A 55,707-nucleotide genomic window follows, 5' to 3' on the forward strand; every position below is an offset into this window, starting at 1 on the left:
CGCCATCAAGATCACCGCTGACGGCATCGCCGCAATCTCTCCCACGGTTGTCGAAGCCGCCGTCGCCAGTGGTTCCACCCCGTGGCAGGTCATCACCAAGGTCCAACTTCCGATGGCCAGGCAGACTCTGGCCCTCGCCGCCAACCAAGGCTTGATCTACGTCCTGGCCATGGTGGTGGTCGGTGCGCTCGTCGGGGCAGGTGGCCTCGGATACGACGTCGTCGCCGGCTTCGTCCAAAGCGCGCTCTTCGGCAAGGGCCTCGCCGCAGGCGTTGCCATCGTCTTCCTCGGCATCCTGCTCGACCGGATGACCCAGGCCGCCGCAGCAACTCCTGTGCGGAAGATCCCCACAACCAGAACCCGAACAACCTAACCGTATGACCCGCCCTGCGCCCGCCAGGGCACGGAGGACATCTAGGAATTCCCCCCAACAAGGAGACCTAACAAATGAAAAAAGCTGGACTGTTGTTGAAACGAACCCTTCCGGCGATGGCCGGAGCCGCGGCTGCCGCCCTGCTCCTGGCAGGCTGCGGGAGCGCCTCGGTGAACCAGGTGAATGCTGCCGGGGGGACCTCCGAGACGCCCTGCGGAACTGTCAATGTCGCCATGAACGCCTGGGTGGGGTACACGGCCAATGCCGCTGTGTACAGCTACGTGGCAAAGAACAAACTTGGCTGCACCGTGGTCCAGAAGGACCTGAATGAGCAGATCTCCTGGCAGGGATTCGCCTCCGGTGAGGTGGACGTGGTCATGGAAAACTGGGGCCACGCTGACTTGGTGAAGCAGTACATCACTGATCAAAAAGTGGCTGTCGACGACGGCCCCACCGGCAACGAAGGCCACATTGGCTGGTACGTACCACCATGGATGGCGGAGAAGTACCCCGACATCCTGGACGGCAAGAACCTGAACAAGTACGCCTCCTTGTTCGCAACCTCCGAGTCCGGCGGCAAGGGGCAGGTCCTGGACGGTGACCCCGCTTTCGTCACCAATGACGAGGCCCTCGTGAAGAACCTGAACCTTGACTACAAGGTGGTGTTCTCCGGTTCGGAGGCGGCCCTGATCCAGTCCTTCCGGACAGCACAGCAGAATAAGACGCCGCTGCTCGGCTACTTCTATGAGCCACAGTGGTTCCTCTCCGAGGTACCGCTCAAGAAGGTCAATCTGCCGGCGTGGACCCCGGGCTGTGACACGGACGCCGAAAAGGTGGCCTGTGATTACCCCACCTACAAGCTCAACAAAGTGGTTTCCAAAAAGTTCCAGGACAGCGGATCGCCCGCGGCCAAGCTGGCCAAGAACTTCCAGTGGACTAACGCGGACCAGAACTCCGTGGCCACGGACATCCAGGGCGGCATGACGCCCGAGGCCGCTGCCAAGAAATGGGTGGACGCCCACCAAGACGCCGTGAAGACCTGGCTCAGTTAGGCAAGACCGTTCATATGGTCTGACAGGCAGTTCTCGGAGCACCGATTGCTACTTGTTTCAGGTACATCAGAAAGTCACCCTCCCAGGAATCCTTGGGAGGGTGACTTTTTGCATGGAAGGCTAAGCCGGCCGGATCACCTTTCCGGATGGTTCCTTGTACGACGGCTCCTCAGGGGTGGGCGGCAAGGGTTCAAGTTCGTTCTGGATGCGTTCGAGCAACGGAAGGTAGATGTCCGAGCTCCACTGCGGGCTCGCATGGGTGGGCCGGGCGCCTTGGGTACTGAGCACAGGGAGGGCCATGTTGGCACCGAACGCCTTGCTCCAGCCAGCACGGGCAGACTCGTAGTTCACGGTGTCATCAGCGGGGTTGCCGAGGAACGCCATTTTGGCCCCGCCGAGCTTGCCGGCGTATTGCACGCCGTCGAAATGGTAGATGTATGCCGACTCCGTTTGGATCAGTACACTGGACGGCGCGATCGGCGAGAGCTGCTCCAATGTCTGGTCCAGGATCTGCCGCCACGTTCGCTCGTCCTTGTGGGCCACCCGCTCCCCCAGCTCGTATCCGCCGCGTACCACGGAGGGAATCCGAACCCCGTTCTCGTAGAGGAACACCACGCCGTCGAACCAGCTTTCGTCCAGAACGTCGGTCCGGTTGAAGGGGCTGGAGTCCAGGACAATCAGCTGCACCTGGACGCCGTACAGTTCCAGCAGCTTGGCTGCAACCTGTGTGGCCACCATCCCGCCGAAGCTGTGGCCGTAGAAATACAGCTTCTGGAGCTTGAGGGCGCGCACATGCAGGATGAGTTCGCGGACGATCTCGCCGACGTCCAACCCCAGGTTGGAATATCCGACGGCGGCCATCCGGCCCCGCTGGTGCAGTGCGGGACGCAGTGAGTTCAATATCCACTGGGCCTCCTCCCAGCTGGTTTTGAAACCGGGAAAGAGGAACCAGCTGGCGTTCGGAAAGTACAGGTCCGAGAAGGGGTCCGGGACCGGAAGGATTTTAGTGGTCCGGCGCTCGGCTTGGACGTGCCGGGTGAAGAGCATGTCCGCTGCGAGCGCTACCGAAGCCCCTGCGGAAACGAGGAACCTGCGGCGGGACAGCGTCTTGAGGCGGGCGGCATACGGCAGGATCCGCGCCCAGTCGTCCCGTCCATCAGAGGTGTCAGCAGAGGTGTCAGGGCGGCCCCCCGCAGGCACAACCGGCGGGACCGGAGGTGCGCCCGGAGGCGTCGAAGGAGCAACGGCCGGACGCGTATCCGGTCGCTGTGGCGGGAGGCCTTTTTCCACCTCCGGCTCTGCAGGCTGTTTGCCTACTTGAAGGTCCACGGAGCAAGCATAGGCTTCAGCGCGGCCGCCTTACAGTCCCGCGACCAGCCCGTTGGGAGTCCCGATCCGGCCTCAGTCGAGTCCCAGCTCGTCCTTGCCGAAAGCGAACAAGTACGGCACCCCGGTCTCAGCCTCGATCTTCTCTTTTGCACCGGTATCGCGGTCCACAATGACGGCGACAGCCACCACGTTGCCACCGGCCTTACGGACGCCTTCGACGGCGGTCAGGGCGGAACCCCCGGTGGTGGAGGTGTCTTCAAGGACCACCACGTTGCGTCCTTCCACCGAGGGACCTTCAACCTGCCGGCCCATCCCGTAGGACTTCTGTGCCTTGCGGACAACGAATGCGTCAACGGCGCGGCCGGCGTCGGCAGCAGCGTGCATCACAGCGGTACCCACCGGGTCAGCACCCATGGTCAATCCCCCCGCGCACTCAAGGGGGACGCCGGCGTCGTCGATCATTGCCAGCATGACCTGCCCTACCAAACGGGAGGCCTCATGGTGCAGGGTGATCCGGCGGAGGTCAATGTAATAGTCGGCTTCCTTGCCGCTGGAGAGGATGACCTTTCCGTGCACCACGGCGAGCTCTTTGATGAGTTCTAGCAGGCGGGCACGGGCGGCAGCAGTGTCAAGTGCAGGGGAACTGGTGGAAGTCATGGTTCCTAGTTTAGAGGGCACCGGAAGCAGGGATGGCCGGGCGCCCGGCCAGGCGGTTGGAACCTGGGGCCGCGGCCGTTGCACGGATCACCAGGCCGGGACTCACGATGTGCTGCCGATAGTCCCCTCCGCCGCCCAACTGTTGGAGCAACGCTTCCATGCACCGGCGGCCGAGCTGTTCGAAATCCTGCCTGATGGTGGTCAAGGGAGGCAGGAAGAAGGCAGCCTCAGGCTGGTCGTCGTAGCCCACAACACTCATGTTCTCCGGCACCCGCAGTCCCGATTCGTGGACGGCCCGGAGCACGCCCAGAGCCATCTGGTCGTTAGCGACGAACACTGCCGTGACCCGCTGCTGCCGGACCAGTTCCTGCCCGGCCCGATACCCTGATGCGGCATCCCAGTCACCTTGAAGTAACACCTCTGGCGCCAGCCCCGCGTTGATGAGTGCCTCTTGCCAACCTTTGACACGCTCCGCGGCGTCGATCCAGTGGGGTGGTCCGGAAATGTGCCCTATGCGCTCATGGCCCAGGCCAATCAGATGTTCGACCGCGAGGCGGGCTCCCAGCCTTTGATTCAGGGATGCTCCGGTCAACTCGTTCCCGGTGCCGGCGCCCACGGCGACCATCGGCACCGGCACGGACACTTCGCGTAGGGCAGCAAGGACGTCCGGGTGTGGCACAAGGATGACTATCCCGTCCACGGACTGGTTCCGGAAATGGGCCATGGCGCTGTTGACGCTCTCGCCGGTGACTTCCCGCAGATTGGCGATACTGACGAAGTAGCCGGCTTCCCGGCCAGCCTGTTCCACGCCCAAGAGCGTGTTGGCGGGCCCGTACTGGCTGGTTTCACAGGCCAGCACGCCGATGGTCCGGGAGCGCCGGGTCACCAAGCTCCGGGCAGCGGTATTGCGCCGGTAACCCAAGCTCGTAATCGCCGATTCCACCCGTTCTTTGGTCTTGCCGCTGACATTGGGGTGGTTGTTCAAGACCCGCGAAACGGTCTGATGGGAGACACCGGCCAGCTTGGCGACATCACCCATGACAGGAGGCCTGGCAGGGGGTACACCGGGAGACATCCGAACCTCACTGTCTGTTGTCGCTTTGCGTGTCGCTGTCTGTTGTCGCTGTCTGTTGTCGCCACGGGTGGTGGCAATGCGGCCCGCACCCCGCCGTGCAAAACAGGGCGGGATGCGGGCCGTTTGGAGCTGCCAGGCGCTACTTCGCGTCGGCACCCACGGGCTCTGCTGTGGTCTTCGGCACCGTTTCGGTGGCCGGGGGCGTCGTCTTCCACTTGAACCGCCTGGTCAGCGACGAGCCGCCACCGGATCCCGAGCGGTTCTTGTTGAAGATGTCGAAGCCGACGGCGAGGAGGAGCACCAGGCCCTTGATGAGCTGCTGGTAGTCCGTTCCAAGGCCGAGGATGGACATGCCGTTGTTGAGCACGCCCATGATCAGGCCGCCGATCATGGCGCCGGCGACCGTGCCGATGCCGCCTTGGACGGCTGCACCACCGATGAAGGCGGCGGCGATGGAGTCCAGTTCAAAGCCTGTTCCGCCGGCCGGCTGTGCCGAGTTGAGGCGGGCGGTGAACACGAGGCCGGCCAAGGCGGCCAGGACACCCATGTTCACAAACAGGCGGAACGTCACCCTTTTGGTCTTGATGCCGGAGAGTTCGGCTGCGTGGAGGTTGCCACCGATTGCGTAGGTGTGACGGCCGAAGATGCTGTTGTTCATCAATGCCGAGTAGAGGATGACCAGCACAGCCAGGACCACGAGCACAATCGGCGTGCCGCGGTAGCTGGCAAGCAGGAAGGTGATGATAAGCATCAGTACCGCGATGAAACCGTTCTTGACGGCGAACCAGGCCATCGGTTCATTCTCCAACGCGAACTTTGTGCGGACTCGGCGTTCCTTGATTGCCTGGAACAGGATGGCCGCCGTACCGCCCACACCGAGGATCACCGTGAGCCATTCGAGCACGGAGGTGCCCCCGGAGATGTCGGGCAGGAAGCCGCCACCGAGTGCACGCAGTTCGTTGGGGAAGGGGGTGATCTGCTGGTTCTTCAGCGTGATGAGGGTCAGGCCGCGGAAGATCAGCATGCCGGCGAGGGTGACGATGAACGCTGGAATTCCCACGTAGGCGATCCAGTAGCCCTGCCAGGCTCCCACGAGTGCGCCCACCAGCAAGCACGCAGGGATGGCTGCCCACCACGGCCAGCCCCACTGCACGATCATGACGCCGGCTACGGCGCCAATGAAACCGGCCACAGAACCCACCGAGAGGTCGATGTGCCCGGCAATGATGACCATCACCATGCCGATGGCAAGGATCAGGATGTAGCTGTTCTGGACCACCAGGTTGGAAACGTTTTGCGGTTCCAGCAGGATGCCGTTGGTGAGGACCTGGAAGAGCAGGACGATCAGGATCAGGGCGACGAAGATGCCAACCTGGCGGAGGCGGCTTGTGAGGAAGCCAAGGGATTCTCGTAGGGCGGACATGTTCGCTATTCCTTCTCTTTGGTCATGAAGTGCATGAGGGTTTCCTGGGTGGCCTCGGCGATGGGAACCTCGCCCGTGATGTGCCCTGCTGACAGGGTGTAGATTCTGTCGCAAATACCCAGGAGCTCCGGAAGTTCCGAGGAAATCACAATGACGGCCTTACCTTCGGCTGCGAGTTGGCCGATGATCGTGTAGATCTCGAACTTGGCGCCGACGTCGATCCCCCGCGTCGGTTCATCCAGGATCAGGACGTCCGGATCGGAGAACATCCACTTGCTCAGCACCACTTTTTGCTGGTTGCCGCCGGAGAGCTTGCCTGTAATCGCAGCCACCGAAGGTGCCTTGATGTTCATGCTCTTCCGGTAACGGTTGGCGACCGTGGTTTCCTCGTTCTTGTCCACCCAACCGCCCTTGGCCAGCTTTCGCAGGGCGGCCATGGAAATATTCCGCTTGATGTCTTCGATCAGGTTGAGCCCGTAGTGCTTCCGGTCCTCGGTAGCGTAGGCGATGCCGTGGCCGATGGCGCCGGAAACAGTGCTGGTGTCGATCTCTTTGCCGTATTTGTAGACTTTGCCCGAGACCGCACGGCCGTATGTCCGGCCGAAGACGCTCATGGCCAGCTCTGTTCTGCCCGCGCCCATGAGGCCCGCAAGGCCCACTACTTCGCCCTTGCGGACATTCAAACTGGCGCCGTTGACTACCATCCGGGCGTGATCTTGGGGGTGCTGAACGGTCCAGTCCTCGATGCGCAGCACCTCCTCGCCAATAACGGGGCTCCGCTCGGGATACAAGCTCTCGAGGTCGCGGCCCACCATGCCGCGGATGATGCGCTCCTGAGTGATCTGGCCCTGATCGAGCCGAAGCGTTTCAATGGACTTTCCGTCCCGGATGATGGTGACGGCGTCGGCCACTTTACGAATCTCGTTGAGCTTGTGGCTGATGATGATGCACGTGACGCCTTGGCCCTTGAGGTGCAGGATGAGGTCCAGCAAGTGGTCCGAATCCTCATCGTTGAGTGCTGCGGTGGGCTCGTCCAGGATCAGGAGCTTCACCTCTTTGGAGAGCGCCTTGGCGATCTCCACCAATTGCTGCTTGCCGACGCTGATTTGCTGGATGGGTGTGACCGGGTTTTCACTCAGTCCCACCCGTGCCAGCAGCTTGGCCGCTTCCAGGTTGGTCTTCCGCCAGTCCACCCAGCCGTTGGTGGCCAGTTCGTTGCCAAGGTAGATGTTCTCGGCGATTGACAAGTACGGGCTCAGCGCCAGTTCCTGGTGGATGATCACGATTCCGCGCTTCTCGCTGTCCGAGATGCTGGAGAACTCGCAGGGTTCGTTTTCGAACAGGATGTCGCCGTCGAAAGTGTTGTGCGCATAGACGCCGGACAACACTTTCATCAGGGTGGACTTCCCGGCTCCGTTTTCGCCACAGATGGCGTGGACTTCACCCCGGTTGACGTCCAGGGTGACGTCCTGAAGGGCCTTCACCCCTGGAAAGGTCTTGGTGATTCCTCGCATTTGAAGAATGGGTACGTTCATCGTCAATTCCCACTGACTGTTTGAAAGCTTGGCCGATCCGAGGATTCGGAGGCTCTTGGGAAGGTTGTGGCCCCGCCGTGCTGGACGATAACGAACAGGACGACGGGACCACAACCGTGGACGTGCTTACTTACTTGACGTCGGATGCCTTGTAGTAGCCCGAGTCAATGAGTTCCTTCTGGTAGTTGTCCTTGGTGATGATGACGGACTTCAGAAGGAAAGCCGGGACAACCTTGACCTTGTTGTTGTAGGTCTTGGTGTCGTTGGTTTCCGGTTGGCCCCCCTTGAGCACCGCGTCGACCATCTTCACGGCCTGCGCGCCAAGCTGGCGGGTGTCCTTGAAGATCGTGGAGTACTGCTCGCCGGCGATGATGGACTTCACCGAGCCCTTTTCGGCATCCTGTCCGGTGACAACCGGCAGGCTTCCGGTGGAGTAGCCACCCGTGCTGGTCAGCGCCGAAATGATGCCGATGGACAAGCCGTCATACGGAGACAGGACGCCGTTCAACTTGGTTCCGGAGCTGTAAGCGGAGGTGAGGATGTCTTCCATGCGCTTCTGTGCAACAGGGGCCTGCCAACGTAGGATCGCTGCCTGCTCAAACTTCACCTGGCCGCTGGGGACCTTCAACGTGCCTGCATCCAGGTATGGCTTCAGGGTGTCCATGGCGCCGGTCCAGAAGAAGTTGGCGTTGTTGTCGTCCGGGCTTCCCGCGAACAGTTCAACGTTGAACGGGCCTTTACCCGCTACCTTGTTGCCGCTCTTGTCCAGCAGACCAAGCCCGGTCAGCAAGGAGGTGGCCTGCTGGACACCAACGGTGTAGTTATCGAACGTGGTGTAGTAGTCAACGTTCGGCGTTCCGTTGATGAGGCGGTCATAGGCAATGACCTTGACGTTTTGTTCCTTGGCCTTGGCCAGGACATCGGTCAGCGTAGTGCCGTCAATCGCTGCGATGATGAGCGCTTTGGCGCCCTTCGTCAGCATGTTTTCGATCTGGGACACCTGGGTGGGGATGTCGTCATTGGCGAACTGCAGGTCAGTCTTGTAACCGAGGTCCTTCAGGGATTTCTCAACGTTGGCGCCATCGGCGATCCAACGCTCGGACGTCTGGGTGGGCATCGAAATGCCGACCAAGGAATCGCTGGGCTTGGCGGTGCTGCTTGAGTCTGCAGCAGCCCCTCCGCGGCTTCCGCCACAGCCCGTGACTCCAACAGCCAGGGTCAGGACAACCGCTACGGTGCCCAGGAGTTTCTTCAATCTCACGTTGCTCTCCTTCCGCGGCAGCATCGCCGCGAACTCTGATGCAGCCGGAGCATCTGCGCGTCCGGCAAAGGTGAAGCTTTGTGTTCCGTGGCCCAGGGGTGCCACGTGCCACATCAAGGTAGTGCGAATGCCATTGTGAACGCTAACAATACCGCGGGTCAAGTGCTGCACATCACAAAATGGTTGCGGACCGTCACCGCAACTGCAGGTCTTGACGCGAAGGGTTGTTAGCGTTCACAATTTGATGGTTCGGCACACCTTCTCACCAGTCGTGAACAGTGCCGTCCACGAGGCGGTTGTAGGGCAGGTAGGCCTGCTGGTACGGGAACGCTGCGGCTGCTTCCTCGTTGAACTCGACGCCGATGCCGGGCTGGTCGCCGGGGTGCAGATAGCCGTCCTTGAAGGTCATGGACTGCTGGAACACCTCGTTGGTCTTGTCTGAGTGCTGCATATATTCCTGGATGCCATAGTTGTGGATGGCCAGGCCCACGTGCAGTTGGGCGGCGAAGCCCACCGGGGAGATGTCGGTGGGCCCGTGGAAGCCCGATTTGATCTGGTACTGGGCGGCGAAGTCCATGACTTTCTTCAAGGGCGAGATGCCACCGAAGTGCGTTGAGGCTGCCCGCACGTAGTCGATCAACTCATCCTTGATGAGCGTCTGGTAGTCCCACACGGTGTTGAATATTTCGCCGATGGCCAGAGGAGTTGTGGTGTGTTGGCGGACCAGGCGCAGGCCTTCCTGGTTCTCGGCCGGTGTGCAGTCTTCCAGCCAAAAGAGGTCATAGGGCTCCAGAGCTTTGCCGAGTTTGGCTGCCTGGATGGGCGTCATGCGGTGATGTCCGTCGTGGAGCAGCGGGATTTCGGGGCCGAACTCATTGCGGACAGCCTCGAACACGGTGGGCAGGTGGCGGAGGTAGGCGCGGGTGTCCCAATCCTCTTCCAAGGGGAAGTTGCCACGTCCGGCAGGCTCGTAGTCGTAGCGTTCACCGGAGGCCTGTGCCTGCGCGGCCACCCCATAGACGGCCTTGATGCCCGGGACGGCGGTCTGGATGCGGATGGACTTATAGCCCAGCTCAAGATGTTCGCGGACGGAGTCGAACAAGGACGGGATGTCGGATCCGGAGGCATGCCCGTAAGCACGCAGTCCGTTCCGGGAAGCACCGCCTAAAAGTTGGTACACCGGCATACCGGCAACCTTGCCCTTGATGTCCCACAAGGCCATGTCGACGGCGGCGATGGCCGCCATGGTCACCGGGCCGCGGCGCCAATACGAACTGCGGTAGAGGAACTGCCAGGTGTCCTCGATCCGGTGCGGGTCCTTGCCGATCAACAACTGTGCAACGTGTTCTTTGAGGTACGCGGCAACGGCGAGCTCACGGCCGTTGAGTGTGGCGTCGCCAATGCCTGTGACGCCGTCCTCCGTGGTGATGCGGAGCGTTACAAAGTTGCGGGAGGGGCTGGTCACGAAGACTTCAGCGGCGACGATTTTCATGGTTGAGGGTCCTTCCGGGGGTTCTAAGAGCGGGCAATCGTGGCGGTCATAGCGTCCTGCAGCCCACGTAGCTGCCCCACCAAGTCACGGTCCTGGGCAAGCTCAGGGCTGAGCAGCGCCAGCAGCGCAGTGCATCGGGCTTCGCCGTCGAGCGTTAGGGCGTGCCTGATGTCTCCGGCGAGTGGGTCCTGGAACTCAGCCGTTGTGGCTACGTACGTCATCCAGGAGGCGATCATGCGGGCGGCACCGTCGCCGGAGCGGCCCGCGGCGCGTTCAGCAGCCAGAACCGGCAACGCCCGCATGCGGAGTTTCGCCGTTCCGTCCGCCGCGATCTGGGACAGCTTGTGGGCGATCCTGGCGTTTCCAAAGCGCTCCAGCAGCGCCTGCCGATACTCGGGGATGGCCAAGGCGTCATCGGTAAGGTGCCGCGCAGCCTCGTCCCAGAACGACTCAACTGCGTCGCGGCATACGGCGTCGGACAGAGCCACGGCGACGGTCGCGTGACCGCGGACCTGGCCGGCGTAGGCGAGGATCGAATGCGCGCCGTTGAGCAGCCACAGCTTGCGGTTCTCGTACGGTTCGAGATTGTCCACGAAGACAGCGCCGGCGTCCTCCCAGTGTGGCCGGCCCGCCGGAAAGTCGCCGCTGAGGATCCAGTTGTGGAACGGTTCGGCCACCACTGCTGCCTCGTCCCGGTACCCACAATTTTCGGCAACGGAGGCCAGGTCCGCCGCCGTGGTCCGCGGAGTGATGCGGTCAACGGACGTGCTGACGAAACTGACGTTCGCGTCAATCCAAACGGCCAAGGCAGGGTCACGTGCTTCGGCGAGCGCGCGAACGGCGTGACGGGCCACGCTTCCGTTGTCGGCCAGGTTGTCGCAACTGACGACAGCGATCGGTCCGTTGCCTGCGTCCCTGCGGGCGGCGAGCGCAGCCACCAACCGGGCGATCGGCGTCGACGACGAACCGACAGAACCGGCAGAACCGTCCACCGCGTATGCCGCCTCCGTGATGGTCAGGGTGACGATTGCCGTGCCAGATGCCGCCACCAGCTCCGCCAAGCGTCCGACGTCGGCCCCGTCCACCGCCTCGACGATGCTGCCGATAATCTCAAATGAGTCCCCCGCCGCGGAACGCTCCACCAGCGTGAACAGTCCGTCCTGCTCGGCCAAGGTGTCGGCCGCCTTGGGGCTTCGTCCCGTGAAGGCTGCGATCCCCCAGTCCGCGGCGTCCCCGGCATGCTGGGTGTACCAGGCCTGGTGTGAGCGGTGGAATGCGCCCAACCCAAGGTGGACGATCCGCACCGGTGCCTTGGGGGCCGATCTGAGGGACCGGTCCAGCCGTGGGAGGTCTGATCTTGGCTCGGCACTCATAGTTTGAAGACCCGCCTCGGTGCAGTGTCGACGACGTCGACGATCAGCTCGTGCGCGCGGTCCTCGCTGATCCGGTGCTCGGCAACCAGGCGTGCCAGGAACGAGGCCTCGATCCTGCGGGACGCATTGTGCCGAGCCGGGATGGAACAGAAAGCCCGGGTGTCATCGATAAAGCCCGAAGTCCGGGAGAAGCCGGCGGTCTCGGTGACAGCGGACCGGAAGCGCAGCATGGCATCGGGGGCGTCAAGGAACCACCACGGAGCACCCACGTAGACAGACGGGTAAAAGCCCGCCAGCGGCGCGAGCTCGCGCGAGAAGACCGTCTCATCCAAGGTGAACAACACCAGGTGGAAGTCCTTGGCGGTCCCAAAGTCCTGGAGCAAGGGGCGGACCGCTTCGGTGTAATTGACCGCGAACGGTATGTCGTTGCCGGTATCGCCGCCGAAGGCCTCGAAGGTGGGACCGTGGTGGTTCCGGAAGGAGCCCGGATGGAGGGTCATGACCAGGCCGTCCTCCACCGACATCCGGGCCATTTGATACATCATGTGCGCCTCGAAGGCGTCACGGTCTTGGGCATTTGCCGTGCCGGCCAGGGCCCGTTCAAAGAGTCCCTCGGCGTCGGCGGCGTCGAGTTTCAGGGTGGCGGGCGTACGGACGCCGTGATCAGCGGACACTGCCCCGTGCTCCACGAAATACCGGCGCCGGTTTTCCAGTGCGGTGATGTAGCCGCGGTAGCCCTTGCCGCCGTCGGACGCTTCGCTGATAAGCCGCTCCACGTTGGCCGCCCATGACGGGTGCGCGATGTTCACGTACGCGTCCGGACGGAACGTGGGAAGGACGCGGCCGTGAAAAGAGGGATCGGTTGCAAGCGCCCGATGGCTGGCCAAGTCATCCAAGGGATCATCGGTGGTGGCAAGGACTTCAATATTGAAGTCCTTGAACAGTTCCCGCGGCCGGAACCCGGGCTCGGCGAGTTTTGCCGAGATCGCGTCGAAGCTGGCATCTGCCGTTTCCGCGCTCAGCTCCCCTGGCAGCCCGAAGACCGTCTGGAACTGCGTCCTCAGCCAGTACCCGGAGGCGGTCCCATCAAAAAGCGGCCACGCCCGGCAGAACTGCCGCCAGATCTCCCGCGCACCGGCGTCGGGTTGAAGCCGGTCCATCCCGATTCCGGACGCATGGATCAGACGTGTGACGTAGTGGTCCGGAGTGACCAGGAGGGCGGCAGGGTCCGGGAACGGAGTGTCCTTTTGGAGCACTGACGCGTCCACATGGCCATGAGGCGAAATGATCGGGAGGTCCTGGACGCGCTCAAGCAAGGAGTGCGCGATCCGCCGCGTTCCCGGGTCTGCAGGAAGGAGACGGTCGGGGTGGGTGGCTAGGGACTCTGGCATGGATCAGCCTTTCGGGGTGGAACCGGCGGAAACGTGTTCGCTTCGGTTGACGTTCAACCCCGCGAGTTCAGCTGCGCGCCGCAAGAAGGTGAGGTTTCCGGCCGTGCGCTCTGCGAGGGGAACATCAGTGGAGAAATCCTCCACAGTCACCCAATCGTCGTAACCCACCGCGGCAAGGGCCCTGAAATAGTCCAGGACGCTCCCCTGACCTTCGGCCAGCGGCGCCCACTCGTTCACCCAAACAGCGGCACCAGCCTCGTCGAGGTCCCCGGTGCGGATCCAGCGCGCGTTCTTCACGTGGATGTGGGCCAGGTACGGCCCCAGCAGCTCCAGGGCAGGCAATGGGGACTCCCAACCTTCGATCAGCAGGTTCCCGAGGTCGTGGATGACCCCGACATGGCGAGGGTCCAGGCCTTCAAGGAGCCGGCGGGCAGAGGACGCCGAGGCTGTCACGCTCCCATGGTGCAGTTCAACGAGGGCCTTCACTCCGTGGTGGGCGGCCCGTTCGGCCACCCATTTGTAGTGTTCCCTGGTGGAATCGAAGAGTTCCGGGTAGGACAAGCCAGTGGGTTCCTGACCGCCCATGGTCGAGTTGCCCAGGGGAAGGACGTTCACCCTGACTTGGCGGGCACCCAAGGCTGCGGTTGCGGCAAGAACGCTCTCGACGTCGTCGTGGTTGTCACAGCGGGCGTACCCGCCCAGGCCCGAGTACTCCAGACCCGCGCCGGAGGTGATCCTTGCGATCTCGGGAACTGAATCGAGAAGGCCCGTCATGGGCCAGGTGGCCTTGTTCCCGGCCCAGAATCCCGGCGTTGGAGCGTCGTTCTGGTCAATGACGCGCCATTCGATTCCGTCCCAGCCTTGGGCTGCGAGTTCCGTGGCGGCCTCCTGGGGAGTCCATTCCGGCGTCGAGGCTGTAAAGACTGAGAACTTCATGCTGTGACCCCTTCAAAGTTGCCGGTGCTTACTTCAACGTCGTTGTATTTTCCTTCCAGCACGTCCGCGATCAGGACCGAACGGCCGAGCGTTGCCGAAACGTAGAGCGCCCGAACAGTGGCGAGGGCCATGACGGCGTCCTGGACGGTGACTCCCGGGGGACGGCCGTTGAGGATGGCATCCACCACATCCCGGTACTGGCGGATGTGGCCGGCGGGATACACGGTGGGGTCCAAGTTGGGATCCGTTGGCGGCTCAGGGAATTTTGCCAGCTCGGCCTCGGCCTGGTTGCCGCCACCTCGGATTCCCATGGGCCCGCTGTCGGCATCGCCCTCGGGATCGGCAGCATGGAAGTACTCCAGGTTGTCGTTGTCGATCACAGCCGAGCCCTTGCTGCCCATGATCTGCAACCGGACGGTCAGTCCAGGGTAGGCCGCCGTGGTGGCGTGCAGAACGGCCAGAGCGCCAGATTCGAACGCCACAGTGGCAACAGCGGTGTCTTCAACTTCCACGTCTGTGTGAGCAAGGAGCGCGGTCTTGGCGTTGATTTCGATGGGGCGTCCAAGGAACCACAGCAACAGGTCAACGGTGTGGACGCCTTGGTTCATCACGGCGCCACCGCCGTCCATTGCCCAGGTCCCGCGCCACGCGCCCGAGTCGTAATAGCCCTGGCTTCGATACCAGCTGACCGAGGCGATGGCCGAGGTTAGCCGGCCAAAACGGCCGTCGCGGCGTGCCTGGTCCACCACAACGCTCGCTGGGTCGAAGCGATGCTGGCTGATGACGCTGGCAACGAGTCCCTTCTCCCCAGCAGCTTTGGCCGCTGCAAGGATCTCGTCCGCACGGTCAAGGTTCACATCAAGGGGCTTTTCGATGACGACGTGTTTGCCCGCCTCGAGTACTTCCAGGGCCTGCTGGATGTGCAGTCCGCTGGGGGTAGCTATGACCACGAGGTCGACGTCGGCGCCCGCCAACGCTTCCTGCAGGGTGCCGAAAGTGGCGGGGCGTGATGAGCCGCCGTCGTCCAGGTACTGCGCAAGGGCTTCCGCTGCCTCGGGGATCTCGTCCACGAGGGCTGTGATGCGGAGACCGGGAAGTTCACCGACGGCTGCGGCGTGCGTCCGGCCGATGTTCCCGCAACCTGCGATGGCAACGTTGATTGTTGTGTCTGGTGTGTTGGTGCTCACTTGGTCTCCACTCCGGCTTCGTTCAAAACTTTGGCAAACGCCCTTGCTGCAATGCCGAACGCAGTAGGTCCGGAAAAGCCCCCCAGCCCGTGCGCCCCGGCCAGATGCGGCTCAAGGCTGGCGAAACCCACGAATCCGTCTGCTTTCAGCGCCTCCACCGTGCGCAGCAGGTCGCCGTCGCCCTCACCTGCCGGAACCACGACGCCGTCGGCGAACCGTGCGTCCTTGACCTGCAGGTACTCCAGGTGCGGACGCAGTTTCGCGTAGGCTTCGTCGAACGGTTTGACGCCCACCTGGACGAAATTCGCCGGATCCCACGCCACCTTCAACGCCGGGGATGCCACGGACTCGATGATGTCCAGGACGCGATCCGGGGTATCGCCAAAAATGTCTTTCTCGTTCTCGTGCAGCAGCACCACGTTCTCTTCTTCGGCTACCGCAGCCAGAGCACGCATCCGCTCGAGGACGTCATCCCGGATGCTTTCCACCGCCACGTCCTCTCCGTAGTAGAACGAGAAAATGCGGATGTAGCGCGCGCCCAGGACGTGGGCAGCGTTGGCCGCGCGCCGCAGCCGTTCCACCTCGTGCTCAACGGGCAGGGTCACGTCCACCTTGCCGATGGGCGAGGCAATGGCAGAGACTCGCATGCCTGCCGCGTCAAGGAGTTCCTTCAGCGCGCTGAGTTGCTGTGCGTCGAGGTCCACGATGTTGGTTCCCCAGGCGCTGCGAACTTCGATGTGGTTGGCCCCCAAAGCCTGCAGCACCGCGATCTGCTGGGCGGGGTCGTCATTGATTTCGTCTCCAAAGCCCGACAACGTCCACTCAACTTTTGCTGCATCTGTCATGGTTATTTGACTCCTCCGGCGGTCAGGCCGCCCACTCCGTACCGCACAGGGCTTGGCCTTGAGTCTAGGAGTAGGCAAACCGTGCGGCAATCGTTTGCCAAAAGTTGCCAAGGATGGTGCAATGGGCTCACCTTCGAAAGGCTCACCATGGCAGATGCACCAACGCGGCACACCGGAACAGCACCAACCATTCGCGACGTCGCCGAGCTCGCCGGCGTGGCCACCTCCACCGTGTCCCGGGCACTGTCCAACCCGGACCGCGTCAATCGCGTGACACGCGAACGGATCGAGAAGATCGCTGCGGAGCTGAATTACGTTCCGAGCTCACAGGCCCGGGGGCTGAGTTCGGGGCGTACCAATGCCATCGCCCTGCTGGTCCCCGACGTCACGAATCCGTTCTATTTCGACATCATCCGAGGCACGCAGAACCAACTCAAGGCCGCCGGCTATACGCAGTTGTTGGTGGACACGGAAGAATCCGCGGAGATGGAAGCCGACACCCTGCGCAAGATGCAGCGAACAGCTGACGGGTTCATTCTCGCCGCGTCCCGCCTTTCGGACGCCACGTTGGCCGAGGCTGCAGCCAACCAGGCAATCGTGACCATCAACCGCTCCTCTTCCTACGCCCCGACGGTCATGATCGACACGCCAGGAGCCGTGATCCAGGCGCTCGAACACCTCACCTCGTTGGGCCATTCCAGGATTTGCTACGTGGGCGGACCGTCGTCGTCATGGTCCAATGCCAAACGGTGGAAAACGTTCGACGACGAGACCCGGGACCGCGGGCTCACCACGTCCCGCGTGGGCCCCTTCGCCCCCAAGATGACGTCCGGTGCCGCCGCGGCTGACGCTGCTGTCCGTACTGGGGCCACCGCATGCATCGTCTTCAACGACCTGCTGGCCATCGGGATGCTGCAGCGGCTCCGCGAGCGCGGCATCCGCGTTCCCGAAGACATGAGCATCGTTGGCTGTGACGACATTTTCGGGGCAGACTTTTGCAACCCGCCCCTGACCACCATGGCCTCGCCCATCGAACAGGCCGGACGCGTTGCGGTGTCCATGCTGCTGGCACAGTTGGATCCCCTGCGTTCGGCCTCGAGTCGGCGCTTGGCGGTCATGCCCACCCACCTGACCGTGCGCGGATCGACAGGTTCGGCTCCCCAGCAGGGCTGACGTCCACGAGACTTCACGCAATATGGTTGAGCGGCATGGACTGCGCTGGCTAGTGTGGAACACATGCGCGAACTCCAGGCAAAGATCATTGAGGAAATGGGCGTCCAGCCCCGGATCGATCCTGCGGAGGAGGTCCGCAAGCGGGTCGCCTTCTTGAAGGACTATCTGAAAGCAACGGGAACCAAGGGTTTCGTCTTGGGCATCTCGGGCGGGATCGACTCGACACTGGCAGGGCGCTTGTGCCAACTTGCGGTCGAAGAGCTCGAGGCCGACGGCGTCGAGGCCAACTTTGTCGCCGTCCGCCTCCCCTACGGCGTCCAGCATGATGAAGACGACGCCCAGGCCGCGCTTGACTTCATCAACGCCAAGACCGAATGGACCTTCAACATCGCCCCGGCGGTGGACGGCTTTGAGGATGAGTTCCAGAAGACCACCGGCGCTGCCATCTCCGATTTCCACAAGGGCAACACCAAGGCACGGGCGCGCATGACTGCCCAGTATGCCCTTGCCGGCGAGCACAACTACTTGGTGGTCGGCACCGACCACGGCGCGGAATCGGTGACCGGCTTCTTCACCAAATACGGCGACGGCGGTGCGGACATCCTGCCGCTGTTCGGTTTGAACAAGCGCCAGAACCGCATAGTTCTTGCCGAGCTGGGCGCTCCCGCGCGGGTTTGGCAAAAGGTCCCCACCGCCGACCTCCTCGACGACAAGCCGGGCCGGACCGACGAGGACGAACTCGGCATCAGCTACGACCAAATTGATGACTACCTGGAGGGCCGCGAGGTCCCGGAGGGGGTCGCCGAGACCCTGGAGCAGAAGTACCTCCGGACGCGCCACAAGCGGACTGTTCCGGTCACGATCTTTGATACGTGGTGGACGTAGCCTTTACGTCCGTCAGCTACCCCCGACGGCGGGTGCCGGCTCTCAGGAAGCCGGCACCCGCCGTCGTGGTTTAAAGGCTCCTGCACCTCTTGACGGTTCGATAGTCACCGATATATCGTTAACTATCGCCGATACTCCTTGGGCGGCACAACAACCGAAAGGATGATGCTGCTATGAAAGGCATCAATGACAACGAAAACAACCTCCCCGGATACGGCTCCGGGAATCATGAACACGGCGACCAGCACGGACACGGACGCGGTCGCTTCAACCAAGGCAGGGGCCGTCGTGGACCCGGCGGACACGGTGGCGGCGGCTTCGGGCCCGGATTTGGACCTGGCTTTGGACCCGGACCCGGCGGATTTGGCGGATTCGGACCGCGCGGCTTTGGACCCGGCGGCCCACGTCGCGCCAATCGAGGGGACGTCCGCGCGGCGATTCTTTCATTGCTTGCCGAGTCGCCGTCGAACGGTTACGGCCTGATCAAAACCATCGCGGAGAAGACCTCAGGCGCATGGCGGCCCAGCCCGGGCTCTGTCTATCCGACACTCCAGCAACTGGTGGATGAAGAGCTCATTGTGGCCGTCGGAGAAGGACGCCGCACGGAATTCACCCTCACGGACGACGGCCGCGCTTACGTTGCCGAGCATGAGGAAGAGCTGGCCAACGCCTGGAACACAGAAGCGGACTCCACCGGTCAGGCCTTCCACCAAAGCGTTGGCAAGCTCATGGGAGTCATCCACCAATTCCGCGGCTCTGCCACCGAGGAACAACGTCAGGCGGCCATAGCGAAGCTCGACGAGACCCGTCGCGCGCTGTACCTGATCCTCGCTGACTGACCCTTTGCGAACCCTCCCAAAAACACCTTGACCTTGACGCTGCGTCAACCCCTACAGTCGAAGGTACAGGCAGGACGGAGGCACGGATGGACTGGTCCATTCAGGAAATCGCCAAGATGGCGGGTACCACCAGCCGGACGCTGCGCCACTACGACGACGTCGGGCTACTGAAGCCAAGCCGGATCGGCCACAACGGCTACCGCTACTACGACGGTCCGGCATTGGTGCAGCTTCAGCGCATTTTGCTGCTCCGGGAACTGGGGCTTGGGCTGACGGCCATCGCCGAGGTCCTTCGCCGCGAGACAGACGCCGCGAAGGCCCTCACTGGCCACCTTGTCTGGCTACGCCAGGAGCAAGAGCGGCTGACGCGGCAGATCGCCTCCGTCCAGCAGACCATCGAATCGTTGAAAGGGGATGGAAAGTACATGGCAAAGGACATGTTTGACGGCTTTGACCACACGCAATATAAGGACGAGGTGGAGCAGCGCTGGGGCAAGGACGCTTATGCCGCCAGCGACACATGGTGGCGGAACATGAGTCCCGAGGACAAGCAGCAGTGGCAGGAGCGCGTCCGTGCGCTGGGTGCGGATTGGATCTCCGCATCGAAGTCCGGCACTGCTCCTGACAGCCAAGTGGCCCAGGACCTTGCGCGCAGGCACGTCGAGTGGCTTACGGGGATTCCAGGCACGCCGACGGCGGCTCCCGTCGGTGATGTAAAGGGGTACGTCACCGGACTCGGTGAAATGTACGTCGCCGATCCGCGGTTCGCTGCGAATTACGGCGGAGAAGTCGGGGCAGCATTTGTCAGGGATGCCCTGCGCGTTTATGCCGATAAGAACCTCTAACGCCTCCACCTGCGGGAACCCTCAAGAAACAGTCCAAAGCGCTTTGGACTGTTTCTTCTATTTCGGAGCGATAAAGGCGATCAAAATAATTCCATATTTCGAATACTAGAATTTCCACTGCCGACTTACTGTTGGCGAATCCGGACCAACATGCCTACGCTGTAGATCATCAGGTTACTTAGCTTTCGCCCCTTGGTCCACCGGCCCGTACTCGCTGCCGAAGACGGGATGGTTGCATATGCCTGATGCGCAACAGTGGGGTACAGCCCGCTTGCTCTCCGCGGCGGCCCGGTTGGTCGAGCAGCGGTGGGAAGAAGAGTTGCGAGCCCTCGGACTGACATTTCCGGCAGTGGTCGCCCTGGACGCCCTGGTAGCCGCGGGGCCCGTCACCCAGGACGAACTGGCCACGATCATGCGGGCCCAGCCGCAAACGCTGGGCCCGCTGCTGCTACGGCTCGAACTCAGGGGTTGCATCAACCGCCGGCGCAGGCGGACTAGCCGGCACAACCAGACAGTCTCCATCACCGCAACGGGCACGGCCCTGCTCCAAGAAGCCCACGCCCTGGAGCGGGGAATCTTGGAAGGTGTGACCCAGGACGTTGATGCGCTCCGGGATGAGCTCCGGGCCATTATCAGCGAAGCGGCACAACGCCCCACCAGCGGGGGTGGCCTAAACGAACGCTGACTTCCCCGTTACCGCTCGCGCCACGATCATCGAGTTGATCTCATAGCTACCCTCGTACGTGTAGAGGATCTCCGCATCACCGAAAAGCTTGCCCATCTCATAGTCGGTGGTGATCCCGTTGCCCCCCAGCAAGGACCGGCCCATCGCCACCGACGAGCGGGCCAACCTGGTGGTAGTGGCCTTGCACATAGCGGCCTGTACCATCTCGAGCTTTCCCGCCTGTTGGATCCGCGCGAGCTCCACCATCATGGACAGGGAAGCGTTCGCATTGCCCAAGATGTCCGCGAGCTGCTGTTGGACCAGCTGGAAGCGGGCAAGTTCCTTCCCGAATTGCTTGCGGTCCAGGGCATACGAGCGTGCGATGTCGAAGGCAGCCAACTGGATGCCGGCAGCTTGCCACCCCACCCACGCGCGGGAATCCCGCAGCAGATCGTTGGCCCGTGAAAATGCCGTGGCTCCGGGCAGGAGGTTCGACGCAGGAATGCGCACCTCATCCAGGGTGATGTCCGCATTCTGCATGATGCGCAGGCCGATCTTGTTGGAGATCTTGGTGGCCTTATATCCGGCGCGTTCGGTCTCCACGATGAAGCCTTTGATGCCGCCGTCGGCTTCATCCCGTGCCCAAACCAGAGCCAAGTCGGCGATTGTGCCGGCCCCGATCCATCGCTTGGCGCCGTTGATGACCCATTCATCGCCCTCGCGCCGCGCCGTCGTCGAGAGTCCTCCGGCGATGTCCGAGCCGTGGTCCGGTTCGGTCAACGCAAAGGCACCCAACTGGGTGAACGCTTCAAGTCCCGGCAGCCAGCGGCGCTTCTGTTCGTCGGAGCCGAGCTCATGGATCATGCCAACGATAAGCTCGTTGTGGATGCCCACCAAGGCTGACAGAGAGACGTCCGCGCGCGCGATTTCGGTGTACATAAGGCCCTTGAAGAGCTTCGAGGAGCCGTCGGTCTGGAGCCTGCCCAGGCCATACTTGGCCATGTCCGCCAACAAACCCGTGGGAAACTCTTCCCGGTTCCAGTAATCGATACTGGCCGCGCGGATCCGCGTTTGCAGGAACTCCCTGATCTCGAAATACCTGGTCCGCTCCTCGGTGGGAAGCAGATCCACTACGTGCATGAGGTCCGCCTCCGGATAAGGAGGCTGGGCGCGTTCTTGGGCGGCGCCGTCGGTAACCGGGCCGGCCGCTTGTTCTTGGAGCATTACTCCCCTTCGTCATGTCCACGGAGGCTCTTCCAAACCCTTGGATGTCCTAGTATATTGCAAGGTGATATGGATCACTAGACGGGATTGGCCGGCAATGGTGCCGAAGCCCCAGCGAAAGGCAGACTATGACAGTCACAGATGACTTCCGTACGGCCCGAGATCGCCTGCTCGAGCTTCGCGAAGACTACAAGCAGGCCCACGCCGAGTTCGAATGGCCACATTTCCAGGAGTTCAATTTCGCCCTCGACTGGTTCGACCAGATCGCCGCGGAACCGCAGAAGGCGGACAAACCCGCGCTGGTCATAGTTGAACAGGACGGCAGCTCCACCCACCGCACGTACAAGGAACTATCCGAAAGGTCATCCCAGCTGGCCAACTGGCTGAGGAACCAAGGCGTGAACCGCGGCGACCACATGATCATCATGCTCGGCAACCAAGTGGAACTCTGGGAGCTCATGCTCGCCGGGATCAAACTGGGCATCGTGATGATACCCACCACCACGCTCATGGGCGCCCGCGACCTGCAGGACCGGGTGGAACGCGGCGGGGCCCACTGGGTAGCGGTCGGCAGCGCCAACATCGGCAAGTTCGCCGCCGTCGAGGGGTCGTACACGCTGATCGAGGTGGGGGCCGAGCCCGCCAACACCGAGGCGTTGCAGTACGCAGATTCGTACGACGCCGGCACGGACTTCACCCCCGACGGCCCCACCCGAGGGGATGAGACCCTGCTGCTCTACTTCACCTCGGGCACTACCTCGCGGGCCAAGCTCGTGGAGCACACCCACACCTCCTACCCGGTGGGCCATCTGTCCACCATGTACTGGATTGGCTTGGAGCCAGGCGACGTGCACCTCAACGTCGCATCACCTGGCTGGGCCAAGCATGCCTGGTCCAATGTGTTCACGCCGTGGATCGCAGAGGCGTGCGTCTTCATCTACAACTATGAACGCTTTGACGCAGCTGCCCTGATGGACCAGATGGGCCGCGAAGGAGTCACGAGCTTCTGCGCTCCCCCCACCGTGTGGCGCATGCTGATCCAAGCCGACCTCAAGCAGCTCGCCACCCCGCCCCGCAAGGTTGTTTCCGCCGGTGAGCCGCTGAACGCCGAGGTCATCGGGCAAGTCGAAGACGCCTGGGGGGTCACCATCCGCGATGGTTTCGGACAGACCGAATCCACGGTCCAGATCGCCAACACTCCTGCCCAAACCGTGAAGATCGGTTCCATGGGGCGCCCGCTGCCCGGTTACGACGTCGTCCTCGTGGACCCGGCCACCGGGCAAGAAGCCGACGACGGCGAACTCTGCTTGCGCTTGGATCCCCGGCCCGTGGGGCTCATGAAAGGATACTTCGGCGACGAAGCGAAAACGGCCGACGCGTTCCGCAACGGCTACTACCACACCGGGGACATGGCCAGCCGGGATGCCGACGGCGTGATCACCTATGTGGGACGGGACGACGACGTCTTCAAATCTTCCGACTACCGCCTGTCCCCGTTCGAACTCGAAAGCGTCCTGATCGAACACCCCGCCGTGGCAGAAGCGGCGGTGGTCCCATCGCCGGATGCCGTGAAGTTGTCGGTGCCCAAGGCGTTCGTGGTCCTGGCTGCCGGGTACGAGCCAGGCCCGGCGGTAGCCGAAGACATCCTGAGGTATTGCCGCACCCACCTGGCACCATTCAAGCGGATACGTCGGCTCGAATTCGGCGAACTACCCAAGACCATCTCCGGCAAGATCAGGCGGGTCGAACTGCGCGGAACCGAGGTTGCCCGGCACGGCAGCGGACCTCTTCCCGCGGGCTTGGGAGTGGAATATACAGAGGAAGAGTTCCCGAATCTGAGAGACTAGGCATCCAACAAACCAAGGAGGCCCATGGGCACCCCGCTTCCCCGCGACCCTATCGCCGACGCCCAGCGCAACTGGGAGCGGCATGGATGGGGCGATGTTGCCGCGCCCATGGCGGCCATCACCGCGATCATGCGTACGCAACAGATCCTGCTCGCGCGCATCGAAACTGTCCTCAAGCCGTTCGGGCTAACCTTCGCGAGGTACGAACTCCTGGCGTTGCTGAGCTTCGCACGCAGTGGCGCGCTGCCCATGAATAAGGCCAGCGCGCTCCTGCAGGTCCATCCCACCTCGGTGACCAACGCCGTCGACCGCTTGGAACGGGCTGCCTTGGTGAGCCGTTCGCCGCACCCGACGGACGGACGGACCACGCTGATCGAACTCACCCCCGAGGGCCGCAGCCTGGCCAAGAAGGCGACGGCGGCGTTGAACGCGGAAGTTTTCGGGCAGTCCGGATTCGGGCCCGACGACGTCGATCACCTCATCCGAGTCCTCGGCACCTTTCGCAGGGACGCCGGAGACTTCGCGGAAGAGTAGCAGGACTCCTTACCGCGAGGGGTTAGCTCTCGGCACAAAGCGAGCTCGTAAATGCCGAGAGCTAACCCCTCGACGCGCGGTGAGGGCCTAGGAGGTCATCGCGAAGATCAACGCTGAGACCAACGAGGCAAGCCCGATCCCATAGCCAACCACCAGGGCGCCGATGGCAAAGCCGCGGCCGCGTTCCTGGCGCTGCTGGATCTGGTTCAGCGCAACGTGGCCCGCGCCCACGGCGAAGACAGCGATGATCGCCATGCCCGCGAAGAACAGCCCGGCCAAGGCCAGCACCGCGATGGCAGCAGCGACCATTGCCTGGCGGTTCACCGGCTGGGCCACGATGTTGGATTGCCCGGTTTGAACGATCTCCGTTGACATGTCTCTCCCCATTCGTCAGTGCCCCGAGTCTAGCCCCAGGCACCCGCAATACACGTCAACCCGCGCGTCAGCGGTGTTTGAACTCGGGCTGGCGTTTCTCGGTGAACGCGGCCATGCCTTCCTTCTGGTCCTCTGTGGCGAACAATGAGTGGAATACCCTGCGTTCGAACACGACGCCCTGGCTCAGCGACAACTCGAAAGCAGCGTTGACCGCTTCCTTGGCCACCATCGCAACCGGCTTGGACTTGGAGGCGATAACCTCGGCGGCTTTGAGTGCCTCCTCCACCACGTCCTCGGCGGGAACAACCCTGGACACAAGGCCGGAACGCTCGGCTTCCTCGGCATCCATGAAACGCCCGGTCAGCACCATGTCCATCGCCTTGGCCTTGCCCACGGCACGGGTAAGCCGCTGCGAGCCTCCCATACCGGGAATCACCCCGAGGTTGATCTCCGGCTGGCCGAACTTGGCGTTGTCCCCGGCAATGATGAAATCGGCCATCATGGCGAGCTCGCATCCGCCACCCAGGGCAAACCCGGACACCGCTGCGATCACGGGGATGCGGAGCCTGGTGAGGTCTTCCCAGTGCCGGAACCAGTCCGCGGCATACATCTCCATGTAGGTCTTGGAGGACATCTCTTTGATGTCCGCACCGGCCGCGAACGCCTTGGCAGAGCCCGTGATCACCACGGCGCCCACGTCCGGATCGGTGTCCATCTCTTTCACTGCGGAGACCAGCTCATTCATCAGTTCCGTGTTCAGCGCATTCAAGGCTGACGGCCGGTTCAAGGTCACCAAGCCCACGCGATCCCTGCGTTCGACCATTATGTTCCGGTACTGCTCAGCCATGCTCTCCCTCTCGACCATTTCTCACGTACACGAACTGCGCACTACACGAACTGCTAAGTACCAAGCTCTCACACAGACTTATCGCGGATCTCCGTGATGATGCCGGAGAAGTCCCTGCCGGCGCCGTCGCCCGCCGCGAAGTCGTCATAGATACGCGAGGCGAGCGGCCCCATCTGTGCGGCAACACCCGTGCTTTCCAGCGCGTTCAACGCGAGGCGCAGGTCCTTGGCCATCAATGCCCCCGCAAAGCCGGGCTTGTAGTCACGGTTTGCCGGGCTCGTGGGAACCGGGCCGGGAACCGGACAGTTGGTGGTGAGCGCCCAGCATTGACCGGACGCGTTGGATGCGACGTCGAACAATGCCTGATGGGTGAGACCGAGTTTCTCGCCGAGCACGAACGCCTCGGCAACGGCGATCATGGATACGCCCAAAATCATGTTGTTGCAGACCTTCGCGGCCTGCCCGGCGCCGTGGTCACCGCAGTGGACGATCCTCTTGCCCATGAGCTCAAGGATGGGCCGCACGGTCTCAAAGTCCTCAGGCAGCGCACCCACCATGAAGGTCAGAGTGCCCGCCTCGGCACCCACCACGCCCCCGGAAACGGGTGCATCCACCGAACGGTGTCCGGCATCCAGTGCAATGGCCGCCGCCTCCCGGGCCTCGTCCACGTTGATGGTGGAACAGTCAAGGAACAGCGTGTTTGCTGGGGCAACGCTCAACAGCCCCGGGCCGTCCACGCCGCGGTAGGCATCCAACACATGTTTGCCGCTAGGCAACATGGTCAGGACGATGGCTGCGCCGGCAACAGCTTCAGCGGGGGAAGAAACCATGGGGATGCCGTGTGCAGTCGCTGCCTCAACTGCCGCCGGGACCGGATCATAGCCGACAACGTCGTGACCGGCCTTGATGAGGTTGGCGGCCATGGGCCCACCCATGTGGCCGAGCCCCAGGAAAGCGATGAGTCCCGTTGAGGATGCGTTCTCTGTCATGTCGTCTCCTTTGACTTGCTGCTGATGGCGGACTCGTGAAGCCCAAGTTCCCGTTCGCCGAGCGGCGCGAAGTAGCCCTCGACGTCGGACGCCTGCACGTCGGCGAGGCTGGCTGGTTTCCAGTGTGGATTGCGGTCCTTGTCCACCACCTGGGCGCGAATACCCTCGCGGAAGTCCGGCCCTGCCAAGCACCGCAGGCCCACGCGGTATTCCTGGTCAAGCGCCTCCTCGAGCGAGAGGCCCCGAACGCGTCGCAACGACTCCAAGGTGACCTTCACCGACGTCGGCGACTTCGCTTCGATAGTGTCTGCGGCAGCAGCAGCCTCACCGCCCAGGGAGCGCAGGCTTCCCACAATGTCCTCTGCGGCGTCGTGCGCGTAGGCAGGGTCGATCCACTCTTGCTGCGCTGCCAGTGCCGAGTCCGGCGCCGCTTGGGCGTAGCGCTCGACGGCGGCCTCCGCCGTCGAGCTTTCCAGCGCTTCTGCCAGTGCGGGCAGGCTTTCGGACGGCACGAAGTGGTCCGCGAGCCCGAGGAACAGCGCATCCGCCCCGGTCAGGTGGGCGCCGGTCAACGCAGCGTGCGTTCCTGTTTCGCCCGGCGCGCGGGACAGTAACAGCGTGCCGCCCACGTCCGGGACAAAGCCGATAGTGGTTTCCGGCATGCCCGTTCGCGTCCGCTCGGTGACGATGCGAAGTGAGCCGTGCGCTGAAACGCCGACGCCCCCGCCGAGGACCAGCCCGTCCATGAAGGCGACGTAGGGCTTGGGATACCGCGCTATGAGGGAGTTCAGGCGATACTCGTCCGCCCAGAACCCGGCAGTCTCGGTCCCGCCGTGCAGCATGTCTTTGTAGATAGCGACGATGTCGCCACCTGCGCACAGCCCCCGGTCTCCGGCGCCGCGGACCAAAACCGTGGCAACGTCGTCGTCGTCGGCCCAGGCGCTGAGCTGCTGCAACATGGCTTTGACCATGCCGGAGTTGAGCGCATTGACGGCCTTGGGGCGGTTGAGCGTCACCACGCCCAGGTGTCCGCGCCGTTCAAATTGAACGTCCGCGGTTTGCACGATTTCGGTGTCCAGTGCCTCCATCAGCTGCCTGCCGGCATCACGAAGCTGGCCCCTTGGCGGATGCCGGAAGGCCACCGCGACGTCACGGTCTTGGTCTTGGTGTAGAAACGGAAAGCGTCGGCGCCGTGCTGGTTGAGGTCGCCGAAACCGGAGGCTTTCCAGCCGCCGAAGGTGTAGTACGCGATAGGTACGGGGATGGGAACGTTGATACCCACCATGCCAACTTGGACGCGGCTCGCGAAGTCGCGGGCCGAGTCGCCGTCGCGCGTGAAAATGGCGACGCCGTTGCCAAACTCGTGCTCGTTGCAGAGCCTGAGTGCCTCGTCGTAATCGGCCGCGCGCAACACGCTGAGGACGGGTCCGAAGATTTCTTCCTTGTAGATCTTCATGTCGCTGGTGACGTTGTCGAACAGCGTGGGACCAACCCAGAACCCGCCGTCGTAGCCGTCCACGGTGAGGCCGCGCCCGTCGGCCACCAGCGTTGCCCCTTCGTCCACCCCGGACTGGATGTAGCCCTCGATCCTTTCCTTCGCGGAGGCCGCCACCACGGGCCCGAAGTCCGAATCCTTGGCCAGGCTGTGGCCCACTTTCAGGTCCTTCACGCGCTCGCTCAGCTTAGCCACCAGGGCATCTGCCGTTTCCTGGCCCACGGGAACGGCCACGGAGATGGCCATGCAGCGCTCCCCTGCCGATCCGTATCCGGCACCGATCAGGGCGTCGGCGGCCATGTCGAGATCCGCGTCAGGCATGATCACCATGTGGTTCTTCGCCCCGCCGAAGCACTGCGCGCGTTTGCCGTGGGCAGCGGCGGTGGCGTAGATGTACTGGGCGATCGGCGTGGAACCCACGAAGCCAACGGCCTGCACACGTGGGTCTTCAAGCAGCGCATCCACGGCTTCCTTATCGCCGTTGACCACGTTGAAGACGCCGTTCGGCACCCCGGCTTCGCTGTAGAGTTCGGCCAGTCGGAGCGGAACCGAGGGGTCCCGTTCGGAGGGCTTGAGGATGAAGGCGTTCCCGGCGGCAAGCGCGGGACCGGACTTCCAGAGCGGGATCATGGCCGGGAAATTGAAGGGCGTAATGCCTGCGACGACGCCCAGCGGCTGGCGGAGGGAATGCACGTCGATCCCAGTGCCGGCGTTGTCCGAGAACTCACCTTTGAGCAGGTGCGGGGCGCCGGCGGAGAACTCCACTACCTCGACGCCACGCTGGATATCACCCTTGGCGTCCGCGAACGTCTTGCCATGTTCGGAGGACAGGAGTGTGGCAAGTTCGTCCATGTTCTCGTTGACCAGGTCCACGAACTTGAGCAGGATCCGTCCCCGGCGCTGCGGGTTCATGGCCGCCCATTCGAGCTGGCCTTTCTCGGCATTTGCGACGGCGTTGCGCACCTCATCGGCGCTGGCCAACGGAACCCGCGCCTGGACTTCGCCCGTGCAGGGATCGTAAACGTCACTGAAACGACCGGACGTGCCGTCGATCCTCTGGCCATCTATGTAGTGGGAAAGTTCGCGCACCATGGTGGAAATGCTCCTTTGCATCGTGAATGACTACCGTTCCGCCGGGTGCTGGGACCGGCGAGGAACACGTGACCAACTGTGATCCAGGTCATCTCTGAAACCGAATATACTCGGACTTCCTACTAATTTCCAGAGGGGGTCCAAGGAGCGTTCCCGGCGGGCTGCCCGGCGCCCCGCCCGGGCGAAGAATTCGCTAGTGGACTTCCCTCATGCCCTTGTATGCCTCCAAGGCCTCGGCCCGGGTGGCCTTGAGGTCCACGATTCCTTCCGGGTAGTCCGGAGTGCCGAACTCGGGGATCCAGTGGGCTATGTACTTGCCTTGGGGGTCGAACTTGGTCCGCTGCCCCTCCGGGTTGAAGATCCGGAAGAACGGGGAGGCGTCCGCCCCGGAGCCGGCCACCCACTGCCAGTTGGCCGGGTTGGACGCCGGGTCCGCGTCGACAAGGGTGTCCCAGAACCATTGCTCGCCCAGTTGCCAGTGGATGCCGAGGTTTTTGACCAGGAAGCTGGCCGCGACCATGCGTACACGGTTGTGCATCCAGCCCGTGGCCCAGAGTTGCCGCTGGCCCGCGTCAACCAAAGGGAACCCGGTGATTCCCTTTTTCCAGGCGCGGAACTCCTGAGGGGCGCCCTCGTGGCCCGGTTCGCGCCCGTTGCTGCCGTCACTGCCGGGCCACGCCCACGGGAAACGGTCAAACTCCGGGCGAAGGTTCGCCGTGGCAAGCTGCGGGTTGTGGAAGTACTGGTGCCAGCAGAACTCGCGCCACCCCAGCTCCGAAGCGAAAATGCTGCTGCTCTCGGACCGCTTTTCCCCGAGCGCGTGCCACACTTCGTAAGGGCTGAGCTCACCCCATCTCAGGTACGGGGAAAGGCCGCTGCTGCCATCAGTGTCCGGACGGTTGCGGCCCTCGCTGTAATTGGAAAGACCCTCCGTCACGAAGCCGGCAAGGCGTTTGTGGCCCGCGGCAGCCCCAGGCGTCCAAGCTTGCGCCAACCCTCCTGCCCAGTCCGGCTTTGTGGGCAGCAGCGACCAAGACTCCAGGTCATCACTTTCAGCAGTGGAACCTGTGTAGCCGTGGCCGGCTTGAGGCACGGGCAGCGGCTCCCGAAAATCCTGCGCCGAGACGGTCCGCCAGAAAGGCGTGAAGACCTTGTACTGCCCGCCTGTTTTGGTGGTCACGTTCCACGGCTCGTGAAGCAGTGAGGCCTGGAAACTCGAGACGTGAAGTTCGGTCTCGCGCGACCAAGCCTTGATGCCGGCGTCGACCGTTCGCTCCGCCGCACCGTACCGCCGGTTCCAGTAGAGGGCGCCGGCACCGAGCGTCGTCGTCAATTCTTGGACTACCTCCAACGCCGGGCCGCGACGCAACACCAGCGGGATGCCCAGTTTGTCCAACTCGGCGCGGAGCGCCAGCAAGGAATGGTGCAGCCACCAGCGGGACGCACCACCATGGGGCCGAAGGCCCGCCGATTCCTCGTCAAGGACGTAAAGTGCGACGGCGGCGCCGTCGTCCACTGCGGCACGGAGCGCGGGGTTGTCAGCGACCCTGAGGTCGTCGCGGAACCAAACGATGGACGGCTTCATTTTTCCTTTCAGCGCAGGCATGGGAACAGCCCATGTCCCTAACGAATACTAGGGGCATGGGCTGTTGGTGAGATGTTGGGCGAAGCCGGTGGAGGTCAGGCGCTGAAAGCGATGGCTTCCTCGCCGATTTCCATCAGTACGGGAGCCGGAGCCGAGGCCGTTTCAGTCCACATGGGCACGTTGTTCACCACGTAGTCCCTTGCGGCAGGCCCCACCATGCTCATGCCGGGATAGATCCTGTGGCCGATTTCCTTGGCGGACTTGATGCCCTCGAGTTGAAGCGCGGTCTTGAAAGCTGAATCGGGAATCGGAACCTTGCGTTCCAGTACGCACCAGCTGATATACAAGCCGTAGAGGGTGTCGAAGTCCAGGCCTTTTTCGGTGTCGTCCTCGAACACCACGCTGTCACGGAGAAAACGGGCGATTTGGGTGTCGGTCATTGCGGTGGCCTCTTCTAAGAGAGAAGTACGGGCCGCCGGTCTGCATCAGCGAATGTCCTGTTTTTTCATGATATCCCAGTCCTGACCGGGAAACCAGATTAACTCTCGGTGGCCGAAAGTAATGCCCTCTACATCTAGGGTAAAGGGCGTCACTTTCAGCAATTGAGTTTTTTTACTTGGGCATCAATACGGAGTCCACGAGGTAAACCGTTGCATTAGCCGTGTGGACGCCACCGCAAATAACATTGGCGCCATTTACAGTCAACGCATCTTTGGTGCCGGCCACCGTCACGTCCCCGCCTTGCACGGTCTTGTGTGTGCCCACCATCTGATCAGGCGTCAGCTGGCCGGGGATCACGTGGTAGGTGAGGATCTTGCTCAGCAAGGCGTCATCAGTCTTGAGCGTTGCGATGGTGGCGGGGTCGATCTTGGCGAAAGCGGAGTCAACAGGCGCGATCACCGTGAACTCGCTGCCGTCCAAGGTGGATACCAGATCCACCTTCGGGTTCAGCTTCCCCGAGACTGCGGACGTCAGGGTCTTCAAGAGAGGGTTGTTGGAGGCGGCGACAGCTACCGGGTCCTGTGACATGCCCAGGACCGAGCCCGCACCACTGGGAACTTGCGCCGCGTAGCCTGCGCAGCCCGGCCCAACAAGGTCACGTGTAGGATCCATGGCCGCGCTGGCAGTAGCGGACATCGACGGCGACGCTGCCATGGACGATGATGCCGCAGATGAGGGCGCTGCGGCCGGAGTGGAGGCGGTGCTGGAGGTGCTCGAACCACCACACGCAGTAAGGCCGAGAAGGGCAGCTGCGGTGAGGCCGACGAAGGCGAGAGCGGGGCGCTTTGTGGACAACATGTCATTCTCCTTTTTTGTGGAACCAGGGCGTTGGTTCCGTTGGTTGGTGGGACCCGGGCCGCCGGCGGTTTGTTTGCCCGGCAGTTTGTGTCTCACCAGCTATTCGGAGGTCGGCACCAGCTGGATGGGTACTGATCGAAAAAGTTTTTCGACCAAGCCACACGGGCCTCGGCTCCGAACTGCTTGCAGATATCCGGAGCCGGCTTACGTTGCAGCCGCCCGGCAAACGTTGGGAGACGCAATGTTGCAACTAGCACTTATCGGCCTGCTGGGCGGATTGATCACGGGGATCTCCCCCTGCATCCTTCCTGTCCTTCCGGTCATCTTCTTATCCGGTGGCGTGCAGGGAGCGCGCCAAGGGCCCGTCGATCTTAAGGCTGAAGCCAAGCGCCGGCGCAAGGCCGGCTTGCGGCCGTACCTTGTCATCCTGGGGCTGGTGATCAGCTTCAGTGTCTTCACGTTGGTGGGCTCGTTCCTTCTGACACTGGTGAACCTGCCGCAGGACCTGGTGCGCTGGATTGGGCTAGTGGTGCTGGTGCTGATCGGCCTCGGGCTGATCTTTGAGCGCTTCCAGCACCTCCTGGAGAAGCCGTTCTCATGGGTACCGCAGCGCAGGGTAGGCACAGAAAATGGTGGGCTGGTGCTGGGGCTGGCCCTCGGCGTCGTTTATGTTCCCTGTGCAGGACCAGTGCTCGCCGCCATTGCGGTGGCTGGCGCCACGGGCCGGATCGGCACGGAAACCATCGTCCTTACGTTGACGTTCGCCTTGGGCGCCGCGCTGCCCCTGCTGGTGTTCGCCCTTGCCGGCCGCCGCGTAGCCGAAAGGGTCAAGACGTTCCGCAAGAACCAACGCAAGATCCGAGTTGCAGGCGGAATAATGATGATCGCCCTGGCTATCGGACTTGTCTTCAACCTGCCCCAACTACTCCAGAGGCTTGTCCCGGACTACACCTCCACACTGCAGGCACAAGTGCAGGACAATGAAAGCGTCAAGAAGGCGCTGGATCTCGGCGGACTGGTCAATGACCAGAACAAGGACCTCGACAAATGCACCAACGGCGGCACCGAGCTGGAATCCTGCGGCACCGCACCGGACCTGAAGGGCATCCAGCAGTGGTTCAACACGCCCGGTAACCAGCCGGTGAACTTGAAAGACCTGAAGGGCAAGGTAGTTCTGGTGGACTTCTGGGCCTACTCCTGCATCAACTGCCAGCGTTCGGTTCCGCACCTGACCGATTGGTACAGCGCCTATAAGGCCGCCGGACTGGAAATCGTCGGCGTGCACTCCCCCGAGTATGCCTTCGAGAAGGAACCCCACAACGTGATGGCCGGGGCACAGAACCTCGGGATCACCTATCCGGTGGGGATTGATAACAACCTCTCCACCTGGACCAACTACCGTAACCGCTACTGGCCCGCTCACTACTTGATCGATTCCTCGGGAACAGTCCGGCAAATCCAATTCGGCGAGGGCGGCTACCAGACCACGGAGAAGCTCATCCGCGAATTGCTGCAGCAGGCTAACCCGTCGGCAACGCTTCCGGCCCCGACGGAGAAGTCCGACGCCGGCCCCGTCGCCGGAGCCACGACTCCCGAGACTTATTTTGGGACCACCAAGAAGGTCAATTACGGGGGCACCGAACCGTACAAGGCAGGTCCGGGCGTCTACACAGCACCGGCAGCCCAAGCGGCCGATAGCTACGCCCTCGCCGGGGGTTGGGATCTGGGCACTCAGTCCATTACGCCCACTGGCGATGGCTCGTCCATCGCGTTGAAGTACCACGCCAAGCAGGTGTACATCGTGGTTAGTGGCCAGGGCACCTTGAACGTGATCCGGAATGGTAAGAGCACTCCGGTGGCAGTCTCCGGAACGCCCACACTGTACAAGATCGTGGACGATTCCTCGAGCAGCGCTGGCAGCCTCCAAGTGCAGGTGCCAAAGGGTATCCAGGCGTACTCGTTCACGTTCGGATAACCTCTCAGCTGCCCTGCAGCCTCGCAGTCATCCGGTGCGCTTCGGCCAGCAGGAGTTTGCCAAGGAACTCCTGCCGGTCGGGCCGGAAGCGCGGTTCGATGCCCGTCAAGGAAAGGGCCCACGCGGGTTCTCCGTGCTGGTCAAACACCGCCGCACCCATGCCCCAGCTCCCTTCCAAAACCAGGCCCGGGTTGACGGAATAGCCTGTCAACCGGGTTCGTTCAAGGTTTTCACGCACAGTCTCAACGGGGTGCCCTGCGGAGAAGTCCCCGGCATGGGCAGGCCATTGGGTGAACAAGCCTTCCTGCTCTTCGGGAGGCAGGAAGGCAAGGATCGCCGTTCCCGCGGACGCTACCCCCAACGGGAATCGCACTCCCTCGTGGAGCACGAAAGACCGCACCGGGAATGAACCTTCTTCCCGCAGCACGCACACGGTCTCGTTGCCTCGACGGATGGAGAAGAACGCGCTCTCCCCTGTTTCAGCGGCCAACCGGCGGAGGGATGGACGGGCGATCTCCTCCATCGGGAAGCGGGCCGCCGCCACGGATCCGAGCAAGAAGATTTCTGAGCCCAGGGCCCACTTGCCGGTGGCGGAATTGTGTTCAAGGAGGCCCTCAGCTGCCAGCGATGACAGCAACCGGTGCACGGTGGGGCGGGTCAACCCTGACTCACGGACCAAGCCGGCCAGGGACGTCCCCTCCGGCTTGCGACCCACCAACCTCAGAAGCAGGGCCACCCTGCCCACCACCTGCGCTCCCTGTACTGCCATGGCACCCTTTCCTAAATTTCATCCACATTATGGACACTTATCAGTGTAGCGTCCACAGAGTGGGTGGATCAGTGTGCGAACCGTTGACCCGCAGTCAGCCAAAACCTAGGCTCACATACAGAAGGGTCATGTCCACAAAGTGGATAGGCCACCACTCAAACGGGAGCTCAGAATGTCAAAGATCCACACGAGCGCCGCCCTCGCGCTGCAGGACGTGATAACAGACGGCTTGACCATCGCCGTCGGAGGTTTTGGTTTAAGTGGTATCCCGGCGGACCTGATCGACGCCGTACGTGATTCAGGCGCCAAAGACCTCACCGTCGTCTCCAACAACATGGGCGTGGATGGCAAGGGCCTCGGCGTGCTGATCGAGGCCGGCCAGGTGCGGAAGGTCATTGCGTCCTATGTGGGCGAGAACAAGCTGTTCGCCGAGCAGTACCTTGCCGGGAAACTTGAGGTCGAGTTCACGCCCCAGGGCACCCTCGCAGAGAGGCTCCGCGCCGGGGGCGCAGGTATCCCGGCCTTCTACACGCGTACGGGTGTGGGCACCTTGGTGGCCGAAGGCAAGCCCTTGGAAGAGTTCGACGGCGTGACGTACGTCCGCGAGCGCGCCATCACCGCCGACGTCGCACTTGTCCACGCACATACTGCCGATACCGACGGCAACCTCATCTACCGCTATACAGCCCGGAACTTCAATCCGGTAGTGGCCACGGCCGGTGCCGTGACCATCGCCGAGGCTGAGGTCATCGTGGCGTCGGGCGAGTTGGATCCAAACCACGTCGTCACCCCCGGCGTCTACGTCCAGCGGCTGGTGCAGGCCACAGACCGGGTGAAGGACATCGAACAACGGACCGTCCGGCCGCGGCCGGTACACGCAACGGTCTAAGAACTTCACGGTCTAAGCAAAGGAGCACACACCATGGCATGGACGCGAGACCAGATGGCCGCGATCGCAGCTGAAGAGCTGACCGACGGCGACTACGTCAACCTCGGCATCGGCATCCCCACGTTGGTGGCCAACAACCTGCCCGACGGCGTGCGGGTGGTCCTGCAGAGCGAGAACGGCTTGCTCGGCATGGGCCCTTTCCCATACGAAGGCGAGGAAGACGCCGACCTTATCAACGCGGGCAAGCAAACCGTGACCATCACCCCCGGCGGCAGCATCTTCGACTCCGCCACGTCTTTCGGAATGATCCGCGGCGGACATGTAAAAGTTGCCATCCTCGGCGCAATGCAGGTCTCCGGCAGCGGCGACCTCGCCAACTGGACCATCCCGGGGAAGATGGTCAAGGGCATGGGCGGGGCCATGGACCTGGTGGCTGGCACTCCGCGCGTGGTGGTCCTCACCGAACACAACGCCAAAGACGGAACGGCCAAGATCGTCACGGAATGCACCCTGCCGCTCACCGGACTCAAGTGCGTTGATCGGATCATCACCGACCTCGCCGTTTTCGACATCGTTCCGGAACAGGCTGCCCCTGGCGCAGAACCGCACGACGGCGGAACCGCCCTCGTGCTGACCCGGCTCGCCCCCGGCGTCACTGTTGAAGAGATCCGCAGCAAGACGGAGGCTGAATTCACCGTCGCGCTGGAAGTCGGCACGGAAGAAAGCACCCTCGAAGGAGTACGCGCATGAGCCTCCATGACCAGTTCGGCAAAGATGTCCTTCTCACGGGATGGGGCCACAGCAAATTCGGCAAACTGACCGATGACACCCTGGAATCGTTGATCGTCCAGGTAGCCGGGGAAGCGATACGCAACTCAGGCCTGGACCCGAAGGACATCGACGAGATCTACCTCGGCCAGTTCAACTCAGGGATGCAGCCACTGGGCTTCACCTCCTCCCTGGCACTTCAGCTGTCCGAAGACCTCGCCAACGTCCCGGCAACACGCACGGAGAATGCCTGCGCCTCCGGGTCGGCCGCTTTCCAGCAAGGCGTCAAGGCCCTCCTCGCCGAGACCGCACGCAACGTCCTGGTGATCGGTGCCGAGAAAATGACCGACGCCGGTGCGGACGTCGTGGGGGCGGCACTACTGGGTGCTTCCTACGAAATGGCGGGCAAGGCCTCCACCACCGGCTTTACCGGCCTCTTCGCTGAGGTGGCCAAGCACTACGACAAGCGGTACGGCTCCAAGATCGCGGCCCCGGGATTTGAAGCCGGCCTCGGTGATGTCCTTGGTTCCATCGCCGCCAAGAACCACCACAACGGCATGGCCAACCCGCACGCCCAGATGCATCGTGACTTCGGTGAAGAATTCTGCCGCACCATTTCCGAGAAGAACCCCATGGTGGCCGAACCGTTACGCCGCACCGACTGCTCGCCAGTCTCGGACGGGGCTGCCGCCGTCGTGATTTCAACGACGGCAACCGGAGGCACCACCGCGCCGGTGCGCCTTGCCGGATTCGGACACGCGAACGACTTTTTCCCCGCGGAGAAACGGGATCCCACGGAGTTCGCTGCCACCCGGGCCTCCTGGGAGCGGGCATTCCGCATGGCTGGCGTCGGCGTCGGGGACCTCGACTTCGCGGAGGTCCACGACTGTTTCACCATCGCCGAGTTGGTCATGTACGAAGCTATGGGCCTGACGCCGCGGGGTGAAGGTGCACGGGCTATCCAAGAGGGCTGGGTGTACAAGGATGGCAAACTGCCCGTCAACGTCTCAGGCGGGCTGAAGGCGAAGGGCCACCCCGTGGGCGCCACCGGCGTATCGCAGCACGTCATCGCCGCCATGCAGCTTTCCGGCACCGCGGGCGATATGCAACTGCCAAACGCCCGACGCGGAGCCGTGCAAAACATGGGCGGAGTGGGTATCGCCAACTACGTCAGCGTCCTTGAGGCCCTCTAGTACCTAACTGTTTCGAATAGGCGGACGGTTGGCTACGCTGACGGTATGTCTGACGTATCGGGTCGCAGAATGTACAAACACCCAGGAACGGCGCTGCTGGTCCGGGGAGCCCTCGCCGTCGTTTTTGGGCTCCTCATCACCGTTTTGCCGGGGGCCACGGCATTCGGAATCGTGGTCCTTTTTGGGATCTTCGCGATAGTTGACGGCATCACCAGTGTTGCCCATTACTTCTACGATCCCGCGGGCCGTTCCAGTTGGACGATGGTGGGCGGCTTTATCTCCATTGCAGCTGGCATCGTGGCCGTTGCCTGGCCGGGGATCACTGCCACCGCCGTCGCCGTCTTGATCGGGCTGTGGGCCCTGATCCTGGGGATTTCGCAGATGGTGCTGGCGTTTGCCGCGAGGAACTTCATCGCTCGGTGGGGCATCTGGTTCCTCACAGGATTCATCACCACTGTGTTCGGGATAGTGGTCCTCACCAATCCAGGCATCGGGATTCTGGGGCTCATGGGAATGCTCGCTGCGTTTGCCATCGTCACGGGTCTGCTGTTGATCGTTTCGGGCATCACCCTCCGCAGGCTCGCGTCCCGGTCGTTGTACGCCCACTAGCCGGTTGGGGGGTGCACCGAGCGCCAAGTTCGGTAAGTTAGTGGCTGTGAAGATAGCTACCTGGAATGTGAACTCCCTCCGTGCCCGCGCTGACCGAGTTGAAGCCTGGCTTGACCGCAGCGACTGTGACGTCCTGGCCATCCAGGAGACCAAGTGCAAGGACGAGAACTTTCCGTGGGAGCTTTTTGAGCGCATGGGCTACGAGGTCGCGCACTTTGGCGTGAACCAGTGGAACGGCGTCGCCATCGCTTCCCGGGTGGGTTTGGATGACGTCGAGCGGACGTTTCCGGACCAGCCAATGTTCGGCAAGGCAGGCAAGGACCCCGCACAGGAGGCCCGCGCCATCGCCGCGACCTGTGGCGGCATGCGCATCTGGAGCCTCTACGTTCCCAACGGCCGCTCGTTGGACGACGAACACATGCCGTACAAGATCAAGTGGCTGGACGTCCTGCAGGGCCACGCGGCCGAGTGGGTAAAGTCCGATCCGACCGCCAAGATCGCGCTGATGGGCGACTGGAACATCGCCCCCTTCGATGAGGATGTTTGGGACATCGAGCTGTTCCGGAACAACAACTTCACGCACGTCAGCGAACCTGAGCGGGCCGCGTTCCACGCGTTCGAAGCAGCCGGTTTTACCGACGTCGCCCGCCCCTTTACGCCCGGTCCGGGCGTCTACACCTACTGGGACTACACGCAACTGCGCTTCCCCAAGAAGGAAGGCATGCGCATCGACTTCTGCTTGGCATCCCCCGCGTTGGCTTCGCGGGTCACTGGTGCTTCCATTGACCGGGAGGAGCGCAAGGGCAAGGGCGCCTCGGACCATGCGCCCGTCATTGTGGAACTCGCCGATTAACCTTATTAACCAGCTACGCAAACACGCGAGATAAGGGAAGGGGCAGGCCGATCATGGCTGGAAACCTGTACGGGGGCCAAGCAGGCCTGCCCTTCTCTTCCTCACTGCGGGTTTACGAACCGCTCGCCGCCTTTCCGCCGGACCAGCAACGCCAACTGGTGGCAGAGGGCAGGAAGATCGGCTCCCGGGCCGCCGTCGAAAACGCGGAACTGCAAGCATCGCTGGGCCGCATCACCCGCGAGGGAGGCGATCCTTTTCCCACCGGGCGCACGGATCTGGTGAGAATGACCCGCGTACCTGCCGCCCGGCACCTGGCTCCGGGGAACGGCGGCAAAGATGAGGACGACGCCGGACGGATCCTTTACTGCCCCAGCCAGCTGGTGATTCGGGCAGGTTTGGCAGCCAACGCGCTCATGGACGGCATCCATAGTCCCTTGGCGGACTTGCTCATCCCCGTATCGCAGCGGGACAAGCACCAGCTCCGGATAGACCGGATCAACGCGGGCGAGGATGCCAAACGGGTCCATACCCGGGCGTCCACCTGGGGCATCCCGTTCAGCTGGTTCTCCTTATTCTCCGAAGGGGACCGCAAGGACGTCGTCGAAGCCGGCGGACGCATCCTCACCGTGAGGGTATGGACGCCCCTGACCGAAGCGCTGGACCGGGCGCGGTTCGCGGTGGCCCATCTTGCTTTGGCCGCGCCGGACCTGGACATGCTCGATGACTTGACGCAGCTGACCGAATGGCTGGAATTGTTCCACACGCGGTCCCTTGTGGAACTGGATTACGGTGCGGTGGCGGACAAGGTCTACCCAGACGAATCACCGATGGACGTGCGGCTGGGCATCGAATGCCTGGCGGAAGGCGACATGACAGGCGCCGCAGCCGCGTACCGCCGTCTTGCTTCCCGTTGGATACCAATCCGTCAGTTGGCGCGGGCGTCCTGAGCAAGGTGCTGTGGCGGGGCAGTTGTCTCGCGGATGATCAGCTCGAACGGCGCTACCTGCGACCTGACAGCCCCGGTAACACCGTCAAGTTCATCGAGCAGCATCTTGGTGGCGAGCTCAGCCTGGTTGTCAGGACGTTGGCCCACGGTGGTCAGGCCGAGCGAGGACGAGAAATCGTGGTCATCGATGCCGATGACTGAAAGGTCCTGGGGAACGCGGACACCATGGCGGGCGGCCTCAAAGATGACTCCCATGGCCATCTCGTCCGACGAACAGAAGATTGCAGTGGGTTTGCGCCCGGGTTGCTTCCAAAGACGCTTGAATGCGTGTTGGCCGCTGGCCACTGTGAAGTCTCCCCATTCATCCCATTCGGGACGGACTTCCAGTCCGGCGTCGGCCATGACTTCTTGGAAGGCGCGGATACGCACGCGGGGAACATCGAAGTTGAGGTCCGTCTCGTCGTCTCCATGGAGCAGTGCTATATCTGTGTGGCCCAGTTCCAGCAGATGCCGGACAGCAGTGGACGCGGCGTCGTAATCGTTGATGCCGATGTAGGCACAATCTTCAACGTGCCCACCCACTACAACCAAGGGGATGTCGAGCTTGTGGAGGTGTTCGAGTTCGTCGGCGCTCAGGGACATGCAGAGAACCAGTAAGGCATCGATTTGTTTGTAGACCATGGTGGAACTGAAGAGGCGTTCCCGGTTGCTTCCATGGCCGCCGAGATTGAAGAGCGACAGGTTGTACTTGCGCGAGTGCAGCTCCCGATCGGCGCCCTCGATGGCTTTGGAGAAAAACCATCGGCTGACGAACGGGGCCAGGACCCCGATGGTCCGGGTGCGGCCCGTCGCCAGCCCGGAAGCCGACGACGAGGCCACGTACCCAAGAGAACCGGCTACTTCAAGGATTTTTTCCCTGGTGGCGGGGGAAACGCGGGGCAGGCCCCTGACCGCCCGGGAGACTGTTGCGGTGGAGACTCCAGCAGCTGCGGCGACGTCCTCGATGCTGACTCCCGCATGGCCACCACGTTGGGACCGTTCGTTCGCCTTTGCCACTGATGCCCCCTCATTGGTGCACGCCGAAAGCCGAGGGGCGTTCCCAGACGGCACACCCAGCCTATTCCGCCCCCATGCCCTCCGCCGATTTCACGCCATATATTGCGAATCCACTCACTTCAGACGCTTGGTGGTCCTCGGGGGCAGCTTCTTCCGGAGCCGAAACATCCCCCATAAGGCCAAGACAATCGCCAGCAGTCCCAGCGCCCAACCCAAAGCAGGCTGGCCGGTGAGTTCCATGGCAACCGTTACCACCAGAAGCACAAGCCCCCAGAAACCCAACAGGCCAATGATGATGTCAAAGTCCTCAGCGGACCGGACATGCTTGCTGTCCGGATTCTTCCGGTCCGGATTTTGCCGGGAGGAAGCGGATGGAGCAGCATCGGCGGAACTGGTCACTTGACAGCACCCGCCGTCAGCCCGGCAACAATCTTCCGCTGGAATATGAGCACCAGAATGACCAACGGGATAGTGACCACGGTGCCGGCAGCCATGACCGCCGTATACGGTTCCTGATGAGGCTGGGAACCGGCGAAGTAGGCAATGGCCACCGTTACGGTCTTTGTGGAGTCATTCGAGAGCTGGCTGGCAATCAGGAACTCGTTCCACGATGCGATGAAAGCAAGGATGGCCGTGGTGAACGTGGCTGGAGCAGCCAGTGGCAGGATCACCTTCCGGAATGCCTGGCCCTGCGTACATCCGTCGATTCGAGCGGCTTCCTCAAGCTCCCATGGCATCTCACGGAAGAACGAGGTGAGGGTATACACGGTCAACGGAAGCACGAACGAAATATTGGGAATGATCAGGGCCTGGTAGGTACCGAACCAGCCGATGTTGGTGAACAGCTGGAAGAGCGGCGTAACCAAGGCGACACCGGGGAACATGGAAGCCCCCAGGATGAAGCCAAGCACCACGAACTTGAATCGGAAGTTCAACCTCGCCAGGGCATAGGCTGCGAACACGCCAACGACAAGTGCGACGACGGTGGTCACCACCCCAACGATCAAGCTGTTGAGGAGGTTCTTGCCGAAGTGGTTGCCGAGGCTTTCGTCGAAGACAGTGGCGAAGTTGTCCCACGTGACGTGCGTGAAGAAAGGCGTGGTATCGAACGTAAAACCGACGTCCCGGAAAGCCGTGACAACCATCCAGTAGAACGGTGCCAAGCACCAAATCAGGATGATGGCCGCACTGATGTACGTGCGGAAGGAGCCCCAGTTGAACGGCCGCTTGGGCCGGTCTGTTGAGGTTGCTGACGTCCTCGAAACTGTAGCTGTGGTCATCTCACTTGGCCTTTCCGGACGAGGTTGCGGCATCGACGGCGTTGGCCCCAAGGAAGCGGACGAAGATGAAGGCGACGAGGAAGATCACGAGGAAAGTAATGGTGGATAGGGCCGCAGCTGTGTTGAATCCTTGCCGGATCTGTTGCACCACCAGAATCGAGAGGGTGGTTGTTCCGTTAGCGCCCTGGGTCATGATGGCTGGAAGGTCGTACATGCGCAGCGCGTCAAGCACACGGAACAGGATCGCAACCATGAGTGCGGGCCGGACCAGCGGCAACGTGATCAGGCGGAAGCGCTGCCACGTGGAAGCACCGTCCACCCTTGCAGCTTCATAGACTTCGTCCGGGATCAACTGCAGGCCGGCAAGGATCAACAATGCCATGAATGGCGTGGTTTTCCAGACGTCCGCGATGATAATGGCCCACTTGGCAGGCCACTCAGAACCCGTCCACAAGATCTGTGTTCCGAAGAGCTTGTTGGCGATGCCTTCGAAAGCGAAGATGAAGAACCACAGCTTTGCAGTGACGGCCGTCGGGATGGCCCACGGTACCAGGACAGCTGCGCGGATCAGGCTGCGTCCACGGAATGCACGCGCCATGATGATTGCCATCCAAAAGCCGAGGACGGTTTCAAAAGCAACCGTGACCAGCGTGAAGAAGAACGTTGTGCCCATGGAGTCCCAGAATTGGGCGCCCAAGGTTCCCGGAGGACAAGCAACACTGCCTCCGCCGGGGGCCGTGCATTGCTGCACCAGCCAGTGAATGTAGTTGTCGAAACCAGCAGGGCCGCCTTCGGAGAAGAACCCCGTGGTGGCGTCCAGGCCAGAGTCCTTCTGGAAGGACATGACGATTGCGTTGATCACTGGATAAATGATCACGATCGCCAGTAGGACCAAGGAGGGGGCCAGCAGGGTGTAAGCCCAACGGCCTTGCGTGGCTTCCTTCCGGTCCGCGCTTTCGCGGCCCGGCAGTTTTTGCCCGCCACCCGCCGTCGTCTTCGGCTTTTGAAGTTCTGTTGACATGTCAAGACTCCTGTCAGGGAGAAGGCCGTTGCCGCCGGTCCGGCCGCCCGTCCGTGAGGAAAGGCCGCCGGACCGTGGCCCGGATGGTTACTTTGCTCCGGCCGACTCAATTGCCTTCTGCATGTCGGAGATAGCCGTATCCACGGACTTCTCTCCCTTGAGGGCTGCGTAAGCGTTGTCCTGGACAGCCTTGGTCACTGCGGGGTAGAACGGCGTCACAGGACGCGGAACCGCGTTCTGGATAGACGTCTTCAGAACCGGCAGGTATGGCAACTTGGCCACGAGGGCCTGGTCGTCGTACAGCTTAGTCAGAACCGGGGCGAGCGAACCCTGCGTTGCGTAGAAGCGCTGGGTCTCTTCACTGGTGATGAACTTGAGGAAGTCCGAGACGGTGGCCTTGTTCTTGGAGTAGACACTCATGGCGACGTTGTGGCCGCCCAGTGATGAGGCGCCCGGTCCGCTCTTACCCGGAAGCGGTGCCATCTTGAACGTGTCTTTCACAGTGGACGAACCGTCAGTCTTCGCGAGGTTGTAAACGTAGGGCCAGTTGCGGAGGAAGAGGAGCTTTCCGTCTTCGAATGCCTGGCGACCCTGCTCTTCCTGGTACGTGATGGCTTCGGTGGGGATGTTGCCATCCTTGTAAGCCTGGACCAGGTTGTTGAGTCCGGCCTTGGCCTGATCCGTGTTCACGGCTGCCTTACCCGAATCGTCTACGATCTTGCCGCCGGCCGAGTTGATGGCTTCAGCAGCGTTGACGGTCAGGCCTTCGTATTTCTGGAACTGACCGGCGTAGCAACCGATGTTGTGGGCCTTCGCGATGGAGCACATGCTCATCATCTCGTCCCACGTCTTCGGTGGAGTGGGAACGAGGTCACTGCGGTAGTAGAGGATACCGCCGTCGGAGCTCTGCGGTGCTGCGTAAAGAGTGCCGTTGTACGTGGCGCTCTTGATCGTTGCATCAAGCATGCCATCCGTGGGAATGGACGTCTTGTCCTTGAGCGGCTGCAGCCACCCCTTGGCAGCGAATTCCGCCGTCCAGACGACGTCGACGCTCATGACGTCGTAGTTCGGGTTCTTGGCCTGGAAGTTCTGCACCAGGTCGTCGTGCTGTTGGTCGGCCTGGTCCGACTGCTCCTTGAACGTCACCTTCTCATTCGGGTGCGCCGCGTTCCACTTGTCGATGAGCGGGCGGACCACGTTGCTGTTGTCCTTGCCTTGAACATAAGTAATCGGACCGCGGCCATCGAGGTTGTTGGCCGCATCACCGGAAAGGCCGCCCCCCGAACTGGCGCTGCCGCCGCCCCCGCCTCCACCGCCGCAGGCGGTCAGGGACATGGCGAGGACTCCGGCGATCGCAGCCGGGAGCAGTAACTTCTTGGATTTCATGCTGGGAACTCCTCAGTGAGTGAACCAGTAGTTTTCCGCAGTGCGGTTGATGTGGTGAGCCTCACATTAGCTACGGATCTCCCGAAAATGCAAGCGCTTACACGCAACTTAACCACATTGATACCAAGTAACCTGCCCGTTAGACCTGAGTGAACACGCGGTCCATCTGGACGCTGGTGCGGGGCAGCCTTGAACGGCGACCCCAGCTTAGATTTGGTTACCGTGTATTGCCTATGGAAAAGTGGGCACTGTGGACGAACTTGAAGCACTGCAGACCATAGGCCGCCTGATCAAAGAAGAACGCCTTGCGCAAGGGCTGAGCCAAGTGCAGCTTGCAAAGCAGGCAGGTACTGCTATAAAGACCGTCCGAACGCTGGAATCGGGAACACGCCGAACGCAGGAGATCAACCAGCGCAAGGTTGAACATGCCCTAGGTTGGCGTCCCGGCTCTGTGGCCGATGTGCTGCGGGGTAAATCTTCCTTTGCCCCCGACATGATCACGCCCGATGACATGCGCTCAGGCGATGAAGCGCGTCCTGGACCTGCCCGGTCGGCAGTTCCTTCGGGGCCGGTCGCCAGGGCATCGCACCTTTCGGACGAGGAGCTCGTGGCTGAACTTACCTACAGGATGATGCACCGCAACAGGGGCTAGCCAAGGACCTGCTGAGTCGCCAGGCCGAGTCGCCAGGCCGAGTCGCCAGGCCGAGTCGCCAGGCCGAGTCGCCAGGCTGAGTCGCCAGGCTGAGTCGCCAGGCCGAGGGCGTTAGTGCAGGTGGCTGCCGCCGTTGATGTCGATGGTGGTGCCGGTCAAGTAGGCCGAGGCCTCGGAGGAGAGGAAAGTGATCACCGATGCAACTTCCTCCGTGGTGGCGTTTCGGCCCAGCGGGATGCCGGCGTTAATGGCGGCTTCCTGCTCGTCAGTGCTGCCCACGCGGATGTTCGTATCCACCGCGCCAGGGGTGATGGCATTAACCGTCACTCCAGTGGCGCCCAGTTCCCGGGCCAGGGCCTTGGTGAAGCCCAGGATCGCTGCTTTCGCCGCCGAGTAGGGGACCTTGCCGAAGACGCCGCCACCACGTTGGGCGGACACCGAGGACATGTTGACGATCCGGCCCCACCCGTTCTCGATCATGCCCGGCAGGAACGCCTTGGTTACCAAGTAGGTGCCGGTGGCATTGACGTCCATGACCTTGTGCCAGAGCTCCAAGGTGGTCTCCAGGAATGGGAGCGGAGAGGTGATCCCGGCGATGTTGGCCAGGGCGCCCACGGGAGGGAGGTTGCCTGCCGCCACCTCCGCGGCTACGGCCGCCTGTGCGGCAATGACGGAGGCCTCATTGGCAACGTCAACCTCATGGCCGAACGCGGGAACATTGAACTCGTTGCCGATCTCGGCGGCGATCTTCGCGGACTTCTCGCCGTCGAGGTCCAATATGACGACGCCCCAACCTTCGCTGGCGTAGCGGCGGGCGGTTGTCATGCCGATACCGCGGTCCGAGGTTGCTCCGGTCAGGACGGCGGTGCGCTGGATGGTGTGGCTCATGATGCTCCTTGAGAAGAGGTGATGGGGATCACTGTAAGTGGATTGGCTGTCAACAGTCAACACTTTAGGTTGACTGTTGACAATGAAGCATGACGCAGGTCACTATTGTCGTGTCAGAGTGTTAACGGTCGACAGCGCGGGAGCTTGTGCTTCATCGCTCACCGAAAGGGACAAAACTCCATGAGCAATGAAGCTCTGAAAATGCGCGGCCACGTCCACGGAACCAAGGACGCTACCCGCGTCGCTATCGGCTCCGGCGTGGGCGCAGTCATTGAGACGTACGACTTCATCGGTTTCGGCACCGCTGCCGCGCTGTACTTCGGAACCGCGTTCTTCCCCGGAAGCGATCCGGTCACAGGGACCCTCGCGTCCTTTGCCACCTTGGGTGTTGGCTTCGCTGCCCGGCCACTGGGCGGAATTATTGGTGGCCACCTCGGCGACAAAGTAGGCCGGAAGCCGGTGTTGGTTACTTCACTGATCCTGATGGGGTTGGCAACCTTCGCCATTGGCCTGCTCCCCACCTATGCCATGGTTGGACTCTTGGCACCGGCACTGCTCGTCTTCGTGCGCATCGTGCAGGGCCTGGCCTTCGGCGCGGAATGGGGCGGCGCCATCCTGATGAGCTACGAGCACGCTCCGTGGAAGAACAAGGGAAAATACACGGGAATCGTCCAGGCCGGATTCCCCGTGGGCCTGTTGCTGGCCAACCTCACCTTTTTGGCAAGCAGCAACCTTGGCGGCCAGCTCGCTTGGCGGGTTCCCTTCCTGGCAAGCATCGTGCTGGTGGCGGTTGGCCTCATCATCCGGTCCAAGGTCCCCGAGTCCCCTGTCTTCGATGAGGTCAAGGACAGCGGGGCCATCGTGAAGTCCCCGGTCATCGAAGTGATCAAGACCGACTGGCGCAACATCGTGAAAGGCATTGGCCTCCGCATAGCTGAGACGGCCGGCTACGCCGTGTCCATCACGTACATGATCTCCTATCTCAACAGCCAACATCTGGCGGATAAGACACAGACACTGGTTGCCCTCTGCATCGCCTCGGCCATCGGAATCTTTGCTACCCAAGCGTGGGCCAGGCTAACGGACCACATCGGCCGCCGTCCCGTCTACGTCTGGTCATGCGCTTTTGCCGTCCTGTTCGCCGTTCCCATGTTCCTGCTGGTGAACACCGGGCTGTTCTTCTTCGTCATCGCCACCGTCGTGATCTCCTACGCCGTGTGCCAGAACTCCCTCGCCGGGGCCCAAGGCGCCTGGTTCCCGGAGCTCTTCCAAGCTAAAACCCGTTCGTCCGGCGCCAGCCTGGCGTACCAGATTTCAGCGATGGTGTCCGGCTTCACGCCCTTCATCACCACATTGCTTTTTGTCAGCTTCGGTTGGATGGGTCCGGCCCTGCTCTTCGGCTTGTTTGCAGCCATCGGCCTCTGGGCCGCCGTCGCAACCCGAGAAACCTGGGGCAAGCGGGAACGCGAACTGGCTGACCAGATCACCAAGACCACCCCGACCCGCGTCGACGCTTAACAACGCCGCTACGCACCACCCCCGGACTCACCGCGACTTACGCGGCAGGGCCGCCACCTTTGAAAGGGAGAATCGTGGTTCTCACCAAGGAAGCACAAACGCAAGAAACCAACCCCGACGCCGGTGAAACCTCGGCACAACGTGTTGAACGAGTATCGGCAGCGGCCTACCGGATTCGGCACCATGCACTGAACATGGGCGAGGTCCAAGGGCAAGGCTATGTTGGACAGGCGTTGGGCGCAGCCGACATGCTCGCTACCGTATATGGAGACCAGCTCCGGTTCCGCGCGGATGATCCGCACTGGGAATCCCGCGACCGATTCCTACTCTCCACCGGGCACTACGCTATCGGCCATTATGCGGCACTGGCCGAGGCCGGCATCATCCCGGTCCAGGAACTGGAAACGTACGGGTCCGACGATTCCCGGCTCCCGATGTCGGGCATGTCCACGTACACCCCGGGCATGGAAATCTCCGGCGGCTCCCTGGGCCATGGCTTGACCATCGCCGTCGGCATGGCTCTGGGACTGCGTTACCAAGGCTCCAAGGCCCGGGTGTTCAACTTCCTCTCCGACGGCGAGCTCGACGAGGGCTCCACATGGGAGGCCGCCATGGGTGCGCACCATCATCAGCTGGGCAATCTCACCGCCATGGTGGACATCAACGCATTGCAGGCCGACGGCAAGACGGACACCGTATTGCGCACAGAGCCCGTCACGGAGAAGTGGGAGTCGTTCGGCTGGTACACCCAGCGAGTGGATGGTAACGACGTCGGCGCGCTGCTGGCTGCCTTCGACAACGCAGCTTCCCAGGCTGCCGCCGTCGGACGCCCGTCCGTGATCCTGTGCGATACCAAGGTGGGCAGCGGCGTACCGCTGCTGGAAAACAGGGAAAAGGCGCACTTTATGCGCATCGAAGAAAACGAATGGCAGATCTGCCGTGAACAGCTCACTGCCGGCTACCAAGGAAAGGCTTCAGCATGAGCTCCACCACCGAGGCTCCGGACACGACGGCCGCCACTGCGACAGCCGCCAAGCCGAAACTGAAGACGTCGGCCATGATTGCATCGTTCGCCGACCCGGGCCAGAAAACGTCAAACGCACCGTTCGGGCACGCCCTGGTCAAGGCCGCCCAGGAGAACGACAAGATCGTTGGCCTGACCGCTGACCTTGGCAAGTACACGGACATGCACATCTTCGCCAAAGCCTTCCCGGAGCGGTTCTTCCAGATGGGCATGGCCGAGCAGTTGCTCTTCGGCGCAGCCGCCGGTTTGGCCGAGAGCGGCCTGATCCCCTTCGCGTCCACTTACTCAGTGTTCGCTGCCCGTCGCGCCTACGATTTTCTCTGCCTGGATGCGGCAGAGCCGAATCTCAACGTGAACATCGTTGGCGGCCTGCCCGGACTGACCACCGGCTACGGCCCCAGCCACCAGGCCACCGAGGACATGGCGATCTTCCGCGGCATGCCCAACCTGACCATCGTTGACCCTTGCGACTCTGTGGACATCGAGCAGGCCGTGCCGCAGCTCGCCGCCTCAGACGGGCCCACCTACCTGCGCCTGCTGCGCGGCAACGTGCCCACCGTCTTGGATGAATACGACTACACCTTTGAGCTCGGCAAGGCCAAGGTTTTGCGCGGCGGTAACGACGTCGTGTTCATTTCCTCGGGGCTCATGACCATGCGGGCGCTGCAAGCGGCGAAGGCTCTGGCAGCGCACAACGTGGACGTTGCCGTTGTGCACACTCCCACGATCAAGCCGTTCGACGCCGAAACCGTCCTCAGGGAGATTAATACGGATCGATTGAGCGTGACCCTCGAAAACCACTCCGTGGTCGGCGGCCTGTTCGAAACCGTGGCGTCCGCCGTCGTCACCGCAGGTGTGGGCAAGCGCGTGGTGCCTATTGCACTGCCGGATCAATTCCTCGACGCCGGGGCCCTGCCCACTTTGCATGACCGCTACGGCTTGGCCGTCGACCGTATCGTGGCTAAGGTTCTCGCCGAACTGGGCTAGGCCCTCGATTCGAACTAGGCACTCGACTCAGGAAGCACGGCATTGGCCCAAGGCCACTGCCGTGCTTTTTGCCGTAGGATCGGAACCACTACCGACTGTAAACAGTTGACTTATGACAGTGAGGACAGAAGCCATGGCTGGACTGACCGCGCCGCTACTCGGACTGGAAAAGAAGAGCCTGCGTGAACAAGCACTGTCAGCTCTACGAACCGCGATCACCAGCGGTGAACTTGAGCCGGGGCGCCATCTCGTGGAAACCGAACTGTCAGAGATGCTTCAAATCAGCCGGGGAACCCTGCGGGAAGCCCTGCGCCAGCTTGAGCAGGAGGGACTGCTTTCGGCAGGGCCGCGTGGACGGCTTTCCGTCCGGCATCTGGACGAAAAGGAGATCCGGGACATTTTCGCGGTGAGGGCCGCCTTGGAATCACTGGCTGCCAGAACCCTGTGCGAAATCCCGGACCGTGCGCAGCTGATTCAATCCCTGCATCAGACGATCGACGTGATGAAGGCGGCGCAGGACGCGTCCTTGGAGAAGCGAGTGGAGTCCGACATGGAATTCCACCGCACTCTTTGCCGTCTCACTGGAAACGAGACGCTCCTGCACTCGTGGGAGTCCTTGGAAGGGTCGATCCGCATGTCCATCATGTTCGGTGGCCTGGAAAAGGGCGTCAAAAACATGAGCGTGAACCGGCACCGAGAAATCGTCGCTGCGATCGAAACCGGCGACGCATCACTGGCCCGGAAGACCATCCACGAACATATGGACGCTGCCGCCACTACCTTGGTGTCCTGAGAACGGTCAGCGAACCCGCTCGGCTCGCGTGAACTTGGCACGTGCACCCGAGACTATGTGTAGCAGCACCGGGGTTTTCTTTCCGATCACAAGATCCAACGCTTCCAGAAGTTGCGAAACTTCGGTGGCCAAGAGGTGGGGCGCCACCCCCTGCCTCGGCTGGATGCGGACCCGTAGCCCCGGCTGGCCCTTGAACTCGTACGTGGCTACCGATGCCCCCGCCAGATCCGGTCGGTCAGCGAGGGCAGCCCTTAGCGCCTGCTCAGCGACGCCCCCACCGATGGTGACTAAGCCTTCGACGTCGCCGTCGTCCTCCCCCGACACGAGGAAGTTTGCCTTGCCTTTACCTTGCTGCGAGAGCCAGGCAATCATGGCAACGATGATCGCGATTACCACCAGGGCAGCGACTATCCACAGCCAGCTCTCCTGACGGCCGGGCAGGCGTGTCTGCTCGAAGGCACCCTCCGCCGATCCCCATACACCGGCCGACCAACCGTGCCACCAGGACGCGAAGGAAGGGACGGAAGCCAGCAAAACCAGCAGCACCCCGATAGCCAGGAATACGGCGCCAATAATAAAGAGAAGAACCCGATTCAGTGCACGCGGTGTACCGTTCATGCGCCAATTACCCCCGACGTGGCCAAATTGACCCGGACATCCGGCATGGGCACCGGAGACATCTCTTCAAGTTCGGCACGGACGGCCGCCAGCACCGTTTCCTCGCTCACCGCGCTACCGGAGGTGGGCCGTACATTAACGACGACGAGCTGCCGCGAGACCACCACCATCACTTGTTCGCGGGTAACGTTTGCTGCGGTCCGGGCACGACGGGCGAGCGCCGAAGCCAAGACCTCGTCGTCAATTACGACGGCGGCACGCCGGTCCCGGAGCAGGTGCCGCGCCCGCCGGCCAGGCAGGAGGGCTTGAAGCAGGAAGAAGACCCCCACCATGGCAACAACCGCTCCGCCGGCCCCCAGCAGCAACGGCGAGATCCCGTCTGGAAGGGCGATAATCCGCTCCGCGGCGGTGCCGAAATCGATCAGCCAAGGTGGCTGGCCAATCGCCCGGACGCCTGCTTCAAGCAGTACGTACGCACAAACAATCATGACCAACACGGCGGCTATTCCTGCCGCGGCAGCCCGGGAAGAATGCATCTCACGGCGCAGGATATGCCTCATCGCGGGGTCTTCACCGGCCACTGGGCTGGCGCCGGACTCCTGCACCACCTTCAATGGCTCTGTTACCTGATCCTGTGTCATTGAACGCGACCTCCTTCCCTGACCTCTGCACCGCTGATCCTGATATCCACACGGCTAAGCCGCGAGCCACTCAGGAGGGATACACGGTTCAGGATCACCGCCTTCGCTGCCACGGCGCGGTCCCAGATGGAACCGCCCAAGCTCTCCACGGCTTGTGGATGTCGTTGGACGTCGATCAGGGCCGGAATACTGATGGGTGCCACGATGGACAAAGCCAGCAAGCCGCCGTCGTCCGCCCAATCAGCGCGGATGGCGCTGGCGGTTACGCCTAAAGCCTCGGCGGCAGCGGCCTTGGCCAACGATGTCAAAGCCTGGGTACTGATCCGGTTATGGCCGGCCAGGCTGGTGGTGGAGTCCACAGCCTCAGCCACCTTCATGACGAAGAGCGCCGGCCCGTAATGGCGTCAAGGACGCTTCGGAGATCGAGCTTTCCATCTGCCGCACGGCCAAACAGCGCGCCGATTGCCATGAAAAGGAGCGAAACGAGGAAACCCCAGAGCCCAAAAGAGAGGGACATGAACGCCACGAAAGCACCGATGCCTATGCCGACTACCGTCATGCTCATTGCAGGACCTCCCTTTCAACTACCACTGTCTTGGCGCCGACGGGCTTGGGCGGCGGGGCCACGAAAACATCGGTGATCTCGATGTTGACCTCGATCACCTGGAGACCCACGAGTTCCTCGACTGCCCTGTATACGGCGGCTCGGACTTGGTTTGCTACACCGTGGAGGGGATGGCCGTACGTGGCGACCAACGTGATGTCCACTGCCACCTGTGTCTCGCCGACCTCCGCACGGACGCCTGCGGAGTGGTCCGAACTACCCACGGCATCACGGATGGCGCCGAGTGCCCGGGAGGGACCGGAACCCAAGGAGTACACGCCGGGAATTGCGCGGGCGGCGATACCCGCGACTTTGGCCACAGCCGCCTCGGAGATGATGGTGCGTCCGGTTCCGGTGGCATCGCCGCCGGGTACGGGCTCGAGCTGCACATTCTGGTCTTCCATGGAGCACTCCCCTTCTCGTCAGTACCACCCTAGCGTCTAGGTCCGACACTGTGTGGCGGAAAGTTATCCACATCCCCCACTGAGTAGTTGGGACGTGGTTGCGGGGCCAGCCTAGACTCGCAGCACGCAATCAAACAGCCGCTGGGGAGCCTGTCATGCCACCACGTTCATTCGCTTTCTCTAGGACGTTTCGCGGGCAGGTGACGCTAGGCCTGCTTCTGGTTTTGTTCCTGTCAGGTTGCGAGGGTCCGTCGACACCCAGCACCCCACCGTCAACACCCTCGACGACGGCGTCGCCCACCTTATCTGGATCGGCTTCCCCGCCTGCGGGCCCTTCGACGGCTGCGGCGTACAAGCCGGCCGATGCGAAGGGGAAGGCCCAGAACGTTCCCGTCCCCGTGATGCCGGAGCTGGCGAAGGAGAACTCGAAGGCCGGGTTGGAGGCGTTCATACGGTACTGGTATTCCGCTTTCTCCTTTGCGACAGAGAGCGGAGACTTAGGCCCCTGGTCCGCGGTCACCGACACCTCAAATGCTGTAGCGGCTGCCTACCAGAAGGCTATCGAACGCAACTACAGCCAAGGGAGGTGGATGGTTGGAGGCCAAGTAACCACGCCAGTTATCGATGTCCACTGGAAAGCGGGGTCGAACGTCCAAGAAGCCAGCGTCCAAGTAGTCCAGACTGAGACCCACTACCTCAACGGTGACGGGAGCGAAGGTACAAACCCCACTCCGGAGTCGAATATCGCGGAAGCAGTCTTCGTCAGATTCATCGACGGCTCGTGGCGGGTTACTGACAACGGAATAATTGTCGGCCAGAAATGAAGACCCTGCGCACTTGGTTAATTGTCCTGCTCATCGCTTTCCCTTTTGCACCTGAGGGTGCCGCACGTGCGGCGAACGACGACGGCGGACAAATCACCGTAGGTCGGGGAGAAACTGCCCTCAGAGTCGGCGGCACTTTCAAATTCGACCCCGAGACAGGCGAGTCGAGTCCAAGTCCGGGGACGTCGCCGGGGGCGGAGGATCCGAATCAGTACATGGCCGATGTCCACTGTCGCTCAGGCGGGTCGGACACCCCGGACAAAGGCTGCCTCACCCTCGACTGCCCGCCAAAAACACCTGGCGGCCAGGAGGGCACACCAGTGATCTGGCGGCAAGCTCCGAAATCGATCACCAACCCCGTATGGACCGACTTCCCGGCGGTCAGTGGACCTACCTGCCTCTACGACCCCCAACCAGAAAACGTCCTGGCCAACATCGCAGCCCGCATCCTCACCGACTTCCGCCAACTACCCGTCAACCCAGGAACCCTCCAAACCCAACCCGCCCCCAACACCCTCAAAGGCGGACCCACCAACTTCTACACCACCACCACCGGCGAACAGACCTTCAACCTCACCATCCTCGGCCAAAACGTCCACCTCACCGCCACCCCCACCAGCTACACCTACACCTACGGCGACGGCACCACCCTCGGACCAACCCCCACCCCAGGCCAACCCCTCCCCCAAACCCAATGGCTCACCACCAACACCCGCACCAGCCACACTTACACCCAAACCGGCAACTACCAAACCACCCTCATCACCACCTTCACCGGAACCTACACCGTCAACAACGGACCCCCACTACCCATCAGCGGAACCCTCGACATCACCACACCACCCACCACCATCCACGTCTGGAAAACCCAAAAAACACTCGTCGCAGACACCTGCCAACAAAACCCCAACTCCTGGGGCTGCCCCGGAGCAACCCAGTGACAGCAAACAGTGACAGCAAACGGTGCCAACGAGCTCATGTTCGGGATCGGTCTCGATCAGTCGCAGCTAAGTCTTTCGACGCTGGCGCGGACGGCCTCCAGGCACTTGGCTACTGCAGCTCGTGGTTCCAAGGCATAGGAGCCGTCACCGAATAGTTCGAACGTCATGGCACCCGAATAGCCCAGCCGCGCAAGGTGCGCCAGAATCTCGTCGAGGTCGAGAAATCCGTCGCCCCACGCCAAGTGACCTGTAGGGGCGCCATCGATCAAATGCACGTGACGGACCTTGTTGCCGAAGACGTCAACGTAGTCCTCGACGCTCTCATTCGCGGCCGCCACCGCCACCGTGTCCACCACCACGCCGAGACCCGGCGACCCGACGTCGTCGAGCATCCGGCTTAGCGTGGACACGTCCGTGACAAGGTTAGACTCCACCCGTTGGAGGGGTTCAAGCACACAGGTGACTCCGAGCTCTGACGCCCTCACTGTGATGGCTCGAAGACTGGCCACCGCTCTTTCCCACGCCACGTCGATTGCTTCTTCCTCGTACCCACGCCCAGATGTAAGGAACAGGAGGGGAGACTCAAGCTCACTGGATATCTCGGCAGCCCGCAGGAACAATTGGACACTCGTATCACGAAGCCATTGCTCGCCCGAGGCAATGTTCACGGGGTAGGCAACCTGCTCCGGAGTGAGGCAGGCCGTCACAAGTCCGCGTTCCCTGAGTAGCCTTTTCACCTTCCGAACGTCCGATGAGGCTGCCTCTGGAATGTGCAGGTGCGGGGCCACGCCCCACAGTTCCATCGTGGTCAGGCCGAGTGCTGCCATGTCATCGAGGCAACGCTCGAGTGTGTGATGTTGGTACGCGAAGTTCGAACCACTGACTTGGCGGAGTGCGAGGGTAACCACGGCTACTTCCCAACGCCGTCGGCAAGCCCTCGGATGAAGTATCTCTGCCCGGCAAAGAAGAGAACGATCACTGGCAACGCAGCGATCACCATGCCGGCGAATACCACTGGATAGTCAGTGCCGTGCTTCGACATGAGGTTGGTGAGACCCACCGGAAGGGTCTGTGACGCGCCACCGCTGGTGAACACCATAGCGAACAAATACTCGTTCCACGTGAACAGGATGTTCAGCAAGACTGTGGAAACCAGGATCGGCTTACACATTGGAAGGATAACCTGCCAAAAAGCCCTCGCCTTGGACGCCCCGTCAACCGCGGCCGCCTCATCCACTTCTGCGGGCAGATCCATCATGTACGCACGAATCAAGAATGTCGTGAATGGTACGCGGAAGGCAGTGTAAAGAATCAGGAGCGCCCACAGATTGTTGTACAGCCCAAGCGCCTGGAACATCTTTACCAACGGGATCAATGCAACGGTAGGTGCAAGCATCAGCCCACCCAGAATAAGCACCAAAACCGTCCTGCTTAAGGGAATGCTTA

Annotated in this window: 58 protein-coding genes and 1 pseudogene (2 of these 59 only partly in view); 23 read left to right on the forward strand and 36 right to left on the reverse strand. The window is 62.3% G+C overall.

All coding sequences use genetic code 11. From position 1 onward, the window contains the following. Positions 1-373, forward strand: partial view of an ABC transporter permease gene (locus SB659_RS08355; protein ID WP_410550105.1) — the 3' end only. 1,655 nt of this gene lie to the left of the window's left edge; 373 of the gene's 2,028 nt are visible here — the last part of the coding sequence; its start codon lies beyond the left edge, outside the window; its stop codon occupies positions 371-373. A 74-nt stretch (positions 374-447) separates the two neighbouring features. After that, positions 448-1,425 (forward strand): ABC transporter substrate-binding protein, encoded by a 978-nt coding sequence (locus tag SB659_RS08360; protein WP_284979243.1) that lies wholly within the window; start codon positions 448-450, stop codon positions 1,423-1,425. A gap of 120 nt (positions 1,426-1,545) precedes the next feature. On the opposite strand, the gene SB659_RS08365 is transcribed toward SB659_RS08360, so the two are convergent. The 12 genes from SB659_RS08365 to SB659_RS08420 form a co-directional block, all read right to left on the reverse strand. Next, entirely contained in the window at positions 1,546-2,754 is a 1,209-nt protein-coding gene (locus SB659_RS08365; protein WP_284979244.1) for a thioesterase domain-containing protein, read from the reverse strand. Positions 2,755-2,826: 72 nt separating this feature from the next. Further along, a complete protein-coding gene (gene pyrE / locus SB659_RS08370; protein ID WP_284975778.1) occupies positions 2,827-3,411 on the reverse strand; it encodes an orotate phosphoribosyltransferase in 585 nt (194 codons plus the stop codon). Between the two features lie 10 nt (positions 3,412-3,421). Beyond that, on the reverse strand, positions 3,422-4,450 hold the full coding sequence (locus tag SB659_RS08375) for a LacI family DNA-binding transcriptional regulator (RefSeq protein ID WP_284979245.1): 1,029 nt from the start codon (positions 4,448-4,450) through the stop codon (positions 3,422-3,424). Positions 4,451-4,625: 175 nt separating this feature from the next. Beyond that, positions 4,626-5,909 carry a multiple monosaccharide ABC transporter permease gene (gene mmsB / locus SB659_RS08380; protein ID WP_284975779.1) on the reverse strand — a complete coding sequence of 428 codons (1,284 nt, stop codon included), beginning with the start codon at positions 5,907-5,909 and terminating at the stop codon, positions 4,626-4,628. A gap of 5 nt (positions 5,910-5,914) precedes the next feature. Continuing rightward, the gene (gene mmsA, locus SB659_RS08385; RefSeq protein WP_410550106.1) at positions 5,915-7,444 is read right to left on the reverse strand and encodes a multiple monosaccharide ABC transporter ATP-binding protein; all 1,530 of its coding nucleotides are present in this window, start codon (positions 7,442-7,444) and stop codon (positions 5,915-5,917) included. A gap of 130 nt (positions 7,445-7,574) precedes the next feature. Beyond that, positions 7,575-8,705 (reverse strand): multiple monosaccharide ABC transporter substrate-binding protein, encoded by a 1,131-nt coding sequence (gene chvE, locus SB659_RS08390; RefSeq protein ID WP_350224875.1) that lies wholly within the window; start codon positions 8,703-8,705, stop codon positions 7,575-7,577. Positions 8,706-8,967: 262 nt separating this feature from the next. Then, complete coding sequence (gene manD, locus SB659_RS08395; protein WP_410550107.1) at positions 8,968-10,197, reverse strand: D-mannonate dehydratase ManD; 1,230 nt, start codon at positions 10,195-10,197, stop codon at positions 8,968-8,970. A gap of 23 nt (positions 10,198-10,220) precedes the next feature. Further along, complete coding sequence (locus SB659_RS08400) at positions 10,221-11,570, reverse strand: mannitol dehydrogenase family protein (RefSeq protein ID WP_410550108.1); 1,350 nt, start codon at positions 11,568-11,570, stop codon at positions 10,221-10,223. Next, entirely contained in the window at positions 11,567-12,961 is a 1,395-nt protein-coding gene (gene uxaC / locus SB659_RS08405; RefSeq protein ID WP_284979249.1) for a glucuronate isomerase, read from the reverse strand. Before uxaC ends, SB659_RS08400 begins: the two co-directional genes overlap by 4 nt. A 3-nt stretch (positions 12,962-12,964) precedes the next feature. Beyond that, positions 12,965-13,897, reverse strand: coding sequence for a sugar phosphate isomerase/epimerase family protein (locus SB659_RS08410; protein ID WP_284979250.1), 933 nt, complete (start codon positions 13,895-13,897; stop codon positions 12,965-12,967). Continuing rightward, positions 13,894-15,084, reverse strand: coding sequence for a Gfo/Idh/MocA family protein (locus SB659_RS08415; protein WP_284979252.1), 1,191 nt, complete (start codon positions 15,082-15,084; stop codon positions 13,894-13,896). The genes SB659_RS08410 and SB659_RS08415 overlap by 4 nt, the downstream gene beginning before the upstream one ends. Continuing rightward, positions 15,081-15,929, reverse strand: a complete 849-nt coding sequence (locus SB659_RS08420) for a sugar phosphate isomerase/epimerase family protein (RefSeq protein ID WP_410550109.1) — start codon at positions 15,927-15,929, stop codon at positions 15,081-15,083. The genes SB659_RS08415 and SB659_RS08420 overlap by 4 nt, the downstream gene beginning before the upstream one ends. A gap of 147 nt (positions 15,930-16,076) precedes the next feature. Here SB659_RS08420 and SB659_RS08425 point away from each other — a divergent pair, with 147 nt between their 5' ends. From SB659_RS08425 to SB659_RS08445, 5 genes are all read left to right on the forward strand, one after another. Further along, a complete protein-coding gene (locus SB659_RS08425; protein WP_410550110.1) occupies positions 16,077-17,102 on the forward strand; it encodes a LacI family DNA-binding transcriptional regulator in 1,026 nt (341 codons plus the stop codon). A 63-nt stretch (positions 17,103-17,165) separates the two neighbouring features. Continuing rightward, complete coding sequence (gene nadE, locus SB659_RS08430) at positions 17,166-17,987, forward strand: ammonia-dependent NAD(+) synthetase (RefSeq protein ID WP_410550111.1); 822 nt, start codon at positions 17,166-17,168, stop codon at positions 17,985-17,987. Positions 17,988-18,160: 173 nt separating this feature from the next. Then, entirely contained in the window at positions 18,161-18,826 is a 666-nt protein-coding gene (locus tag SB659_RS08435; RefSeq protein ID WP_410550112.1) for a PadR family transcriptional regulator, read from the forward strand. Positions 18,827-18,912: 86 nt separating this feature from the next. Further along, a complete protein-coding gene (locus tag SB659_RS08440) occupies positions 18,913-19,671 on the forward strand; it encodes a MerR family transcriptional regulator (protein ID WP_410550113.1) in 759 nt (252 codons plus the stop codon). A gap of 238 nt (positions 19,672-19,909) precedes the next feature. Further along, positions 19,910-20,356 (forward strand): MarR family transcriptional regulator, encoded by a 447-nt coding sequence (locus SB659_RS08445; protein ID WP_410550114.1) that lies wholly within the window; start codon positions 19,910-19,912, stop codon positions 20,354-20,356. On the opposite strand, the gene SB659_RS08450 is transcribed toward SB659_RS08445, so the two are convergent. Further along, complete coding sequence (locus tag SB659_RS08450; protein WP_410550115.1) at positions 20,342-21,559, reverse strand: acyl-CoA dehydrogenase family protein; 1,218 nt, start codon at positions 21,557-21,559, stop codon at positions 20,342-20,344. The genes SB659_RS08445 and SB659_RS08450 overlap by 15 nt on opposite strands. A 128-nt stretch (positions 21,560-21,687) precedes the next feature. Here SB659_RS08450 and SB659_RS08455 point away from each other — a divergent pair, with 128 nt between their 5' ends. Then, a complete protein-coding gene (locus SB659_RS08455; protein ID WP_410550116.1) occupies positions 21,688-23,406 on the forward strand; it encodes an AMP-binding protein in 1,719 nt (572 codons plus the stop codon). 24 nt (positions 23,407-23,430) lie between these two features. Continuing rightward, a complete protein-coding gene (locus SB659_RS08460; RefSeq protein ID WP_284975794.1) occupies positions 23,431-23,940 on the forward strand; it encodes a MarR family winged helix-turn-helix transcriptional regulator in 510 nt (169 codons plus the stop codon). Between the two features lie 87 nt (positions 23,941-24,027). Here the strand turns inward: SB659_RS08460 and SB659_RS08465 are convergent, their stop codons facing one another. From SB659_RS08465 to SB659_RS08500, 8 genes and pseudogenes are all read right to left on the reverse strand, one after another. Further along, positions 24,028-24,315, reverse strand: coding sequence for a DUF4190 domain-containing protein (locus SB659_RS08465; RefSeq protein ID WP_284979261.1), 288 nt, complete (start codon positions 24,313-24,315; stop codon positions 24,028-24,030). 67 nt (positions 24,316-24,382) lie between these two features. After that, positions 24,383-25,162, reverse strand: coding sequence for an enoyl-CoA hydratase (locus SB659_RS08470; protein ID WP_284979262.1), 780 nt, complete (start codon positions 25,160-25,162; stop codon positions 24,383-24,385). Positions 25,163-25,230: 68 nt separating this feature from the next. Then, the gene (mmsB, locus tag SB659_RS08475; protein WP_410550234.1) at positions 25,231-26,274 is read right to left on the reverse strand and encodes a 3-hydroxyisobutyrate dehydrogenase; all 1,044 of its coding nucleotides are present in this window, start codon (positions 26,272-26,274) and stop codon (positions 25,231-25,233) included. Then, positions 26,184-27,239 (reverse strand): annotated as a pseudogene (locus SB659_RS08480) (enoyl-CoA hydratase/isomerase family protein); the annotation flags it as partial. The gene mmsB (SB659_RS08475) and the pseudogene SB659_RS08480, both read right to left, overlap by 91 nt. After that, positions 27,239-28,738: a CoA-acylating methylmalonate-semialdehyde dehydrogenase gene (locus SB659_RS08485; RefSeq protein WP_410550235.1), complete on the reverse strand. Its 1,500-nt coding sequence runs from the start codon at positions 28,736-28,738 to the stop codon at positions 27,239-27,241. The pseudogene SB659_RS08480 and the gene SB659_RS08485, both read right to left, overlap by 1 nt. 193 nt (positions 28,739-28,931) lie before the next feature. Continuing rightward, positions 28,932-30,323 carry a cryptochrome/photolyase family protein gene (locus SB659_RS08490; RefSeq protein WP_410550117.1) on the reverse strand — a complete coding sequence of 464 codons (1,392 nt, stop codon included), beginning with the start codon at positions 30,321-30,323 and terminating at the stop codon, positions 28,932-28,934. A 95-nt stretch (positions 30,324-30,418) separates the two neighbouring features. Then, entirely contained in the window at positions 30,419-30,763 is a 345-nt protein-coding gene (locus SB659_RS08495) for a hypothetical protein (protein WP_284975800.1), read from the reverse strand. Between the two features lie 172 nt (positions 30,764-30,935). Beyond that, positions 30,936-31,622, reverse strand: coding sequence for a fasciclin domain-containing protein (locus SB659_RS08500; RefSeq protein WP_410550118.1), 687 nt, complete (start codon positions 31,620-31,622; stop codon positions 30,936-30,938). A gap of 241 nt (positions 31,623-31,863) precedes the next feature. Between SB659_RS08500 and SB659_RS08505 the strand changes: the two genes are divergently transcribed. Continuing rightward, positions 31,864-33,597, forward strand: coding sequence for a cytochrome c biogenesis protein DipZ (locus tag SB659_RS08505; protein ID WP_410550119.1), 1,734 nt, complete (start codon positions 31,864-31,866; stop codon positions 33,595-33,597). Between the two features lie 4 nt (positions 33,598-33,601). Here SB659_RS08505 and SB659_RS08510 read toward each other — a convergent pair whose 3' ends face one another. After that, positions 33,602-34,366, reverse strand: coding sequence for an IclR family transcriptional regulator (locus tag SB659_RS08510; protein ID WP_284975803.1), 765 nt, complete (start codon positions 34,364-34,366; stop codon positions 33,602-33,604). Between the two features lie 172 nt (positions 34,367-34,538). On the opposite strand from SB659_RS08510, the gene SB659_RS08515 reads away from it, so the two are divergent. From SB659_RS08515 to SB659_RS08540, 6 genes are read left to right on the forward strand one after another with little or no spacing between them, the layout of a single operon-like run. After that, positions 34,539-35,255, forward strand: coding sequence for a CoA transferase subunit A (locus tag SB659_RS08515; RefSeq protein WP_284975804.1), 717 nt, complete (start codon positions 34,539-34,541; stop codon positions 35,253-35,255). A 33-nt stretch (positions 35,256-35,288) separates the two neighbouring features. Then, on the forward strand, positions 35,289-36,005 hold the full coding sequence (locus SB659_RS08520; RefSeq protein ID WP_284975805.1) for a CoA transferase subunit B: 717 nt from the start codon (positions 35,289-35,291) through the stop codon (positions 36,003-36,005). After that, a complete protein-coding gene (locus SB659_RS08525; RefSeq protein ID WP_410550120.1) occupies positions 36,002-37,216 on the forward strand; it encodes an acetyl-CoA acetyltransferase in 1,215 nt (404 codons plus the stop codon). Before SB659_RS08520 ends, SB659_RS08525 begins: the two co-directional genes overlap by 4 nt. A gap of 45 nt (positions 37,217-37,261) precedes the next feature. Continuing rightward, positions 37,262-37,825, forward strand: a complete 564-nt coding sequence (locus tag SB659_RS08530) for an HdeD family acid-resistance protein (protein WP_284979273.1) — start codon at positions 37,262-37,264, stop codon at positions 37,823-37,825. 46 nt (positions 37,826-37,871) lie between these two features. Next, positions 37,872-38,678, forward strand: a complete 807-nt coding sequence (locus SB659_RS08535) for an exodeoxyribonuclease III (protein WP_284979274.1) — start codon at positions 37,872-37,874, stop codon at positions 38,676-38,678. Between the two features lie 53 nt (positions 38,679-38,731). Further along, positions 38,732-39,625, forward strand: a complete 894-nt coding sequence (locus SB659_RS08540; RefSeq protein ID WP_284979275.1) for a hypothetical protein — start codon at positions 38,732-38,734, stop codon at positions 39,623-39,625. On the opposite strand, the gene SB659_RS08545 is transcribed toward SB659_RS08540, so the two are convergent. The 5 genes from SB659_RS08545 to SB659_RS08565 form a co-directional block, all read right to left on the reverse strand. Beyond that, positions 39,604-40,680, reverse strand: a complete 1,077-nt coding sequence (locus tag SB659_RS08545) for a LacI family DNA-binding transcriptional regulator (RefSeq protein WP_284979276.1) — start codon at positions 40,678-40,680, stop codon at positions 39,604-39,606. The two genes, SB659_RS08540 and SB659_RS08545, sit on opposite strands and share 22 nt — an antisense overlap. A gap of 114 nt (positions 40,681-40,794) precedes the next feature. Next, complete coding sequence (locus SB659_RS08550; RefSeq protein ID WP_284979277.1) at positions 40,795-41,079, reverse strand: hypothetical protein; 285 nt, start codon at positions 41,077-41,079, stop codon at positions 40,795-40,797. Then, positions 41,076-41,960, reverse strand: a complete 885-nt coding sequence (locus tag SB659_RS08555) for a carbohydrate ABC transporter permease (protein ID WP_284975812.1) — start codon at positions 41,958-41,960, stop codon at positions 41,076-41,078. The genes SB659_RS08550 and SB659_RS08555 overlap by 4 nt, the downstream gene beginning before the upstream one ends. A gap of 1 nt (position 41,961) precedes the next feature. Next, complete coding sequence (locus SB659_RS08560) at positions 41,962-42,981, reverse strand: carbohydrate ABC transporter permease (protein WP_284975813.1); 1,020 nt, start codon at positions 42,979-42,981, stop codon at positions 41,962-41,964. Positions 42,982-43,068: 87 nt separating this feature from the next. Next, the gene (locus SB659_RS08565; RefSeq protein ID WP_284975814.1) at positions 43,069-44,367 is read right to left on the reverse strand and encodes an ABC transporter substrate-binding protein; all 1,299 of its coding nucleotides are present in this window, start codon (positions 44,365-44,367) and stop codon (positions 43,069-43,071) included. A gap of 250 nt (positions 44,368-44,617) precedes the next feature. Between SB659_RS08565 and SB659_RS08570 the strand changes: the two genes are divergently transcribed. Beyond that, complete coding sequence (locus SB659_RS08570; RefSeq protein ID WP_284979278.1) at positions 44,618-45,019, forward strand: multiprotein-bridging factor 1 family protein; 402 nt, start codon at positions 44,618-44,620, stop codon at positions 45,017-45,019. Positions 45,020-45,130: 111 nt separating this feature from the next. Here SB659_RS08570 and SB659_RS08575 read toward each other — a convergent pair whose 3' ends face one another. Beyond that, complete coding sequence (locus SB659_RS08575) at positions 45,131-45,907, reverse strand: SDR family NAD(P)-dependent oxidoreductase (RefSeq protein WP_410550121.1); 777 nt, start codon at positions 45,905-45,907, stop codon at positions 45,131-45,133. Between the two features lie 180 nt (positions 45,908-46,087). Here SB659_RS08575 and SB659_RS08580 point away from each other — a divergent pair, with 180 nt between their 5' ends. From SB659_RS08580 to SB659_RS08595, 4 genes are all read left to right on the forward strand, one after another. Beyond that, entirely contained in the window at positions 46,088-47,425 is a 1,338-nt protein-coding gene (locus SB659_RS08580; protein WP_410550122.1) for an MFS transporter, read from the forward strand. Between the two features lie 74 nt (positions 47,426-47,499). Further along, positions 47,500-48,408 (forward strand): transketolase, encoded by a 909-nt coding sequence (locus SB659_RS08585; protein WP_410550123.1) that lies wholly within the window; start codon positions 47,500-47,502, stop codon positions 48,406-48,408. After that, positions 48,405-49,436, forward strand: a complete 1,032-nt coding sequence (locus SB659_RS08590; protein WP_410550124.1) for a transketolase family protein — start codon at positions 48,405-48,407, stop codon at positions 49,434-49,436. The genes SB659_RS08585 and SB659_RS08590 overlap by 4 nt, the downstream gene beginning before the upstream one ends. A gap of 133 nt (positions 49,437-49,569) precedes the next feature. Next, positions 49,570-50,229, forward strand: a complete 660-nt coding sequence (locus SB659_RS08595; RefSeq protein ID WP_410550125.1) for a GntR family transcriptional regulator — start codon at positions 49,570-49,572, stop codon at positions 50,227-50,229. Between the two features lie 6 nt (positions 50,230-50,235). Here the strand turns inward: SB659_RS08595 and SB659_RS08600 are convergent, their stop codons facing one another. From SB659_RS08600 to SB659_RS08625, 6 genes are all read right to left on the reverse strand, one after another. Continuing rightward, positions 50,236-50,847: a hypothetical protein gene (locus SB659_RS08600; RefSeq protein ID WP_410550126.1), complete on the reverse strand. Its 612-nt coding sequence runs from the start codon at positions 50,845-50,847 to the stop codon at positions 50,236-50,238. Then, the gene (locus tag SB659_RS08605) at positions 50,844-51,488 is read right to left on the reverse strand and encodes a DUF6286 domain-containing protein (RefSeq protein ID WP_410550127.1); all 645 of its coding nucleotides are present in this window, start codon (positions 51,486-51,488) and stop codon (positions 50,844-50,846) included. Before SB659_RS08605 ends, SB659_RS08600 begins: the two co-directional genes overlap by 4 nt. Beyond that, positions 51,485-51,865, reverse strand: coding sequence for a hypothetical protein (locus SB659_RS08610; RefSeq protein ID WP_284975821.1), 381 nt, complete (start codon positions 51,863-51,865; stop codon positions 51,485-51,487). Before SB659_RS08610 ends, SB659_RS08605 begins: the two co-directional genes overlap by 4 nt. Continuing rightward, on the reverse strand, positions 51,862-52,053 hold the full coding sequence (locus SB659_RS08615; protein WP_284975822.1) for a DUF2273 domain-containing protein: 192 nt from the start codon (positions 52,051-52,053) through the stop codon (positions 51,862-51,864). The genes SB659_RS08610 and SB659_RS08615 overlap by 4 nt, the downstream gene beginning before the upstream one ends. After that, complete coding sequence (locus tag SB659_RS08620; RefSeq protein WP_284975823.1) at positions 52,050-52,496, reverse strand: Asp23/Gls24 family envelope stress response protein; 447 nt, start codon at positions 52,494-52,496, stop codon at positions 52,050-52,052. Before SB659_RS08620 ends, SB659_RS08615 begins: the two co-directional genes overlap by 4 nt. 130 nt (positions 52,497-52,626) lie before the next feature. Further along, on the reverse strand, positions 52,627-52,947 hold the full coding sequence (locus SB659_RS08625; protein WP_410550239.1) for a hypothetical protein: 321 nt from the start codon (positions 52,945-52,947) through the stop codon (positions 52,627-52,629). On the opposite strand from SB659_RS08625, the gene SB659_RS08630 reads away from it, so the two are divergent. Both SB659_RS08630 and SB659_RS08635 read left to right on the forward strand, forming a co-directional pair. Beyond that, entirely contained in the window at positions 52,898-53,320 is a 423-nt protein-coding gene (locus tag SB659_RS08630) for a DUF6318 family protein (protein WP_410550128.1), read from the forward strand. The genes SB659_RS08625 and SB659_RS08630 overlap by 50 nt on opposite strands. Next, positions 53,317-54,261: a hypothetical protein gene (locus SB659_RS08635; protein WP_410550129.1), complete on the forward strand. Its 945-nt coding sequence runs from the start codon at positions 53,317-53,319 to the stop codon at positions 54,259-54,261. Before SB659_RS08630 ends, SB659_RS08635 begins: the two co-directional genes overlap by 4 nt. 56 nt (positions 54,262-54,317) lie before the next feature. Here the strand turns inward: SB659_RS08635 and SB659_RS08640 are convergent, their stop codons facing one another. Both SB659_RS08640 and SB659_RS08645 read right to left on the reverse strand, forming a co-directional pair. Continuing rightward, positions 54,318-55,169 carry a sugar phosphate isomerase/epimerase family protein gene (locus SB659_RS08640; RefSeq protein WP_410550130.1) on the reverse strand — a complete coding sequence of 284 codons (852 nt, stop codon included), beginning with the start codon at positions 55,167-55,169 and terminating at the stop codon, positions 54,318-54,320. Between the two features lie 2 nt (positions 55,170-55,171). After that, positions 55,172-55,707 carry the 3' portion of a carbohydrate ABC transporter permease gene (locus tag SB659_RS08645; protein ID WP_410550131.1) on the reverse strand. The gene runs 301 nt beyond the window's last position, so only the last 536 of its 837 coding nucleotides appear in the window; its start codon lies beyond the right edge, outside the window; the stop codon is at positions 55,172-55,174.

Origin of the sequence: Arthrobacter sp. SIMBA_036 (genome assembly GCF_046535135.1) — a bacterium.
Taxonomy (GTDB): Bacteria; Actinomycetota; Actinomycetes; order Actinomycetales; family Micrococcaceae; genus Arthrobacter.

Bases quoted from the DNA above. Each gene is read 5' to 3' on its own strand.
- SB659_RS08360 (WP_284979243.1), top strand. From the start codon at position 448: ATGAAAAAAGCTGGACTGTTGTTGAAACGAACCCTTCCGGCGATGGCC.
- pyrE (WP_284975778.1), bottom strand. From the start codon at position 3,411: ATGACTTCCACCAGTTCCCCTGCACTTGACACTGCTGCCGCCCGTGCC.
- SB659_RS08375 (WP_284979245.1), bottom strand. From the start codon at position 4,450: ATGGGTGATGTCGCCAAGCTGGCCGGTGTCTCCCATCAGACCGTTTCG.
- mmsB (WP_284975779.1), bottom strand. From the start codon at position 5,909: ATGTCCGCCCTACGAGAATCCCTTGGCTTCCTCACAAGCCGCCTCCGC.
- mmsA (WP_410550106.1), bottom strand. From the start codon at position 7,444: ATGAACGTACCCATTCTTCAAATGCGAGGAATCACCAAGACCTTTCCA.
- manD (WP_410550107.1), bottom strand. From the start codon at position 10,197: ATGAAAATCGTCGCCGCTGAAGTCTTCGTGACCAGCCCCTCCCGCAAC.
- SB659_RS08400 (WP_410550108.1), bottom strand. From the start codon at position 11,570: ATGAGTGCCGAGCCAAGATCAGACCTCCCACGGCTGGACCGGTCCCTC.
- uxaC (WP_284979249.1), bottom strand. From the start codon at position 12,961: ATGCCAGAGTCCCTAGCCACCCACCCCGACCGTCTCCTTCCTGCAGAC.
- SB659_RS08410 (WP_284979250.1), bottom strand. From the start codon at position 13,897: ATGAAGTTCTCAGTCTTTACAGCCTCGACGCCGGAATGGACTCCCCAG.
- SB659_RS08420 (WP_410550109.1), bottom strand. From the start codon at position 15,929: ATGACAGATGCAGCAAAAGTTGAGTGGACGTTGTCGGGCTTTGGAGAC.
- SB659_RS08425 (WP_410550110.1), top strand. From the start codon at position 16,077: ATGGCAGATGCACCAACGCGGCACACCGGAACAGCACCAACCATTCGC.
- nadE (WP_410550111.1), top strand. From the start codon at position 17,166: ATGCGCGAACTCCAGGCAAAGATCATTGAGGAAATGGGCGTCCAGCCC.
- SB659_RS08435 (WP_410550112.1), top strand. From the start codon at position 18,161: ATGAAAGGCATCAATGACAACGAAAACAACCTCCCCGGATACGGCTCC.
- SB659_RS08440 (WP_410550113.1), top strand. From the start codon at position 18,913: ATGGACTGGTCCATTCAGGAAATCGCCAAGATGGCGGGTACCACCAGC.
- SB659_RS08445 (WP_410550114.1), top strand. From the start codon at position 19,910: ATGCCTGATGCGCAACAGTGGGGTACAGCCCGCTTGCTCTCCGCGGCG.
- SB659_RS08450 (WP_410550115.1), bottom strand. From the start codon at position 21,559: ATGCTCCAAGAACAAGCGGCCGGCCCGGTTACCGACGGCGCCGCCCAA.
- SB659_RS08455 (WP_410550116.1), top strand. From the start codon at position 21,688: ATGACAGTCACAGATGACTTCCGTACGGCCCGAGATCGCCTGCTCGAG.
- SB659_RS08460 (WP_284975794.1), top strand. From the start codon at position 23,431: ATGGGCACCCCGCTTCCCCGCGACCCTATCGCCGACGCCCAGCGCAAC.
- SB659_RS08465 (WP_284979261.1), bottom strand. From the start codon at position 24,315: ATGTCAACGGAGATCGTTCAAACCGGGCAATCCAACATCGTGGCCCAG.
- SB659_RS08470 (WP_284979262.1), bottom strand. From the start codon at position 25,162: ATGGCTGAGCAGTACCGGAACATAATGGTCGAACGCAGGGATCGCGTG.
- SB659_RS08485 (WP_410550235.1), bottom strand. From the start codon at position 28,738: ATGGTGCGCGAACTTTCCCACTACATAGATGGCCAGAGGATCGACGGC.
- SB659_RS08490 (WP_410550117.1), bottom strand. From the start codon at position 30,323: ATGAAGCCGTCCATCGTTTGGTTCCGCGACGACCTCAGGGTCGCTGAC.
- SB659_RS08495 (WP_284975800.1), bottom strand. From the start codon at position 30,763: ATGACCGACACCCAAATCGCCCGTTTTCTCCGTGACAGCGTGGTGTTC.
- SB659_RS08500 (WP_410550118.1), bottom strand. From the start codon at position 31,622: ATGTTGTCCACAAAGCGCCCCGCTCTCGCCTTCGTCGGCCTCACCGCA.
- SB659_RS08505 (WP_410550119.1), top strand. From the start codon at position 31,864: ATGTTGCAACTAGCACTTATCGGCCTGCTGGGCGGATTGATCACGGGG.
- SB659_RS08510 (WP_284975803.1), bottom strand. From the start codon at position 34,366: ATGGCAGTACAGGGAGCGCAGGTGGTGGGCAGGGTGGCCCTGCTTCTG.
- SB659_RS08515 (WP_284975804.1), top strand. From the start codon at position 34,539: ATGTCAAAGATCCACACGAGCGCCGCCCTCGCGCTGCAGGACGTGATA.
- SB659_RS08520 (WP_284975805.1), top strand. From the start codon at position 35,289: ATGGCATGGACGCGAGACCAGATGGCCGCGATCGCAGCTGAAGAGCTG.
- SB659_RS08525 (WP_410550120.1), top strand. From the start codon at position 36,002: ATGAGCCTCCATGACCAGTTCGGCAAAGATGTCCTTCTCACGGGATGG.
- SB659_RS08530 (WP_284979273.1), top strand. From the start codon at position 37,262: ATGTCTGACGTATCGGGTCGCAGAATGTACAAACACCCAGGAACGGCG.
- SB659_RS08540 (WP_284979275.1), top strand. From the start codon at position 38,732: ATGGCTGGAAACCTGTACGGGGGCCAAGCAGGCCTGCCCTTCTCTTCC.
- SB659_RS08555 (WP_284975812.1), bottom strand. From the start codon at position 41,960: ATGACCACAGCTACAGTTTCGAGGACGTCAGCAACCTCAACAGACCGG.
- SB659_RS08560 (WP_284975813.1), bottom strand. From the start codon at position 42,981: ATGTCAACAGAACTTCAAAAGCCGAAGACGACGGCGGGTGGCGGGCAA.
- SB659_RS08565 (WP_284975814.1), bottom strand. From the start codon at position 44,367: ATGAAATCCAAGAAGTTACTGCTCCCGGCTGCGATCGCCGGAGTCCTC.
- SB659_RS08575 (WP_410550121.1), bottom strand. From the start codon at position 45,907: ATGAGCCACACCATCCAGCGCACCGCCGTCCTGACCGGAGCAACCTCG.
- SB659_RS08580 (WP_410550122.1), top strand. From the start codon at position 46,088: ATGAGCAATGAAGCTCTGAAAATGCGCGGCCACGTCCACGGAACCAAG.
- SB659_RS08590 (WP_410550124.1), top strand. From the start codon at position 48,405: ATGAGCTCCACCACCGAGGCTCCGGACACGACGGCCGCCACTGCGACA.
- SB659_RS08595 (WP_410550125.1), top strand. From the start codon at position 49,570: ATGGCTGGACTGACCGCGCCGCTACTCGGACTGGAAAAGAAGAGCCTG.
- SB659_RS08600 (WP_410550126.1), bottom strand. From the start codon at position 50,847: ATGAACGGTACACCGCGTGCACTGAATCGGGTTCTTCTCTTTATTATT.
- SB659_RS08605 (WP_410550127.1), bottom strand. From the start codon at position 51,488: ATGACACAGGATCAGGTAACAGAGCCATTGAAGGTGGTGCAGGAGTCC.
- SB659_RS08610 (WP_284975821.1), bottom strand. From the start codon at position 51,865: ATGAAGGTGGCTGAGGCTGTGGACTCCACCACCAGCCTGGCCGGCCAT.
- SB659_RS08615 (WP_284975822.1), bottom strand. From the start codon at position 52,053: ATGAGCATGACGGTAGTCGGCATAGGCATCGGTGCTTTCGTGGCGTTC.
- SB659_RS08620 (WP_284975823.1), bottom strand. From the start codon at position 52,496: ATGGAAGACCAGAATGTGCAGCTCGAGCCCGTACCCGGCGGCGATGCC.
- SB659_RS08630 (WP_410550128.1), top strand. From the start codon at position 52,898: ATGCCGGAGCTGGCGAAGGAGAACTCGAAGGCCGGGTTGGAGGCGTTC.
- SB659_RS08625 (WP_410550239.1), bottom strand. From the start codon at position 52,947: ATGAACGCCTCCAACCCGGCCTTCGAGTTCTCCTTCGCCAGCTCCGGC.
- SB659_RS08635 (WP_410550129.1), top strand. From the start codon at position 53,317: ATGAAGACCCTGCGCACTTGGTTAATTGTCCTGCTCATCGCTTTCCCT.